We start from the raw sequence: 55,715 nt of genomic DNA on the forward strand, positions 1-55,715 counted from the left end.
GACCATACGGCCATGTTGCACTCTCTGTACGATTGTAGCAATGACGCAACACGGATCGGCGCACGTACAGTACGTCCCCATGCGCATCAACCCGTCGGCCGAGCCGGTGACCAGGCCGTTGTCCGCGCGGTCGGTCGTGCTCAGCCTGCTGCTCGGCGCGCATACGCCCCGGCTGCCGGTACGCGAACTGGTGCGGCTGGTCGAGCCGTTCGGCGTGGGCGGCTCCACGCTGCGGGCCGCGCTCAGCCGGATGGTGGCCGCGGGCGACCTCCGCCGCACCGACGCCGTGTACGGGCTCAGCGACCGCCTGCTGGCCCGCCAGCGCCGCCAGGACGAGGCCGTACGGCCTCGCACCCGCGCGTGGGACGGCGACTGGGAGATGGTCGTGATCACGGCGACCGGACGCGGCCCGGCCGAGCGTGCCGACCTGCGCGCCCGGCTGACCGCGCTGCGCCTGGCCGAACTCCGTGAGGGCGTCTGGCTGCGCCCCGCCAACCTCGCCCGCCCGCTGCCCGACGAGCTGACCGGGGTGGCCCTGACGTACACCGCCCGCCCCGACGAACCCGCCGCCGAACTCGTGGCCCGGCTGTGGCCTCTGGACGCCTGGGCGGCCGAGGCGCGTACCCTCCTCGGCCGGGCCACCGGCGCCCGGCACCCGGCCGACCGCCTCACCGCCTACGCGGCCGTCGTACGCCATCTGCTCACCGACCCGGTGCTGCCCGCCCCCCTGCTCCCCGCCGACTGGCCCGGCGAGGCGCTCCGGACGGCCTACGGCGGATATCAGCGGGAGCTGGCCTCGTCCTAGGGAGCGGTTCCGGCCGAGTGGCGCGGGCCCGGCGGTTGGCGTCTCCTGGGAGTGGAGGGGGTGACCAGCGTGCGCGTGCTCACGGGCACCGGGAGGGGCACGGCAGGCGATCTCGTCCGAGGAGAGTCATGGCTGAGCACACGTCGTCGTCGGTCCTCACCGCGCCCCTGCGCGGCGCCGCCTCCCTCCTGAGCAAGGTGCCCGGCGCGTCGATGGTCAACAAGGCCGCCCAGGACACGCTGGACGTGATCGGCGTGGTCTCGCCCCGTGGGCGGCGCCTCGCCGTGTACACCGGGGCGGGCGTGCTCGGCGTCGCCGGAGTGGTGGAGTGGCCCGTGGCGCTGACCGGGGCCGCCATCGCCTGGCTGACCCAGCCCCGCCCGCCGCTCGTGACCCCGGTGGCCGAGACCACGGAGGTCGTGGTCGAGGAGACCGCTCCCGCGAGCGAGGCCGAGGTGGGCGAGGCGGCCCTGCGGACCGGGCACCACGACGCCCCCGGCCCGGTGAAGGCGACGGACACCGAGCCCGCGCACCCGGAGCCGCACAAGAAGCACGGCAAGAAGTCCGGCAAGCAGCCCAAGGGCGCCACCGGCCATCTCGGGCCCACCGCCCGCCCCGAACGCACCAGCCTCTGACGGCCCCGATGGTCCTCAACCTCCTCACCGCACCCTCCGCCGCCGCCCGCCTGCCCCGCCTCCTCGCGGAGGCCGCCGCCCCCCTGATCGGCGCGGCGGCCGGCGCCGCGGCGGGCACCGCACGGGCGGGCGTACGCGGCGCGGACGCGGCCGTACGCGTGACCCGGGTCGCCCGCACCGCGCTGCCCGGCGGCCCCGCCCACTGGCGCTCCGGCGCCCGCGTCCACCTCCCGCTGCGCACCGCCGAACCCGACCGGGTCCGGGGCGCGGGCGGCCGCGCCCACCTGGCCCGCCGGATCGCGGCGGCCCTCGCAGAGCGGCCCGACGTGCTCCTCGCCTACTGGGACGACGGCCTCGCCCGCCTGGTCGTGACCCTGGCCGAGGACGCCGCCGGCGACCGGGTCGTGGACCGCGCCGCCGAACTCGCTCTCAGCGACGGGCTCCTCGTGGCCGGCGGCGACCCCGAGGAGTACGACCACCCCGCCGACCCGGCCGGCGTACGCGCCGCCGCCACCACCCTCGGCGTCGACCTGATCGGCATCGGCGCCGCCCTCACCGGCTACCTGCTGCGGCTGCCCCCCACGCCCCGCGCGGTCACCGCCTGCGTCACCCTGCTGCGGGAGAACCCCCGCGTCCGAGCCCTGCTGCGCGGCCGGATCGGCGCCTCCCGCATGGACCTCCTGCTGGCCAGTGCCAACGCGCTCGTGCACGCCGCCGGACAGACGCCCACCTCGCTCGTCCTCGACGGCACACTGCGCACCCTCCAGCTCACCGAGACCGTGGCCCGCGCCGCCGCCTTCGACTCCCTGCACGACGAACTGTGCGGCCCCGAGCGCCTCAGCGTCGCCCCCACCGGCTGCCCGCGCCCCCCGCTGCGGGAGTCCCCGGCCCAGGTGTACGCCGCCCACGCCTCGGCGGGCAGTGTGCTCGGCGCGCTGGCCGCGCTGCTGGTCAAGCGGGACCTGAGCTCGGCCGCCGAGGCCGCCCTCTCCGGCTCGCCCAAGGCCGCCCGGTACGCTCCGGCCGCCTTCCACGCCGTACTCGGCACCGCCCTCGCCCGCGCCGACGTGCTGGTCCGCGACCCGGAACGGCTCAGACAACTGGAGATGGCCGGGACCCTGCTGCTGCACTCGAGCGCGCTGCGCACCGACGAGGGGCTCCCCGACCCGTGGACCGAGGCCGTGCTCGACGCGGCCCGCCGCGCCCGGCTGCGCGTCGTCCTCGTCGACGACCCGGCGCTGGAGGACTTCACCGGCCTCGCGGACCAAGTGGTCGACGCCAGAAGGCCGTTGGACGACGTCGTACACGCCCTGCGCGGGGAACTGGACGCCGAGGACGCCGAGGACGGGGCGGCCGGCGAGGAACGCGTCGTCATCACGGTCGCCCGGCCGCGCGCCCTGGAGGAGGGCGACGTCCTGGCCGGACTCGACGCAGCCGACATCGCCGTCGCGCTCACCGACCTGGAGGGTGCCGTCATCTGGGGCGCCGACATCCTCGCCCCGCACGGCCTGCCCGACGTGTGGCGGCTGCTCACCGCGATCCCGGCCGCCCGCACCGTCGGCAGCCGGGGCCAGGTCCTGGCCCGCTCCGGTGCCGCGCTCTCCGGGCTGCTGGTGGCCATCGGCGAGGCCCGGCGCGGCCGGGGGCGCCGCTCGGTCCTGCCCGGACTGCGGCACGCCCCCGTCGACACCGGCGCGCTCACCGCGCTGGCGTACGGCGTCTGGGCCGCGCTCAGGGTGGCCGCCGTCTCCGCCCCGCACCCGCGCGCCCGCGTGCGCTGGCACGAACTGGACCCCGACGAGGCGGTGGAACGCCTGGACCGCGAGGCACCTCCCGAGCCGGGCGTGCTGGAGCGGGCCGCCACCGGCGCCCGCAAGACGGCCGGCCGGATCGCCCGCGTCCCCGCCCTCGCCCCGGCCCGCTTCACCTGGCAGCTCGGCCGGGCGGTACGCGGCGAACTGGACGACCCGCTCACCCCGGTGCTGGCCGTCGGCTCCGCCGCCTCCGCGATCCTCGGCTCGGTCGTGGACGCCCTGCTCGTCGTCGGCGCCCTCGACCTGAACGCCCTGGTCGGCGGGGTCCAGCGGCTGCGCGCCGAGCGAGCGCTGTCCGGGCTGCACGCCGAGCAGCAGCGCAAGGCACGGGTCGCGCCCCCGCCCGAGGAGGCGCCCGCGGGCGGCACCCGCACCGTGGACGCCGGGCAACTGCTGCCCGGCGACGTGATCGAGCTGAAGGGCGACGACGTGGTCCCCGCCGACGCCCGGCTGCTCCGGCAGGACGGCCTGGAGGTGGACGAGTCCGCGCTGACGGGCGAGTCCCTGCCCGTGCACAAGCACGTCGGGGCCACCCCGCACGCCGCCGTCGCCGACCGGCGCTGCATGGTCTTCGAGGGCACCACCGTCGTCGCCGGCACCGCGTACGCCGTCGTCGTCGACACCGGCGAGCGCACCGAGGCCGCCCGCGCCGTCCACCTCGCCGCCCGCACGCCCCCGGCCGCCGGGGTGCAGGCCCGGCTCCAGGAACTCACCCGCAAGGCACTGCCGTTGACCCTCGCCGGTGGCGCGGCCGTGACCGGGCTCGCCCTGCTGCGCGGTACGCCGGTGCGCGAGGCCGTCAGCGGTGGTGTGGCCGTCGCGGTCGCCGCCGTGCCCGAGGGGCTGCCGCTGGTCGCCACCGTCGCCCAGCTCGCCGCCGCCCGCCGGCTCAGCCGCGACGGCGTCCTGGTCCGCACCCCGCGCACCCTGGAGGCGCTGGGCCGGGTCGACACCTTCTGCTTCGACAAGACCGGCACCCTCACCGAGAACCGGCTCCGGGTCGTCCGGGTCTCCGACGCCGAGGGCGCCGAATGGGCCGCCGGCGACGCGGGCGAGCCGGGCCCCGCCGCCACCCTGCGCCGTGCCGCACGGGCCTGCCCGCGCGTCAACGGCGGCTCCGGGCGCCCGGTGCACGCCACCGACGAGGCCGTCATCGACGCGGCCGCCCCCGACCCCGGCTGGACCCAGCTCCGCGGCCTCGCCTTCGAGGCCGCGCGGGGATACGCCGCCGCCGTGGGCCGCGACGGCGACGGCCCCCGCACCCTGGTCGTCAAGGGAGCCCCCGAGACCGTACTGCCCGGCTGCGCGGACCTCTCCGACCGCGCCCACGACTCCGCCCACTCCCTAGCCGGTGCCGGACTGCGCGTCCTCGCGGTGGCCATGCGACGGCTGGACGAGGGGGAGTCGGAGTCCGACGCCCTCCAAGGTCCGCTGCACGGGCTGGAGTTCACCGGGCTGCTCGCCCTGTCCGACGTACCCCGCGAGACCTCCGAGGCGCTGGTGCGCGGCCTCTACGAGGAGGGCGTACGGCCCGTCATGCTCACCGGCGACCACCCGCAGACCGCGCGTGCCATCGCCCGGGAACTGGGCTGGCCCGAGGACACCGAGGTGGTCACCGGCGACGAGCTGGCCGCCGCCGACCGGCGCACCCGCGCCCGGATGCTGCGGGACGCCGGGGTCGTCGCCCGCGTCGCCCCCGAGCAGAAACTCCAGGTCGTGGAGGCGCTGCGGGATGCCGGCCGGGTGGTCGGCATGGTCGGCGACGGCGCCAACGACGCCGCCGCGATCCGGGCCGCCGACATCGGCGTCGGCATCAGCGCGCGGGGCTCGGCCGCCGCGCGCAACGCCGCCGACATCGTCCTCACCGACGACGACCTGACCGTCCTCATCGACGCCATCGGCGAGGGGCGTTCGCTGTGGCACAGCGTCGCGGACGCCATCGCCATCCTCATCGGCGGCAACGCGGGCGAGGTCGGCTTCGGCATCCTCGGCACCCTGCTCTCCGGCACCGCCCCGCTGTCCACCCGGCAGATGCTGCTGGTCAACCTCTTCACCGACCTCTTCCCGGCCATGGCGGTGGCGGTGACCCCGAAGGGCGGCGACGACACCGAGGTACGCAGCCGCACCGCCTCCCCGGAGGACGCGGCGGGCGGGGTCCTCGGCACCCCGCTGATCCGGCAGATTCGGCACCGCGCCCTGACCACCGCGCTGGGCGCCCTCACGGCGTGGCTCATCGGCCGCTTCACCCCCGGCACCGCCCGCCGCGCCAGCACCATGGCCCTGTGCGGCGTCGTCGGCACTCAGCTCGCCCAGACCCTCCTCGACCGCCGGGACAGCAACCTGGTCCGCGTCACCGCCCTCGGCTCCGCCGCGGCCTTGGTGGCGGTCATCCAGACCCCCGCCGTCAGCCACCTGGTCGGCTGCACCCCGCTCGGCCCGGTGGCCTGGGCAGGCGTCGCCCTTGCCATCGCCGCCGCCCTGGCGGCTCAGCGGACGCTGCCCCGGCTGGAGGAGATCGTCGCGGGACTGGTGCCGACGGAGGAACCGGCCTAGACGCGTTCCTCGGCCGGTACGGGCGCGGGCGCCTCCTCGGCCTGCCGGCCGGGCAGGTGGTTGAACAGCAGGTTCAGCACGATCGCCGTCAGGCACCCCGCGCTGATCCCGCTGTTCATCACCGTCTGGAACCAGTCCGGGAACTTGGCGTACACCGTCGGCACGCCCACCGGCAGCATGCCGACGGCGACCGAGACCGCCACGACGGTGAGGTTGTGGTTGTCCCGGAAGTCCACGCGGGCCAGGGTGCGCAGGCCGCTCGCCGCGACCGTGCCGAACATGACCAGCCCCGCCCCGCCGAGCACCGGCGCCGGTACGGCGGCCACGACGGCGCCCAGCTTGGGCAGCAGCCCGAGGAGGACGAGGAGGGCGCCCGCGGCGGCGACCACCCAGCGGCTGCGGACCCGCGTCATGCCGACCAGGCCCACGTTCTGCGCGTACGCCGTGTACGGGAAGGTGTTGAAGACCCCGCCCAGCACGGTCGACAGCCCGTCCGCGCGCAGCCCGTCCGCCAGCGAGCGCGGCTCGACCTCGCGGCCGGTCAGCTCGCCCACGGCGATGAGGTCACCGGTGGTCTCCGTCATCGTCACCAGCGCCACCACCAGCATGGACACGATCGCGGACACCCGGAACTCCGGCGCCCCGAAGTGGAAGGGCGTGCTGATCCCGACCCAGTCCGCGTCCGCGACCCCGCCGAAGTCCGTGAAGCCGAACGGCACCGCGACGGCCAGACCCACCACGATGCCGGTCAGCACGGCCACCCGCGCCAGGAAGGGCGGCGCGAAGCGCTGCACGGCCAGCACCACCAGCAGGACGAACGCGGCCAGCGCCAGGTTCCGCGGCGCCCCGAAGTCCTTCGCGCCCGCCCCGCCGGCCGCCCAGTTGCCCGCGACCGGCAGCAGGGAGACCCCGATGATCAGGATGACGGTCCCGGTGACCAGCGGCGGGAAGAACCGCAGCAGCCGGCCGAAGACCGGCGCCAGCAGCACGATCGCCAGCCCCGCCACGATCACCGAGCCGTAGATCGCGGGCAGCCCGCCGCCCGTCGTACCGATCAGCACCATCGGCGAGACGGCCGCGAAGGTGCACCCCTGCATGATCGGCAGCCTTACCCCGAACCGCCAGAAGCCGACGCACTGGATCAGCGTCGCCACCCCGCACACCAGCAGGTCGGCGGTGATCAGATACGCCAGGTCGGCGGGGGAGAGCCGCATGGCGCCGCCCACGATCAGCGGGACGGCGACGGCGCCCGCGTACATGGCCAGCACATGCTGGAGCCCGAAGGCCGCGAGCTGCCGTACCGGGGGTATCTCGTCGACGGGGTGCACTTCGGCGGTCGTGGCCATGGGGCCTCCTGAGCGGCGGGCGGTGAGCGGCAACCGGACAGCACGAGACCGTAGGGGCCTTGAACAATTTGTTGATTTCCGGTGCGTTGCCGCTGTGTGTCATGCCCACGTGAACCGTGGAGACACCCTCCGCCGCGCTACTCCGACCGGGCCGCCGCCCACAGCGCGTCCCAGTCGGACAGCTTGACCGTGTTCCGGCCCAGGCTCGCGCCCAGCTCCGCCTCGGCCCGCTCGATGGCCAGCCAGCCCGGCCACGCCACCGGGTCGGCGCCCGCCGCCCGCAGCCCCGGAAGCGGGTCCCCGGGCACCTCGCGGGACTCCAGCACGGGGGCGTCCTCCAGCAGGGAGGTCACCGTCTCCTTGGCGCAGGAGCGGTTGCTGCCGATCACCCCGGTCGGGCCGCGCTTGATCCACCCGGCCACGTACTCGCCGGGCACCGGTACGCCGTCGCTCAGCACCCGCCCCGCCAGATGCGGCACCGTCCCGGTCACCGGGTCGGACGGCAGCCCCTCCGGCGGCATCCCCCGGTACCCCACCGAGCGGAGCACCAACTGCGCCGGGACGTCCTCGAACGCACCCGTGCCCCGCACGCCGCCCTGCCCGTCCGGCTCGGTGCGCTCGAAGCGGACCCCGCCCACCCGGCCGTCCGCCTCCAGCACCTCCACGGGGCGCTGGAAGAACCGCAGGTGGATCGTCCGCCCGGTGTCCGGCGGAGAGGCGGCGGCCCAGTCGCGCAGCACCTCGGCGTTACGGCGCTGGGCGGCCGGCAGTGCGGAGAGGTCCGCGAAGCCGGGGTCCAGCGCCAGCTCCGCCGGGTCGACCGAGACGCCGACGCCCGGCAGATGCCCCAGCTCCCGCAGCTCCTTGGTGGTGAACCGCGCCTGCGTGGGGCCGCGCCGCCCGGCCATCCACACCTCGCCGACCCCGCCCCCGGTCAGCGTCTCCAGCGCCGCCTGCGGCATGTCCGTCCCGTGCAGCTCGGCCGCGCCGCGCATCAGCATCCGCGTCACGTCGACGGCCACATTGCCGACCCCGATGACCACGGCCGAGCGCACATCGCGCAGGAAACCCTCGTCGGCCGCGTCCGGATGGGCGCTGTACCAGGACACGAAGTCCGACGCCGACCAGCTCCCCGGCAGCTCCTCGCCCGGAATGCCCAGCGGACGGCCCGCCGCCGCGCCCACGCAGTACACCACCGCGTGGTACAGCTCCCGCAGCCGCTCCACCGGCACCCCGTCCGGGCCGCCCACGCCGACCCCGCCCAGGAACCGGACCCGGTCGTGCTCCAGCACCGTACGGAGGCTGCCCTGGAGCGACTTGATCTTCTCGTGGTCCGGCGCCACGCCGTAACGCACCAGCCCGAACGGGGCCGGCAGCCGGTCCAGCACGTCCACGTGCACGTCGGGGTGGCGCTCCACCAGATTCTGCGCGGTGTAGCACCCGCTCGGTCCGGAGCCGACGACGGCGACCCGCAGCACGGCGTACTCCTCACCCCGTGGGCATCGGGAGACAGCCCTGACGGCTCCAGCATGGCACCGCGCGGCGGGGTCGGCAGGGGGGCGGGCTACTCGCCCCGGCCGTCCGGCTGCTGCTCCGTCGCGAAGAAGCGGGAGAGGTCGCCCCGGCCCGGCTCGGCGCCCGTGCCGTCGCCCGGTGGCAGGCCCAGCTCGCCGTCGAGTCCGTACCGCTCGAACAGCTCCGCGCGCAGGACGGGGACCGGCATCGGCACGCCCGGTACGAGCGCCGCGTACACCGCGCCCATCAGCAGCGCCCGGAGCATCGGATAGCCGGAGGTGACGTCCTCCGCGCCGCTGCGGGCGACCGTGTCGCCGAGGAGTTCGGAGAGGCGCCGCTGCTCCGGGCACTGCACGAAGCCCTCCTCGTGCAGCAGGCCCGCCATGTGCTGGCGCATGAGCACCGGATGCTCCCGCGCGAGGCCCAGGATCGCGTCGATGGCACGGGCCAGCCGCTCCCGCCCGTCCTCGGTACGCGGCTCCCGCTCCAGCGCCTCCTCCAGCGTGCGGTGCATCAGCCGGTGCACGGCGGACTGGACGAGCTGGCGCTTGCCGGTGAAGTAGTACGAGACCAGTCCGCGCGCCGATCCGGCGCGGTCCGCGATGTCGCCCAGGGTGGTCGCCTCGAACCCGCGCTCGTCCACCAGTTCGACCGCCGCCTGGAGGAGGCGCTCGCGCGAACGCCGCCGCAGCTCTTCATTGACCGAGGCGCTGCGCGGGGACATTGTCGAACTCCTGCGTTGACTGGCTGTCAGCCAACTATACTCACGGCGTGAGGCACCGCATCGCGCGGGGCCTTCTCAGGGCTGCCGTTCGTCTGAGCGCCGCGGGGGAGCGCCTCAGACGGACGGCAGTTCCGCGTCGTCCAGCAGGTCCAGCACCGGCAGCAGTGCGTCCGGGCGTTCGTGCGCCGGCAGATGGTCCACGAAGTGCACCCGGCAACCGAGCGCGGCGGCGCCGCCGTCGGCGGTCCTGCTGTCCCCGACCATCAGCGTGCGCTCGGGCTCCGCCCCCAACTCCGCGCAGGCGATGCGGAAGAGCCGGGGGTCGGGCTTCCGTGCGTCGTGCTCGCAGGACAGCACGTACGCGTCCACGTACTGGTCCAGCCCGTGCTCCCGGAACACTGGCCGCAGGTCCCAGCCGATGTTGCTGACGACGCCGACCGCGGTTCCGCGCTGCCGCAACTCCGCGAGGACTCGGGCCGCGTCGGGGTACGGGGTCCATGCGGCGGGGGTCATGATGCGGTCGTACAGCGCGTCGTGGAGGGCCTGTTCGGGCAACGGCACCTGCCGGGACAGGCCGGTGTACGCCGCTCGGTGCGACGCGGCGTCGAGATCCCGCTCGGCCCAGGCGCCGGCCAACCCCGCCGGGACGGCGGTCGGTTCGGCGCCGCCGGGCAGCGCGCCCGCGCTCTCCAACGCGGCTGCCGCTTCGATGAGTCGGGGCTCCTCCATCCTGACGCCGGTCGCCGCGAGGGTGGCGCGCAGCCAGGACTCGGTGGACTCGATCCGGCACAGCGTGCCCGAGAAGTCGAACAGCACAGTGGTCATGCGCGGACCCTACTCGCGCGCTCATGGATCAGTACGGCGCATGCCACCACCGACGCCCCGAACAGCCAGCCCCCGATCACGTCCGAGAACCAGTGCACCCCGAGCCAGACGCGGGTGAGGCCGACGCCGAGCACGGAGACGAGGGCCACGGCGACCGCGCCGTACCAACGGGCCCCGCGCACCCCGTATGTGCGGATCAGCCACAGCAGCAACCCGCACACCACGGTGGCCGTCATGGCATGACCGGACGGGAACGCGGCGAACCGCGCACTGTCCACGGGGTCCGGCCACACCGGCCGCGGCCGCGCGACCCCCGCCTTCACGGCCTGCTGCACCACGGCCGCGACGGCGCAGGTGGCGAGCAGCCACAACGCCGTCCACCAGGCCGCCCTCCTCCACACCAGCCACAGCGCAACCCCGGCACAGAGCAACCGCATCGTCACCGGGTCCCAGACCCAGTCGGTCAGCACCCGGAAGATCTGGGTGAGCCCCCGATCCCTGACGGCCCAGCGGTGGGTGGTGCGGGCGATGTCCTCGTCCAGGGTGAGGAGGGGGGACCAGTGGAGGGTGACGAGGGTGAGGAGGAGAGCGGAGGGGAGGGGCAGGAGGAGGGTGGTTCGGGGGGATGGGTGGGGCATGGGGGGATCTTCGTTGATGAGGGGGCCGAGGCATCACCCGACGCGTCGGCGGGCGCCAGACCCTAATGCAACGCCCGCAGCCCCGGAACGAAAGCGACGAGCACCGGGAGTACCGGTACCAGGGCGGCGGTTGCCGTCAGGCGGAGGCGGTGCGGGGCCGGGAGGCGGGGCGGGGCGGTCAGGAGGCGGTTGACCCGGTGGGGGAGTTGCGCCTGTGGCGTCGGGGAGGGGCCGAAGACGCCTCGGTCCTCGTTGAGGTCGACCAGGGCGAGGGCGGTGGTGACGCGACCGAAGCGGCGGGAGGCGGTGTCGTCGGCGGCGAGTTCGACCAGGCGGTGCATCTCGTCGCGGAAGGCGGCGAAGACCGGGACCTGGGGGAAGCCGCCGGCCAGGGCGGCGGAGCAGTGCAGCAGCCAGTCGTGGCGGAAGCGGGCGTGGTCCTGCTCGTGGGCGAGCAGGGCGTCCAGGCGGCTGCCCTTGAGGCGGCGCAGGGCGCCCGTGGTGACGACGAGCTGGGGTGTGGCACCGGGGAGCCAGTACGCGTCGGGACGTTCGCCTTCCAGGACCACCAGGCGCCCGCCCGGTTCCTCTCCCGGCAACAGGGGCGCCCGGTGGACGAGTTCGGTCCGCTGCGCACGTCGGCGGCGCCTCGCGTGCAGCACCTCGCCGGCCAGCATCGTCAGGGTCCACAGCCCCCCGCAGGCCAGGGCCACGGCGGTCGGTGCGGCCCAGGGACCGGCGGCGCCGAGGGCGTACGCCTCGACGACACCGTGCGGAGCCCCGCTGAACAGGTGGCCGCGCACCTCCTGCCAGGCCGCCGCCGCGCTCAGTGTCATCGACAGCGCGCAGCACAGCAGGACGGCGGCCACCACGCACTGCCAGGCCCACAGCGCCACCACCGGCTCCCGGTCCGGCCAGTCGGCCCCGGCCAGCAGGCGCGGGGCGGCGACGGAGGTCAGGATGCCGAGCAGCAGCAGTGCCACGGGGACGGTCATGGGCAGCACCCTATGAGCAGCGGACCGCTCACCGGCGCCGAAGTGACGCAGGCAACTCCCGCCCGTCGCACACCGCTTGGGGTGTCACATCGTCAGAAGCATCGCCAGCATGCCTATCCCCATCGACAGCCGGCACACCCGCGACAGCTCGGGCCGGTCACCCCACCGCACCGCGCCGGACCCACCCCCCGCGCTGACGGGCACCAGGCGGGCGCCGGTCAGCAGGACGTAGCCGGTGAAGTACAGGAGCAGCGCGCCGGTCAGCCACGCCGGGCCGGAGCCGCCCGTGTGACGGTGGTGCGCCGGGGCGGCGGTCATCAGCACCGCCATGTACACCATCGCCGTACTGCCCAGCAGATGGTGCAGATGGTGGGCGCTCTGCCGCGCCGACCACAGCGCCCGGAGCGCGGCCAGCCCGAAGACCACCGCGTACAGCGGCCACACCCAGCGCGGCGGGGCGAACACCGCGGCCGGTACCGCCATCGCCGCCATGCCGAAGCCCATCAGCGCCTCGCCGCCCGCCGCGCGGCGCTGCTCCTCGACTCCGCTGCGCATCCGCAGCAGGCAGTAGGCGCCGGTCGCCGCGCAGAGCGCGACCAGCAGCCAGGCCGGTGACACCGGTCCGTGCACGCGCACCACCCCCGTTCGACGCCGTGTCGAGTGATGCGATGCCCACGCCACGCGCAGCGCACGCGAGCGCAAGGGGGTGTACGGGGAGCGTTCACCGGAGCACGGCTTGTGACCAGGGCGGTTGCGGCCCGTCGATAAGTCTTTTACTGGTGAAACACCTGTTAAGTTATTTGTATGAGCAGCCGCCGCCTCCCCCTCATCCAGGCGCTCCGCCTCCAGGGGCCCTCCGCCATCTGGTTCAAGCCCGCGCTCAGCGTGGTCGTGTCGGCGGCCCCGCCCAACCTCCTCCTGCTGGCCCTCGGCCACCTCGACGTCGCCCTCTACACGATGGCCGGGTCCCTCTGCGCGCTCTACGCCCACCAGCGCCCCTACGCGGCCCGCGCCCGCGTCCTCGCCGGGGTCGTGCTCGGCATGACGGCCGGACTCGGCATCGCCCTGCTCGCCTCGGCGCTCACCCCCGGCCCTGTCGTCCTGGTGCTCGTCGGCGCCCTGCTGGCCGCAGCGCAGAAGACGGTCTGCGAGGCCACCCGAGTCGGCCCGCCCGGCAATGTCGTCGTCACCTTCATCAGCTCCGCCGCCCTGTTCGTCCCGCAGACCCTCGCCCAGGTCCCCGCCCACCTCGGACTGGCCCTCGCGGCCGGCGCCTGGGCCTGGCTCGTCTGCATGGTCCCCGGAGTGCTCCGCCCGCACGGCCCCGAGCGCCGGGCCGTCGCCGCAGCCCTCCGCGCCGCCGCCGACCTCGCCGACCTCGCCGACCAAGGCCACGCCCCGGCTCATGCCGCCCTGCATACCGCGTGGCAGGCCCTCCGCGCCCCCGGCACCCGCCCCGACCCCACCCGGCGCGCCCTCGAGAACCTGCTGCTCCGCGCCGAGACCGCCGACGCCGACCCCGGCCGACTCCGCGCCTGGGCCCAGGCCCTGCGCGGCACCGGCCCGGTACCGCAGACCGGAACCGCTCACGAGGCCGTCGCGCATCCCCGCCCGGCCCGCGTCCCCTTCACGCACCTGGCCCCCCTGGCCACCCGCACCGCCCTGGGCTGCGCGCTGGCCGGTCTGGCCGCCCTGTCCCTCGGAGTGGGCCGCCCCTACTGGGCCCTGGTCACCGCCGCCTCCCTCTACCAGGCGAACGTCACCCTCACCTGGAACCGGGGCATCCAGCGCGTCGTCGGCAACCTCCTCGGCGTGCTCGTCTTCGCCGCGCTCACCCCGCTGACCCACCTCCACCCCGTCACGCTCGTCCTGTGCTGCCTGGCGTGCAGCTTCGGCGCGGAGGCGCTCATCGCCCGCAACTACTGGCTCGGCACGGTCTGCGTCACCCCCATGGCGCTGCTCATCACCGAGTTCACCCACCTCCAGGACCCCGGCACGCTGATCACCCAGCGGGTGCTGGACACCCTGGTCGGCGCGCTCGCCGGGTTCGCCGCCGCCGTGATGGTCACCAACCGGCGGGCCGGTGACCGCGTGGACGACGCGCTGACCGCCGTCGAAGACGCGACCGCGCACACCGGGCACCTGCTGGTCCACCCCGCGCCCCCGGCGCTGCCCGCGGCCCGCCGCGCCCTCGCCCAGGCCCTGACCGACCTGCGCGCCACCACCGACGCGGCGCAGGGGGAGTGGTGGCAGCGCCCCTTCCCCGCCGAACGCCTCGCGCTCGCCGAGCAGGCCGGACACCGTACGCTCGCCGCGGCGGTGCGACACCGAGGAGTCGCACCCTTGAAGCAGGACTGACACGGCACGACAGCGGGACCACGGAGGACACACGGCCATGACGGACACCGGAAACCAGCACCCGAGGGCCGACACCGTCGCCTCGGTCGTCCGGCAGTGGCGTGCCGTGCACCCCGCGCTGGACACCGGGCCCATGGAGGTCATCGGCCGCATCAACCGCTGCGCCGCCCTCCTCCAGCAGGCCGAGGACGCCCCGCTGCGCCGGGCCGGGCTCAGCCGGGCGGAGTTCGACCTGCTCGGCGCGCTCCGCCGCACCGGCCACGAGCTGACGCCGGGGGAGCTGGCACGGGAGACCTTCTCCTCCGGGGCCGCCGTGACCAAGCGGGTCAAGCAGCTAACCCAGCGCGGACTGGTCGAGCGGCGCGGCGACACCCGCGACCGCCGCGTCTCCCACCTCCGCCTCACCGACGCCGGACGCGACCTCGTGGACGGCATCCTCCCCGAGCAACTCGCTTACGAAGAGGCGGTGTTGGCTGTGCTGACCCCCGAGCGCCAGGACGAGCTGTCCGGTCTGCTCGCCGGCCTCCTCGACGGACTGGAGGGCCGGCTGGGCGCCCTGCGCGGCTGAAGCGCGGTGTCAGATGCCCGGCCGGTACCGCAGCGGATGGTCCGCAGGGGTCTCCACCAGCACGATCGGGAGGCCGTCCGGGTCGGCGATCCACATCTCGATCAGCCCCCACGGCTCCCGGACCGGCGCCCGCACGATCTCCACGCCCTCGGCCACCAGCTCGTCGTGCGCGGCGGCCGCGTCAGGCACCTGGAGCCACAGCCGCACCGACGGCGCGAGCGGGGTCTGCGACCGGCCGGACAGTTCGAGGAAGCCGCCGCCCAGGAAGTAGACGGTCCCGCGCTCGGGGCCCTCCCCGAACTCGCGGTACACGGCGAGCCCGAGCTGATCGCCGTAGAAGGCACGCGAGCGATCGGGGTCCGTGGGGCGGATGAGGGTCCGGCTGCCCAGTACATGCACCATGCGAGCGGAGCCTAGTCGCCCGGCTAGGCTCGTCCCTGTTCAGCCGCGCCCAGATCGGAGTACACCCCATGGACACCCCCACCGGACCGACGTTCCGCGACGCCACCGACGCCGACGTGGACGCCCTCGTCGCGCTCGTCGAGTCAGCGTACCGGGGGGACGCCAGCCGGGCCGGGTGGACCACCGAGGCGGACATCCTGGACGGGCAGCGCACCGACCCCGAGGGTGTCCGCCAGGTCATCAAGACGCCCGACAGCAGGCTGCTCGTGGTGGAGCGGGAGGGCCGGATCGTCGCCTGCTGCCAGCTCGAACACCGGGGTACGCACGCCTACTTCGGCATGTTCGCGGTCAGCCCCGCTCTCCAGGGGGCGGGCCTGGGCAAGGCGGTCATGGCGGAGGCGGAGCGGCTGGCGCGGGCCGACTGGGGCGCCACCGAGATGCACATGACGGTGATCTCGGTCCGCGACGACCTGATCGGCTGGTACGAGCGCCGGGGCTACCGCCGTACGGGCGAGACGACCCCGTTCCCGTACGGCGATGAGCGCTTCGGCATCCCGCGCCGCCCCGACCTGCGCTTCGAGCTGCTGGTCAAGCCGCTGGTTTGACGGCGGCCCGGCCCGCGCGCCGAAGCCGTGGGTGTGACGGTGTCCCGGTCTACGCGGTGAAGCGGCCGGTGCGCTTGATGTCCGGCAGGTCGGTGGTCGCGCCGTCCAGTTGCAGGGCGCGCACCAGCCGCAGCTCGTCCTGGGTGTTCACCACCCAGGCGAAGACCCTGAGCCCCGCCGCGCGCGCCTTCTCCACTACCTCCAGCGTCAGCCGGCGGACGTCCAGGCAGAGGGTCGCCGCGCCGACCGCGACCGCGCGGTCCACCACCTCGGGGCCGTAGTGCTCGGCCACCAGCGCGGTGCGCACCCCCGGCACCAGCCGGGAGATCCCGGCGAGCGCCTCGTCGTGGAAGGAGATGACCTCCACGCGGGAGACCAGGTCCCGCCGGAGCATCACCTCCGCCAGCGCCTTCGCGGCGGCCACGTCCTTGATCTCGGCCTGGATCGGCGCCCGGACCGCGTCCAGCACCTCTTCGAACACCGGCACCCGCTCGCCCCGCCCCGCGTCCAGGGCGCGCAGCTCCGCGAGGGTCTTCTCGGCGATCTGCCCGGTGCCGTCCGTGGTGCGGTCCACCGCGGCGTCGTGCATGACGATCAGCGCACCGTCCTTGCTCAGGTGCAGATCGAGTTCGATCAGGTCCAGCCCGGCCCGCTCGGCGGCGGCGAAGGAACGGAGCGTGTTCTCGGGCTCGACACCCATGACCCCACGGTGCCCGATGGTAAGGAAGTTCAAGGTTCAACTCGCTTCCGTCGACGGCGGATCGGCTTTCGCGGACCCGACGGAGTGTCGTCGTCCGCACGCCTGGCTCGCAGCCTAACGGCGATGCCCCCACCTGGGCGATCGCGGAGTTCCCGGCGCGGCGCCGGGCGCTTTATGGCCGGAACGGGGCGCCCGGTCACGCTCCTGGACCGCCTGAGGACTCCAAGTGAAAGTGAGCGTGGTCACGGTTTGAGGCGGGAAAAACAGCGGTCACCATGCGGCCGCGCAGAATAATTTCCCGATCCCCCTCTTGTTCGGCAAAACGGGGTATGCATACGGTGTCCATACGCGAGGTTCTCCCGTGGAGGATGGGACATGACGGAAATTCTTGTGCAGGCCGGTCCGGAGGGACAGGTTCCTTCGCTGACCAGGGTGGTCGAGCACCCGGCGTGGCCCGTTCTCAAGGCCGCGGTGGAGCAGATCCGGCCATGGCAGTCGAAGGACGGCTCGATCGACTTCACCGCCGAGGGCGCCCCCGGGCGGGCCGAGGCCGAGGCGGCCGTGGATCGGGTCGTGGACGCGGTGGAGGAGCTCTCTCCGCTGCTCCCGCACGACGCGGCCTACCACCACGCGCTGGTGGCCGACCTGCGTCGCTGGGCCGAGGGCGGCTTCGAGGTGCCGGACTTCCTGGACTCGCTGCTGGCGTTCCAGCCGGCGGCCGGCCGCGCGGACGGCCTCCAGCACCTGGTCGTCTTCCCGATGTACACGCAGAACGGCAACCCGGACCGCAATCTCGAGGCGGTCGTGCTGCGCATGGTCTGGCCGGACTGGCTGGCCGAGCTGGAGCGCACCCGGTACGACAACCCGCTGTTCTGCGGCATCACCTTCGAGGACTTCACGGCTGGCTACGACACCAACTCCGCCGTCCTCTTCCCGGAGACCATCGCCGTCCGCGAGGCGCCGGAACGTTTCTCCTGGGGTGGCATCTTCTGCGACCGCGAGGCCGCCCGCTTCCGCCGGGTCACCGACGCCGCCGTCGGCATCCTGGGCCTGGAGCTGCCCGAGGACATCGCCGCGATGGTGCACGACCAGAAGCGCTGCGAAGAGGCGTTCGTGCTCTGGGACATGGTCCACGACCGCACCCACAGCCACGGCGACCTGCCGTTCGACCCCTTCATGATCAAGCAGCGCCAGCCGTTCTGGATGTACGGCCTGGAGGAGCTGCGCTGCGACCTCACCGCCTTCAAGGAGGCCGTGAAGCTTGAGGCGGACGGCGTCCCGCAGGCCCGTGACGTGCAGTACGCGGTGCTCTTCGACCGGATGTTCCGCTTCCCGGTCACCGGCGACCGCGTCCGCAACTACGACGGGCTCGGCGGCCAGCTCCTCTTCGCCTACCTGCACAAGCACGACGTGGTCCGCTGGACCGACAACAAGCTCGCCATCGACTGGGAGCGCGCCCCGCAGGTCACCAACCAGCTCTGCGCCGACATCGAGCAGCTCTACCGCGACGGCATCGACCGCCCCAAGCTGGTCCACTGGTTCGCCGGGTACGAGCTCGTCGCCTCCTACCTCTCCCCGCACCCCGGCTCCAAGTGGGCCAAGGGCCCCGACGCCCTCGACCTGAGCCTGCCGCCGCGCAAGCTGGTCGACGACGTGCTCCCGGACGAGTTTCCGCTGAGCATGTTCTACGAGGCACTGGCCAAGAAGCTGAAGAATGTGATCGCCGAGACCAAGGGCATCACCGCGGACGGCGCCGAGCGGATCGCCGCGTGAGCGACCGCCGCGACGACACGGCAGTGGGAGAAGGGAAGACGATGCAGAACGGGGCTCTTCGGGGCGCGGTGATCGCGGTCGCCGGAGCAGGCGGACCGGCGGGACGGGCCACCCTGATCAGGCTCGCCGAGGCGGGCGCGACCGTGGTCGGCGCGGACAACGACCCCGCCCGGCTGGCGGAGGCCGTGGACGCGGCCCGCTACGCCAACGGCGGCGCCACGGTCACCGGCGAGACGGTCGACCTGCTGGACCTCGACTCCACCCGCGCCTGGGCCTCGGGCATCGAGAAGGAGTTCGGCCGCGTCGACGGCCTGGTCCACCTGGTCGGCGGCTGGCGCGGCGGCGCCAAGTTCGACGACACCGACCTCGCCGACTGGGACCTGCTGGAGAAGCTGCTGGTCCGTACCGTCCAGCACACCTCGCTGGCCTTCTACGACGCGCTCCAGCGCGCCGGTGACGGCCGCTACCTGCTGATCAGTGCCGCCGGCGCGTCCAAGCCGACCGCGGGGAACGCCGCGTACTCCGCCGCCAAGGCAGCGGCCGAGGCGTGGACGCTGGCCATGGCCGACGGCTTCCGCAAGGCGGGGGGCGAGGACGGACCGCGGGCCGCGGCTGCCATCCTGGTGGTGAAGGCGCTGGTGCACGACGCGATGCGCGCGGAGCGGCCAGGCGCGAAGTTCGCGGGCTTCACGGACGTCAAGGAGCTGGCCGAGGCCATCGAGGGCGTCTGGGACCGGCCCGCCGCCGAAGTGAACGGAAACCGTCTGTGGCTGACCGAGAAGCCGTGAACCCTCCCAGGACCGACGCCCGTCGCCACCACGACCCGCAGGTTCGCGGTTTCGCCAGCGACAACTACGCCGGGGCGCACCCCGAGGTGCTCGCCGCCGTGGCGCTGGCCAACGGCGGCCACCAGGTCGCCTACGGCGAGGACGAGTACACCGAGAACCTCCAGCGGATCATCCGCAGCCACTTCGGCGCCACCGCCGAGGCGTTCCCGGTGTTCAACGGCACCGGGGCCAACGTCGTCGCGCTCCAGGCGGTCACCGACCGCTGGGGCGCGGTGATCTGCGCCGAGAGCGCGCACATCAACGTGGACGAGGGCGGCGCGCCCGAGCGGATGGGCGGGCTGAAGCTGCTCACCGTGCCCACCCCGGACGGCAAGCTCACCCCCGAGCTGATCGACCGGCAGGCGTTCGGCTGGGACGACGAGCACCGGGCGATGCCCCAGGTCGTCTCGATCACCCAGTCCACCGAGCTGGGCACCCTCTACACGCCCGAGGAGATCCGCGCGATCTGCGAGCACGCCCACGCGCACGGCATGAAGGTGCACCTGGACGGCTCCCGGATATCCAACGCCGCCGCCTCGCTGAACGTCCCCATGCGGGCGTTCACCAACGCGGTCGGCGTCGACATCCTCTCGATGGGCGGGACGAAGAACGGCGCCCTGTTCGGCGAGGCGGTCGTCGTCATCAACCAGGACGCCGTCTCGCACATGAAGCACCTGCGCAAGCTGTCCATGCAGCTCGCGTCCAAGATGCGCTTCGTCTCCGTGCAGTTGGAGGCCCTGTACGCCAAGGACCTCTGGCTGCGCAACGCCCGGCACGCCAACGAGATGGCCCAGCGGCTCGCCGAGGGCGTCCGCGCGGTGCACGGTGTGGAGATCCTGCACCCGGTGCAGGCCAACGGCGTCTTCGCCCGGCTCCCGCACGACGTGAGCGTCCGGCTGCAGAAGCGGTTCCGCTTCTACTTCTGGGACGAGGCGGCCGGTGACGTCCGCTGGATGTGCGCCTTCGACACCACCGAGGACGACGTGGACACCTTCGTGGCGGCGCTCAAGGAGGAGATGGCCCGCTGAGGGCCCGCTCAAGACAGAAGAACGGCCCGGCCGGACGGGGAATCGTCCGGCCGGGCCGTCGTCGTCTCAGAGGGCCTCGGCCGCGCGCAACTGCTCGTTCGTCGGGGCCGTGCCGCCCAGGTGGGCCGGGAGCCACCAGGAGTCCTCGGCGCCCTTCGGGCGGGCCGGGTAGGCGCGCTGGGCGGCGTCCAGCAACTCCTGGACGCCCTCGCGCAGCCGGCGGGTGATCGCGCCCGCGTACTGCTCGCGCGACGCCTCCAGCGCCTCGCCGACCCGCATGGTGATCGGGGTGTGGCTGCGCTTGAAGTTGCGCGGCCGGCCCTTGGTCCACAGCCGCTGGGTGCCCCACACCGCCATCGGCACCAGCGGGACTCCGGCCTCCTGCGCGAGGCGCGCGGCACCGGACTTGAAGCTCTTCAGCGTGAAGGACTGCGAGATCGTCGCCTCGGGGAACACCCCGATGATCTCCCCGGCGCGCAGTGACTCCAGCGCGTGCGCGTACGCCGTCTCGCCCTGTTCGCGGTCGACCGGGATGTGCTTCATGCCGCGCATCAGCGGGCCCGACACCTTGTGCCGGAACACCGACTCCTTGGCCATGAACCGCACCAGGCGCTTCTGCGGCAGCGCGGCCAGGCCGTTGAAGATGAAGTCCAGGTAGCTGATGTGATTGCTCACCAGGACGGCACCGCCGGAGCGCGGGATGTTCTCCGACCCCTGGCAGTCGATCTTGAGGTCCCAGACCTTGAACATCGTCTTGGCGAGACCGACGACGGGACGGTAGACCAGCTCTGCCATAAGCGGGGTGGTCCCTTTCTGCTCTGCTCGGGAAAGGGGGCTCCCGGCGGGAAGTTACGGAGCCGTAGGTTTACGGCTCTCGCAGATCGTGCCCCAAGAACGGACGGGTGACCAGTCCTGGTGCCCCGTGGCGGCGAGATCCTCGTCACGTCCGCCCCTGACCCCCTCTTTCGGAGGCGGGGAATCCATTCGGCCCTCGATGTGCTGGTGTTGAGGACGGACCGGACGAGCGGCGCCGCCATGGCGGCAGGGTGGAGGAGACAGGTGGGCGGGGCGGACGACGTACGGCGGCTGACGGCGGCCGACCTCGGCGGCGAACCGGGGGAGCGGGCCACCCTCGTGCAGTTCTCCTCCGCCTTCTGCGCGCCCTGCCGGGCCACCCGGCGCACCCTCGCCGAGGTCGCCCGGATGGTGCCCGGCGTCGCCCACGTCGAGATCGACGCGGAGGCCCGGCTGGAACTCGTGCGCGAACTCGGCGTCCTGAAGACCCCCACCGTGCTCGTCCTCGACGCGAAGGGAGCGGTCGTGCGGCGCGCCCAGGGGCAGCCACGCAGGGCCGATGTCATCGCCGCGCTGGGCGACGCCGTCGACGGGCGGCACGGTGGCTGAGCGCTCCCGGGCGCCCCGGCGGCGACTTGACTGCGCCCGCCGTCTGTCGTCAGCCTGGCCCGGTGCCGATCGAACACCTTCTCGTCGGACCGGTCGCCCCCGGCGGACCGGTCGCCCCCGGCGGACCGGGCCGCCTCGGGAGCGCCCGCTGCCGGGCCCGTTGAACAGCACCGGACCTCACCAGCTCGCCCCCGTCAGCAGAAGGACGACCCCATGACGGCCACCCCCGGCCTCGGTTCCCGTCAGCCCGCCTCGCCGGACCTGCTGCGTTCCGTCTTCCGCCGGCACGCGGCCGGTGTCGCGGTGATCACCGCGCGCGGCGAGCACGGCCCGGTCGGCTTCACCGCCACCTCGCTCAGCTCGGTCTCCGCCGAGCCGCCGATGATCTCCTTCGGGATAGGCACCGGCGGGTCGAGCTGGCCCGCCATCGAGCGCACCGACCACGTCGGTGTGCATCTGCTCGCCGAGCACCAGAGCGACCTCGCCGCCACCTTCGCCCGCAGCGGCGCCGACCGCTTCGGGGCGGCCACCGCGTGGCGCGAGGGGCCCGAGCGGGTGCCGGTGCTGGACGACGTGCTCGCCTGGCTGGTGTGCCGGATCGTGGGCCGGGTACCGGCCGGGGATCACCGGATCGTGCTCGCCGAGGTACTGCTCGGCGACCCGTCCGGCCACGGCCGTCCGCTGCTCTATCACCAGGGACGCTTCAACGCCCTGCGGGACTGAGCGGGTTGGGCCCCGGCTCGGTGGAGCCGTCGAGTTCCGGTTACGCTGCGTTGCGAAGGTCACAGTTCAAAGCGCTTGCTTAGCGGGCAGGAACTGGATGTACTGACGAGTAATATTTCGGTCGGAGCGCGCGGACGCCCCGACCGCGATCGGCCGCTTGAGGCGCCTATGCTGCACTTCAAGAGGCAGCCCGGAAAAGACGATGCAGTAGGAGAGCCGGCGTGAGCTTGAGGATCGTTGTCACTGTGAAGTACGTGCCCGACGCCACTGGCGACCGGCACTTCGCCGATGACCTGACCGTCGACCGCGACGACGTGGACGGTCTGCTCTCCGAACTCGACGAGTACGCGGTGGAGCAGGCCCTGCAGATCGCGGACGAGGCGGACGACGCCGAGGTCACCGTGCTGACCGTCGGCCCCGAGGACGCGAAGGACGCGCTGCGCAAGGCGCTCTCGATGGGTGCCGACAAGGCGATCCACGTCGAGGACGACGACCTGCACGGCACCGACGTCATGGGCACCTCGCTGGTGCTGGCCAAGGCCATCGAGAAGGCCGGTTACGACCTGGTGATCTCCGGCATGGCCTCCACCGACGGCACCATGGGCGTCGTTCCGGCGCTGGTCGCCGAGCGTCTGGGCGTCCCGCAGGTCACGCTGCTCTCCGAGGTCTCGGTCGAGGACGGCACCGTCAAGGGCCGCCGTGACGGCGACGCCGCCTCCGAGCAGCTCGAGGCGTCCCTGCCGGCCGTGGTCTCCGTGACGGACCAGTCGGGCGAGGCGCGTTACCCGTCGTTCAAGGGCATCATGGCGGCCAAGAAGAAGCCGGTGGAGTCCTGGGACCTGTCCGACCTCGACATCGAGGCGGAGGAGGTCGGTCTCGAGGGCGCGTGGACCAAGGTCGAGACCGCGACCGAGCGCCCGGCGCGCACCGCGGGCACGATCGTCAAGGACGAGGGCGAGGGCGGCAAGCAGCTCGCCGAGTACCTCGCGGGCCAGAAGTTCATCTAAGGGCCCGCAACCCGCCGACCGCCCCTCAACTTCGTTACGCAGGAGAGCAATCCCATGGCTGAAGTCCTCGTCTACGTCGATCACGTGGACGGTGCCGTCCGCAAGCCCACCCTGGAGCTGCTGACGCTGGCCCGCCGCATCGGCGAGCCCGTCGCCGTCGCCCTGGGCAACGGCGCCGCCGACACCGTCGCCGCCCTCGCCGAGCACGGCGCGGTGAAGGTACTCACCGACGACGCCTCCGAGTACGCCGACTACCTGGTGGTCCCCAAGGTCGACGCGCTCCAGGCCGCCGTCGAGGCCGTCTCCCCGGCCGCCGTGCTGGTCCCGTCCTCCGCCGAGGGCAAGGAGATCGCCGCCCGTCTGGCGCTGCGCATCGGCTCCGGTCTGATCACCGACGCCGTCGACCTGGAGGCCGGGGCCGAGGGTCCCGTCGCCACCCAGTCGGTGTTCGCCGCGTCGTACACCACCAAGTCCCAGGTCACCAAGGGCACCCCGGTCATCACGGTCAAGCCGAACTCGGCCGCCGTGGAGGCCGCCCCGGCCGCCGGCGCGGCCGAGGCCCTGTCGGTGTCCTTCTCGGACCAGGCGACCGGCACCAAGGTCACCGGCCGCACCCCGCGCGAGTCCACGGGCCGCCCGGAGCTGACCGAGGCCGCGATCGTGGTCTCCGGTGGCCGTGGCGTCAACGGCGCGGAGAACTTCGCGCTGATCGAGGCCCTCGCCGACTCGCTCGGTGCCGCCGTCGGCGCCTCGCGTGCCGCCGTCGACGCCGGCTGGTACCCGCACACCAACCAGGTCGGCCAGACCGGCAAGTCGGTCTCGCCGCAGCTCTACATCGCCAACGGCATCTCCGGCGCCATCCAGCACCGCGCCGGCATGCAGACGTCGAAGACGATCGTCGCGGTCAACAAGGACCCCGAGGCCCCGATCTTCGACCTGGTCGACTACGGCGTGGTCGGCGACCTCTTCGAGGTCGTCCCCCAGCTCACCGAGGAAGTCAAGACCCGCAAGGGCTGACCCCCACGGCGCCGGACGAGGCCCCCGCGACCGACACGGTCGCGGGGGCCTCGCCCTGTTGTTGACCCGCCGGAATCGCCCTGGATAGCGTCCGTCGACGGTGTGTCGAGGCCGGAGGGTGCGGGATGGGTCGGCAGGAGCATGTGAGGACGAGTCTCGGCGCGGAGGTCGGCAAGGAGGTCGACGGGCTTCTCGCGCCCGTGGACGCCGAGTTGGCGCTCCGGTACCCCGGCGACCCCGGCACGCGTCAGCCCGTGCACACCGTGTACGTGCCCGGTGATGCCTTCGGCGCGGGGACCGTGCGCGAGTGGGGCGACCGGGCGCTGGCCGCGCTCGACGAACACGCCCCGGACGCGGGCTCGTTCGCGGCCGTGCTCGGGCTGGACGGGGAACTCGCCGGGCCGGTGTACGACCGGGTCCGGGCCAAGCTGGAGCGCGAACCCGTCGAGGATCTGCGCGTCGACTTCGAGGACGGGTACGGGCACCTGCCGGACGCCGAGGAGGACGAGGACGCCGCCCGTGCCGCCCGGCTGCTCGCGAAGGACGCGCCCCCGTACCTGGGTGTCCGCGTGAAGTGCATGGAGGCGGGGGTGCGGGAGCGGGGCATCCGTACCCTCGACGTCTTCCTCACCGGGCTGCTGGCGGCCGGGGGGCTGCCCGAGGGGCTGAACCTGACGCTGCCGAAGGTGACGTACGCCGAGCAGGTCGGCGCGTTCGCTCGGGTGCTGGACGCCTTCGAGCGGGCGCACGGGCTGGCGGCCGGGCGGCTCGGCTTCGAGATCCAGATCGAGACCAGCCAGGCGATCCTCGCCACCGACGGCACGGCCACCGTCGCCCGTATGATCCAGGCCGCCGGAGGCCGGGCCACCGGACTGCACTACGGCACCTTCGACTACAGCGCCGCCCTCGGGGTCTCCGCCGCCCACCAGGCCCCCGACCACCCCGCCGCCGACCACGCCAAGGCGGTGATGCAGGTCGCCGCCGCCGGGACCGGCGTACGCGTCTCGGACGGCTCCACCAACGTGCTGCCGGTCGGCCCGACCGCGCAGGTCCACGACGCCTGGCGGCTGCACTACCGGCTCACCCGCCGCGCTTTGGCCCGCGCCTACCACCAGGGGTGGGACATGCACCCGGGTCATCTGCCGACCCGGTACGCGGCCGTCTTCGCCTTCTACCGCGAGGGGTTCGCGGCGGCTGCGGCCCGGCTCGCTGCCTACAGCGCGCGCACCCAGGGGGCTGTGCTGGACGAGCCCGCCACCGCACGGGCGCTGAGCGGCTATCTGCTCCGGGGCCTGCACTGCGGCGCCCTGGACGGCGCGGAGGTGACGGCCGCGAGCGGGCTGAGCCGGGCCGAGCTGGAGGAACTGGCGGCCGTCCGCCCCCAGTAGCGCCCTCAGTCCGCCGGGGGCAGTTCGCCCGAGCCGCGCGTGATCAGCCGGGTCGGGAGTTCGAGGCGTTCCGGGGTGCCCAGGGCGCCGTCGAGGCGCTGGAAGAGACGGTCGGCTGCGGTGCGGCCGAGGGCGGCCGCGTCCTGGGCGACGACCGTCACGCCCGGCTGGAGCAGGTCGGCCAGCTCGAAGTCGTCGAACCCGACCAGGGCGACCGGCCGGGTGTGCTCGGCCAGGACCCGGATCACGGTGACCGTCACCCGGTTGTTGCCGGTGAAGACGGCGGTGACCGGGTCGGGTCCGGCGAGCATCTCCTCGGTGGCCCGCCGCACCCGCTCCGGATCGGTCGCCCCCAGCGACATCCAGCCCTCCGCGACCGGTATCCCCGCGTCCTCCATCGCCGCCCGGTAGCCGCGCAGCCGCTCGGCGGCCGTGTGGATGCGGGGCATGTCGCCGATGAAGCCGATCCTGCGGTGGCCGTGCGCGATCAGATGGGCCACCCCGTCGCGGGCGCCGCCGAAGTTGTCCGACAGGACGACGTCCGCGTCGATGCCCCCGGCCGGCCGGTCCACGAACACCGTGGCCACGCCCGCCCGGATCTCCGGCTCCAGATACCGGTGGTCGTCCCCGGCCGGGATCACCACCAGACCGTCCACCCGCCGCGCGCACAGCGCCAGCGCCAACTCCTGCTCCCGCTCCGGGTCCTCCGCGCTGGACCCGTTGATCAGCAGCGCCCCGTGCGCGCGGGCCACCTCCTCGACGGCGCGGCTGAGCGGCCCGTAGAACGGGTCCGCGAGATCCTCCAGCACCAGGCCGATGCTCGCGGTACGGCCCTTGCGCAGTACGCGCGCGCTGTCGTTGCGCCGGAATCCCAGCGCCTCGATCGCCTCCCGCACCCGCCGCTCGGTGTCCGGGGTGACGCCCGGCTCGCCGTTGACCACGCGGGACACCGTCTTCAGGCCGACCCCGGCCCGGGCGGCCACGTCCTTCATGGTGGGCCGGTTGCCGTAAGGGCTGCCGTTGGCGCGGTCTGCTCGGCGGGTGGTCTCGGGCACGGTGCGGTGTCCTGTCCTGTTGTCCGGGGGTGACGCGGGTTGTCCGGAGGGTGACGCGGGCTGGAGCGGGGTACTACGGGGTACTGCGGGGAATCAAAGGCCGGTACCGGCATGTGGCGTCGAGCATAGAACCTGGACAACGTTGTCAGGTGCGCGAGAGACTGTCCACCGCCGTCCCCGCCCGCGCCCCCACCGCGACCAGGCCGGGGACGCCCACCACATCACCACTTACGGCTCGACGGGGAGACCAGACTCAGATGCACACCGACCTCGTGGCGGCCCTGGACATCGGCGGTACCAAGATCGCCGGTGCGCTGGTGGACGGCCATGGCCGGATTCAGGCGCGCACCCAGCGCGCGACGCCCGCGCGTCAGGATGGCGAAACGGTCATGCGGGCCGTCGAGCAGGTGCTCGGCGACCTCGCCGCCTCGCCGTTGTGGGGACGCGCCTCCATGGTCGGCATCGGCAGCGCCGGACCGGTGGATGCCTCGGCGGGGACCGTCAGCCCGGTCAACGTGCCCGGCTGGCGCGGCTTCCCGCTCGTCGAGCGGGTGCGCGCGGCGACCGGCGGCCTGCCGGTCGAGCTGATCGGCGACGGCGTCGCCATCACCGCCGCCGAGCACTGGCAGGGCGCCGCGCGCGGCCACGACAACGCCCTGTGCATGGTGGTCTCCACCGGCGTCGGCGGCGGACTGGTCCTCGGCGGCCGACTGCACCCCGGACCCACCGGCAACGCCGGTCACATCGGCCACATCAGCGTCGACCTGGACGGCGAGCCCTGCCCGTGCGGCGCGCGCGGCTGTGTGGAGGGTCTGGCCAGCGGTCCCAACATCGCCCGCCGGGCACTGGCGGACGGCTGGCGGCCCGGCCCGGACGGCGACACCTCCGCCGCCGCCGTGGCGGACGCGGCCCGCCGGGGCGACCCGGTCGCCGTGGCCTCCTTCGAGCGGGCCGCGCAGGCCCTCGCGGCCGGGATCGCGGCGACCGCGACCCTGGTCGAGATCGACATCGCGGTGATCGGCGGCGGCGTCGGCAAGGCGGGCGACGTGCTCTTCGCTCCGCTGCGCAAGGCCCTCGCGGACTACGCCACCCTCTCCTTCGTCCAGCGGCTCACCGTGGTGCCCGCCCGGATGGGCACCGACGCCGGCCTGGTCGGCGCCGCGGCCGCCGCGCTGGCCCTCCGGCCGGACGCGACCGCCGCCGGAGTCTAGAAGCCGCGCGTGGCCACGGGGAACGCCCCCGTGGCCACGGCCGGTTCAGCAGCTCAGCCGGGCGTCCGCCCAGTCCGCGTGGTCGGAGTCGGTGCCGTCGCCGCCGTCGGTGACGACCAGCCGCACCACCCGCGCGCCGGTGACCTCGGCGGTGAGCGGCTTGGCCGAGTCGGCGTTGGTCAGCACGCCCGTCGAGGCGGCCTTCACCCCGTCCGCCCAGATCTCGAACGCCACGCTGCCCTTCACGCCCTTCTCGTCGTCCACGCCGACCTCGGCGGTGACCTTCTCGCAGTGCCGCCCGGCGTAGTACGCGACCTCACTGGCCGCGTGCACCCCGAGTCCCTTGGCGTACACCGTGGAGCCGACGGTGAGCGGAGAGCCGTCGCCCGCCGCGGCCTCCCCGTTGCTGGTGTCCCGCTCCACCGGCCCCCACCCGCTGACCGCCGACAGCCACGGCAGGTCGCTCGCATACGAGGTCCCGGCAGGCGGCGGCACCACCACGGACGCGGTGACCGGCAGCGCACTGGTGACCCGCTCCCCGGCGGGCGAGCGGTACCGCACGCGCAGCGAGAAGGAGTACGACCCGACCGGCGTCCCCGGCGGCGCCGTCACCCGCCAACGGGTGCGCAGCGAAGCTCCGTTGGGCAGGGTGGCCGCCGTGCTGGAAGAGAGGGCGCGTACGGCCCAGCCGTCCGGGCCGGTCAGTGCGGCCGAGACCTCGCGGGCCGGGGTGCGGCCCAGGCCGGTGACGGTCGTGGTGAGCGTGGCCGGAGTGTCCCGCTCGATGAACGGGGTCTCGGTAAGGCCGAGTTCGACGGCGGGCGGATGTTCCGCCCAGTGGCCGTCGGCCGACACCCGGAGCAGCACGGTGCCGTGGGCCGGGACGGTGGCCGCGATGGTGCCGGCCGTGTTGGTGTCGCGGTGCTGCCAGAGGTCGCGCTGGGTGTAGCCGGGGGCGCGGGGCAGTCCCACGGCGGCGGCACTGGTGGCGACGCGCTGTGCGGTTCCGGACTCGTTGAAGAGGGCGACCGCGCGGCTGCCGTCCGCCATCTCCTTGGCGACCACCCAGCGGCCGCCCTCGCTGGAGACCACCGTGCCCTGCCGGCCCAGCGGGTCCTGGTCGACCGCGATGACCTCCTTGTTGCCCAGGATGTCCAGGGTCGCGGGGGAGGCGCTGCGCAGGTCGGTGCCGATGAGCAGCGGGGCCGCCATGACCGCCCAGAGCGAGAAGTGCGAGCGGTACTCGGTGTCGGTCATCCCGCCGTTGCCGACCTCCAGCATGTCGGGGTCGTTGAAGTGCCCGGGACCGGCGTACGGGGCGAGGGGGAGGTTCTGCTTGAGGATGGAGAGCATCGAGCCCCAGTTGTCGCTGATGTCCCCGGTGGTGCGCCAGAGCTGGCCCACGTCGGAGGCCCACTCCCAGGGCTTGTTCTGGCCCCACTCGCAGATGCTGTAGACGATCGGGCGCCCGGTGGCCCGCAGGGCGTCGCGCATGGTGCGGTAGCGCTGCTGGGCGTCCACGCCCTGGTTGTTGCAGTTGTCGTACTTCAGGTAGTCCACGCCCCAGTCCGCGAACTGCCGGGCGTCGCTCTCCTCGTGGCCCAGCGCGCCGGGGAAGCCTGCGCCGTCGCAGGTCTTGGTGCCGGCGCTGGTGTAGATGCCGAGCTTGAGGCCCTTGGCGTGGACGTAGTCCGCGACCGCCGAGATGCCGTGCGGGAAGCGGACGGGGTCCGGGACGAGCTTGCCGTCGGCGTTCCGCTGGGGGAGCGCCCAGCAGTCGTCGAGGTTGACGTACTGGTACCCGGCGTCCTTGAGGCCCTCGGTCACGAAGAGGTCGGCGATGCCCTTGACCATGTCCTCGTTGAACTCGGCCCGGCAGTGCGTGGAGTTCCAGTTGTTGAAGCCCATCGGCGGGGTGGGCGCCAGGTCCTCGGCGGGGGCCGCAGGAGGGGGTGCGGCGGTGGCCGGGGCGGCGAGACCGCCCGCGCTCAACAGTGCCGTCAGGAGTAGGGCGGCTGCTCGGATGTGGTGCGTGCGGGGACGAGGGTGACGCATCGTCGACGTTCCTCCGGCTCGCGGTGGACAGGGACGGGCACCGGTGCGCGATCACGGTAGGACGTGTCCGAGTCTGTTGGAAGGGCTGGGACGGCCACGTTCGATCCTGTTGGTTCGACTGGCCGAAACCCGTACAGCGTGACCCCTCGGGCGGTCCGGCAGTTGATCACGGCATGAAGAAGCGCAGCATGCTCGCCATCGCCAGCCTCGCCACCGGATTCGTGGTGGCCGCCCTCACCCCGTCCCACGCCGCGGAGAACACCGGGCTCGGCGACCTCAAGGTGGACGACACCCTGAGCACCGTCGACCACATCGTGAGCCAGGACAGCTTCGACGTGGACGAGGGCGCGCTCGGCCAGTAACGGCCGGAACCGACCGCCGGCGCGGCGCCGGGACCCCTGCCCCAGGGGCCCCGGCACCGTGCTGTGCGCCCTCAACTGCGCGTGGTTTCCGTGACAGGGTGGAACGGGCAAGCCCCAGGGGGCCAACAGAAGAGGGGGAACCGTGACCGTCGTCTGGATCAACGGCGCGTTCGGTGCGGGCAAGACCGCCACCGCACGGGAATTGATCGAACTGATCCCGAACAGCACGCTCTTCGACCCCGAGCTGATCGGCGCGGCGCTCCCGCGCCTGCTGCCGGCCAAGCGCCTCGCCGAGGTCGACGACTTCCAGGACCTGCCGATCTGGCGCCGCCTGGTGATCGACACCGCCGCCGCGCTCCTCGCCGAACTGGGCGGGACCCTGGTGGTTCCCATGACCCTGCTGCGCCAGGAGTACCGCGACGAGATCTTCGGCGGCCTCGCCGCCCGCCGGATCTCCGTGCGCCATCTGCTGCTCACCCCGGCCGAAACGATTTTGCGCCAGCGCATCGCCGGGCGCGAGCCCTCGCCGGGCCTGCCCGACGCCGAGACGCGCGAACGGCAGTGGGCGTACGACCACATCGAGCCCTACCGCGCCGCCCTCGCCTCCTGGCTCACGGCCGACGCGTACCCCATCGACACCAGCCGGCTCACGCCGTACCAGAGCGCCGTCCGGATCACCGAGGCCGTGGGGAGCGGGGCGGCCCGGCCGTGCGAGATCGTACAGACGCCCGAGCCGACCGGGGAGACCCTGGCCGCCGGGGTGCTGCTCTTCGACGCGGAGGACCGGGTGCTGCTGGTCGACCCGACCTACAAGCCGGGCTGGGAGTTCCCCGGCGGCGTGGTCGAGCGCGGCGAGGCCCCGGCCCGTGCCGGGATGCGGGAGGTCGCCGAGGAGGTCGGGATACGGCTGCGGGAGGTGCCCCGGCTGCTGGTGGTCGACTGGGAACGTCCCGCCCCGCCCGGCCACGGCGGCCTCCGCCTCCTCTTCGACGGCGGCCGCCTCGGCCCCGACGAGGCCGCCCAAGTACTGCTCCCCGGCCCGGAGTTGCGCGCCTGGCGCTTCGCCACCGAACGCGAGGCCGCCACCATGCTCCCCCCGGTCCGCTACGAACGCCTCCGCTGGGCGCTGAGAGCCCGCGAGCGCGGGGCGGCGCTGTATCTGGAGGCGGGCATCCCGGTCGGGTGATGTGCGGTCGTGGAGGGTGCGCCCCTTCCCATGGTTGGGCGCACCCTCGTCAACTCGCTCAGTTCGCCGCGTAGTTGTTCAGGAACACGGCTTCCGCGACCGAGAGGCGCTCCAGTTCCTCGGGGGAGACGCTCTCGTTGACCGCGTGGATCTGGGCCTCGGGCTCGCTCAGGCCGATGAGGAGGATCTCGGCGTCCGGGTAGAGGCCGGCGAGGGTGTTGCAGAGGGGGATGGAGCCGCCCTGGCCCGCGTACTGCATGGTCTCGCCGGGGTAGGCGACCGCCATCGCGTCGGCCATCGCCTGGTAGGCGGGGCTCGTGGTGTCGGCGCGGAAGGGCTGGCCCTGGCCGACCTGCTCGACGCTGACCCGCGCGCCCCACGGCACATGGGCCTCCAGGTGGGCGGTGAGCAGCTTGGTCGCCTCGGCGGCGTCCACGCCCGGCGGCACCCGGAGGCTGATCTGCGCGCGGGCACTGGACTGCACGGACGGGGTCGCGCCGACGACCGGCGGGCAGTCGATGCCGATGACCGTCACCGCCGGACGCGCCCACAGGCGGTCGGCCACCGAGCCGTCACCGATCAGCTCGACGCCGTCCAGCACCTTGGCGTCGCTACGGAACTGCTCCTCGGCGTACTCCAGACCCTCCCAGCGGGCGTCGGCCGTCAGGCCGTCCACGGTGGTCGAACCGTCCTCCGCGCGCAGCGAGTCCAGCAGGCGGATCAGTGCGGCGAGCGCGTCCGGGGCGGCACCGCCGAACTGGCCCGAGTGCAGGTTCCCGGCCAGGGTGTCGACCTGGACCCGGAGCATCGTCATGCCGCGCAGGGTGGTGGTCGCCGTCGGCAGGCCCACCCGGAAGTTGCCGGTGTCGCCGATCACGATGGTGTCCGCCGCCAGCAGTTCCGGGTGCGCCTCCGCGTACCGCTCCAGGCCGCCGGTGCCCTGCTCCTCGGAGCCCTCCGCGATCACCTTGACATTGACCGGCACCCCGCCGTTCGCCTTCAGCGCGCGCAGCGCCAGCAGGTGCATGATCAGGCCGCCCTTGCAGTCGGCCGCGCCGCGCCCGTACCAGCGGCCGTTCCGCTCGGTCAGCTCGAACGGGGGCGTCGTCCAGCCGGCCTCGTCCAGCGGGGGCTGCACGTCGTAGTGGGCGTAGAGCAGCACGGTCTTCGCGCCCTCCGGGCCGGGCAGGTAGCCGTACACCGACTGGGTGCCGTCGGGGGTGTCCAGGAGGGCCACGTCGGTGAAGCCCTCGGCGGTGAGCGCGTCCACGATCCAGTTCGCCGCGCCCTCGCTCTCGCTCCGCGGGAACTGCTCGAAGTCCGCCACCGACCTGAAGGCGACCAGCTCGGTCAGCTCCGCCTTGGCGCGGGGCATCAGCGAGGCGACGGTCTCGGCGACCGGATTCGACGACATGGGCACGGCTCCTCGTGGGTTACGACGTTGAACTGCTGGAATACACCGATCCTCCCACAGCGGCCCACGCCGGGGACCAGCCGTAGGATGCGTGGGACATGGGGGTCCCCCGCCCCGTGTCAGCGGTGCACCGGGGGAGCGGCAGCGGCTTGATCGGAGCGATGGACCATCGTGAGCGGCGAGAACACTTCGGCGGATGATGAGCGACGGGTCTGGGACGTCGTCGTGGTCGGCGCGGGACCCGCGGGCGCCTCGGCGGCCTACGCGGCGGCCGTCGCCGGCCGCCGGGTGCTGATCCTGGAGAAGGCGGAACTGCCCCGCTACAAGACGTGCGGCGGCGGCATCATCGGCCCCTCCCGCGACGCGCTCCCGCCCGGCTTCGAACTCCCCTTCCAGGACCGGGTGCACGCGGTCACCTTCTCCCACAACGGCCGCTTCACCCGGACCCGCCGCTCCCGGCAGATGCTGTTCGGGCTGATCAACCGGCCCGAGTTCGACCAGCGCCTGGTGGAGCACGCCCAGAAGGCGGGAGCCGAGGTGCGCACCGGCGTCACCGTGCAGCGCGTGGAGCAGCACGGCTCGGCCGTCCCCGACCGGCGCACCGTCGCCGTGGTTCTGCAGAGCGGCGAGACGGTACTGGCCCACGCCGTCGTCGGCGCGGACGGCAGCGCCAGCCGGATAGGCGCCCATGTCGGGGTCAAGCTGGACCAGGTCGACCTCGGTCTGGAGGCCGAGATCCCGGTGCCGGACACCGTCGCCGAGGACTGGAAGGGCCGCGTCCTGATCGACTGGGGCCCGCTGCCCGGCAGTTACGGCTGGGTCTTCCCCAAGGGCGACACGCTCACCGTCGGCGTGATCTCCGCGCGCGGTGAAGGAGCGGCCACCAAGCGGTACTTGGAGGACTTCATCGCCCGGCTGGGCCTCGCCGGGTTCGAACCGAGCATCTCCTCCGGGCACTTGACCCGCTGCCGTGCCGACGACTCCCCGCTCTCCCGCGGCCGGGTGCTGGTCTGCGGTGACGCGGCCGGACTGCTGGAGCCCTGGACCCGTGAGGGCATCTCCTTCGCGCTGCGCTCCGGGCGCCTCGCGGGGGAGTGGGCGGTACGGATCGCCGAGGCCCACGACGCGGTCGACACCCGCCGGCAGGCCCTCAACTACGCCTTCGCCATCAAGGCGGGGCTCGGCGTGGAGATGAGTGTCGGCAAGCGGCTGCTGGCCGCCTTCGAGCGCCGTCCCGGTGTCTTCCACGCCGGGATCACCGGGTTCCGGCCCGCGTGGAAGGCGTTCCGGGACATCACCACGGGCGCGACGACGCTGGGGGAGATGGTCAGGTCCCGGCCGCTGGCCCAGCGGACGCTGGCGGCGCTGGACCGGGGGCGGACCGTGCCGGAGGTCCCGGCCGAGGAGCCGGAGCGGCCGGAGCAGGGGGACACCGTCAGTCCGTGACGGTGAGCACCGTCAGTTCGTGATGGTGATCCGGAACACCGGGTGGTCGGAGGCGGCCGCGAGGATCTCCGCGTCGGAGCTGCTCGCGGTCACCCCGGCGAAGAACTTGTCGACCTGCCAGCCCCAGCGCTCCAGGTAGGTCCGCAGGACGGGGAGCTTCTCCGCGTCGGGCAGCTCCACCGCGCTGAACGGCCTCACCTTCCGGCCGACCCGCAGCTCGCCGCCGTGCGCCGCGCGCATGTTGCGCACCCACTGGGAGTGCCCGCGCGCCGAGACCAGGTACCGCTCGCCGTCGTAGGTGTGCGGGTTGACCGGGATGCGCTGCATCTCGCCGCTCTTGCGGCCGCGCACCGACAGCTCCGCGCTGCCCGCGAGGCTGACACCGAGGCGGGCGAGCTTGCCGACCAGTCCGTTGAACCAGGTACCGAGCGGGCTTGCCTTCAGGTAGTACGGCGCGGACGACATGACGACCCCCAGGGGTTCGGGAGAGCGGTGCTCTCGCTTCGCTCTCCAGTGTGCCGAGATCGGTGCTCTCGCGCAAGAGCGGTGCTCTGCTTTGTGTGCACCGCTCCGCCGCATGGCACACTGACCCGCATGAGCACCGCAGAGGGCGCCCGTGCGCGGGCCAGGACCGAGGTCACCGCGGCCATCAAGGACGAGGCCCGCAGGCAGCTCGCCGCCGAGGGCGCGGCGAAGCTCTCGCTGCGCGCCGTGGCCCGCGAGCTGGGCATGGTGTCCTCCGCGCTCTACCGGTACTTCCCGAGTCGCGACGACCTGCTGACCGCGCTGATCATCGACGCCTACGACTCGCTGGGCGCGGCGGCCGAGAACGCCCACGCGGGCGTCCCCGAGGGGGAGTTCATGCGCCGCTGGACGGTCGCGTGCGAGGCGGTACGGGTATGGGCGCTGGCCCATCCGCACGAGTACGCCCTGATCTACGGCTCCCCGGTACCGGGATACGCCGCCCCCGCCACCACCATCCCGTCCGCGGCGCGGGTGGCCATGGTGCTGATCGGTGTGGTCCGCGACGCCGACCGGGGGCCCGGCCTCACCGGGCTGTCGCTCCCCGCCGAGCTGCGGCCCGAGGCCGAGCGCATGGCGGCCGACATCGCCGAGCTGCCGGTGGAGGCCGCGCCCGCCATGGTCGCCGCGTGGGCGGAGCTGTTCGGGCTGGTCGGGTTCGAGCTGTTCGGTCAGTTTGAGCGGGTGGTGCTCGACCGCGAGCGCTTCTTCCGGCACGCCGTGACCCGGCTCGGCGCGAGCGTGGGCCTGCCCGCCGCCTGATCCGGCCGGCCCGGACGGCCCGCGCGCCCGCAGTCTGATCGGGGGTGGCTCACGCGGCCGGCGCTCGCAGTCTGGTCAGGGTGGCTCACGCGGCCCGCGCCCGCAGTCTGATCGGGGGCGGCTCACGCGGCCCGCGCCCGCAGTCTGATCGGGGTGGCTCACGCGCGCCGCGCCCGCAGTCTGGTCGGGGTGGCTCGCAGGGCCGGCACTCGCAGTCCGGTCGGGGTGGCTCACACGGCCAGCACCCGCACGCCCGCCTCCTCGAACCGGCGCACCGTCTCCGGGGTGACCGCGGTGTCCGTCACGAGCGTGTCCACCGGCTCCGGGCCGCAGATGCGGGCGAACGCCCGCCGCTGAAGCTTGCTGGAGTCGGCCGCGACCACCACCCGCTCCGCGCGCTCGCAGAGCATTCGGTTGACCGCCGCCTCCGACTCGTCGTGCGCCGCCGCGCCGTGCACCGGGTCGAAGGCGCCCACCCCGAGCACCGCCACGTCCAGCGTGACCGCGCCGAGCACCCCGTCCGCGAGCGGCCCGACCAGCTCGAACGACTGCGGACGCGCGACCCCGCCGGTCACCACGATCTTGAACTGCGGCCGCACGGCGAGTTCCCCCGCGATGTTGAGCGCGTTGGTGACCACCGTCAACGCGGGCGAGCCGACGGCCAGATCGGGGCGCACGGCCAGGGCGCGGGCCACCTCCGTGGTCGTCGTGCCCCCGGTCAGCCCCACCGCCTCGCCAGGCGTCACCAGCTCCGCCACCGCCGCCGCGATCCGCTGCTTCTCGGAGGCGTGCCGGGCCGTCTTGTAGCGCAGCGGCAGCTCGTACGACACCCCGTGCGCCACCGCGCCACCCCGCGTCCGTACGAGCATCCGCTGCTCGGCCAGCCCGTCGAGGTCCCGGCGGATGGTCGCCGCCGACACCGCCAGTTCGGCCGCCGCCTCCTCGACCTCCAACCTGCCTCGCTCCGCGAGGAGTTCGAGCAGTGCCTGCCAGCGGGTGTCCCGCGCCATCGGGTCTCCGTTCCTGTGATCTCCCGGCGACCCTAACGCACGGACTGTTCACGTCCCGATGCTTGATTGTGCTCGAAAGTCGGCAGTATCTTGCACGAACGATCAGCCAGGGGAGGGTGTGGCATGAGCCATGTCGAGGACGAGCTGAGGAGCCAGCCCGAGTGCTGGGAGCGGGCGGCGCGGGAGGCGGGCCCGTACCGGGCGGCCCTGCCGGTGCCGGGGGAGCGGGTCGCGTTCGTCGGCTGCGGGACCTCGCACTTCATGGCGCGGTCCGCGGCCGCGCTGCGCGAGGGCGCGGGACAGGGCGAGACGGACGCCTTCGCCGCCTCGGAGTTCCCCCCCGGCCGGTCCTACGACCAGGTCATCGCCCTCACCCGATCGGGCACGACCACCGAAGTGCTCGATCTGCTGGCCCAGTTGAAGGGCACGACACGGACCACCGCGATCACCGCCGACCCCGAGACGCCCATACGCCAGGCCGCCGACGACCTCGTGGTCCTCGGTTACGCCGACGAACGTTCCGTGGTCCAGACCCGGTTCGCCACCACCGCCTTCACCCTGCTCCGCGCCCACCTCGGACTGCACACCCCGGCCGCCGTCACCGACGCCCGCGCGGCCCTCACCGTCCCGCTGCCCGAAGGGCTGCTGAGGCGACGGGAGTTCACCTTCCTGGGCCGGGGCTGGACCGTGGGACTGGCGAACGAGGCGGCGCTGAAGATGCGCGAGGCGTCACTGTCCTGGACCGAGGCGTACCCGGCGATGGAATACCGGCACGGCCCGATCAGCATCAGCACCCAGGACACCGCGACCTGGACGCTCGGCCCGGCCCCCGAGGGGCTCGCCGAACAGGTGCGCGCGACCGGCGCGTTGTGGATCGAGGGCGGACTCGACCCGCTCGCCGAACTGATCCGCGTCCAGCGTCTCGCCGTCGCCGTGGCCGCCGCCCGGGGACTCGACCCCGACCGGCCCCGCCACCTCACCCGCTCGGTGATCCTCACCCCCTGAACGCGGAAGGGACCAGCCGCCGTGCCCCTCACCACCACCGGTGAACTGATCACCCGAGCCGCCCGGCTGCGCACCGCCGTGGCCGCGTTCAACATCATCACCCTCGAACACATCGAGGCCGTCGTCACCGGAGCAGAGACGGCCGGAGCGCCCGTCGTGCTCCAAGTGAGCGAGAACGCGGTCAAGTTCAGGAACGGTCACCTCCGGCCCCTCGCCCGCGCCGCCGTCTCCGCCGCCGAACAGGCCGCCGTACCCGTCGCGTTGCACCTCGACCACGTCCAGAGCGACGACCTCCTGCGCCGCGCCCCGGACGCCGGTTTCAGCTCGGTGATGTACGACGCCGCCCGCCTGCCCTACTCCGAGAACCTGGCCGCCACCCAAGCGGCCGCCGACTGGGCGCATTCCCAAGGGCTGTGGATCGAGGCCGAGTTGGGCCAGATAGGCGGCAAGGACGGCAGACCCCCGCTGGACGCGCACGCCCCCGGCGCCCGAACCGACCCCGCCGAGGCGCGGGACTTCGTCGCACGGACCGGGGTCGACGCGCTCGCCGTGGCCGTCGGCAGCACCCACGCCATGACCACCCGTACCGCCGCCCTGGACCACGCCCTCCTCAAGCGGCTCGCCGCCGAACTGGCCGTGCCCCTCGTGCTGCACGGCTCCTCGGGCGTGCCGGACGACGAGCTGGTCAAGGCGGTGGAGGGCGGCATCGGCAAGGTCAACGTCGGCACCGCGCTCAACACGGCCCTCACCCGAGCGGTCCGCGAGCACCTCGGCCGGCACCCCGAGACCGTCGACCCCCGCACCTACCTCGCCGACGGCCGGGCGGCCATGGCCGACGAGGTGGCCCGGATCGTCCGCGTACTCGGCGTCAGCCCTTCTTGACCGCCTTCAGCACCACGAACTTCGGGTCACTGGCCACCAGTTCACAGTTGCCGAACAGCCGCTTCAGCTTCACGTGGTAGCCCAGGTGCCGGTTGCCGATCACCCACAGCTCGCCGCCCGGCCGCAGCGCCCGCTCGGCACCCGTGAACATCCGCCAGGACGTGGCGTCGCTGGTGGCCTGGTGGGAGTGGAAGGGCGGGTTGTTCAGCACCAGGTCCACGCTGCCGGAAGCCACCCCGGCCAGCCCGTCCCCGACCCGGAACTCCGCGTGCCCCGGCACGCCGTTCGCCTTGTACGTGGCCTCGGCGGAGGCGACGGCCTGGAACGACTCGTCCACGAACAGCACCTCGGCCTCCGGGTCGGCCAGCGCCACCGCCGTGCCCACCACGCCGTTGCCGCAGCCGAGGTCCACCACGCGGCGCCCGCGCGTCTTGGGGAGGTGCCCCAGGAAGAAGCGGGTGCCGATGTCCAGCCGGTCGGCGCAGAAGACGCCCGCATGGTTGACCACCGGCCGCCCCGACGCCGCCCCGACCCCGTCCGGCAGGGTGTAGCCGTACGGCCAGGGGTTGTCCGGCGCGACGAGCGACGGGTTGGGGGTGCAGAAGATCAGCCGGGCCTTCTGCTCGGCCAGCGAGGTGCGGGTCGGCCCGAGAATCCGCTCGAACAGCTTCAGCGTGGAGGTGTGGATCTCCTTCACCATGCCGGTGCCGACCACCACCGTCCCCGCGTGCACGGCGGGCGCCAGCCGCAGCAACTGGTCCTCCAGCAGCGCCAGGCTCTTGGGCACGCGGACCAGCAGCACGTCCACCCGCTCCGGCACCGGGTCCTGCGTGGTCAGCAGCCGTACCGCGCCGGGGCCGACGCCGGCCCGCGCCAGGTTGGCCCGGGTGGCCTCCTGACTCAGGAAGGAGTCGGTGATCTGCGTCGGCCGGTGCGCGGCGAGCGCCGTCGCCAGCGCGCCCCAGCGGTCGCCGAGCACCACGACCTCGCCCGACAGATCCACCCCTTCCCCGGCCAGATGCCGCAGCAGATACGCGTCGGAGGCGTCCCAGGCACGCAGCCGGTCGCGGGGATCATCGGGGAAACGGGACAGCTCGGTCTCGCCCCACGGAGTCGTCATGCGGTCGTTCATCGCCCCCCAGGCTAGCCGAGCCCCAGCTCAGGACCGTTCGGCCGCTTCTGGGGCACGATGGGGCGCATGGACGTGGAACTCTTCCCGAGGGAGCCTGCCGAAGCCGCTCCGGGCGCCGTGCACGTCCCGCACTGGCTGGACGCGGACCGGCAGCGCGCGCTGCTCACCGCCTGCCGCGAGTGGGCCCGCCCGCCGGCCGGACTGCGCACCGTCCACACCCCCGGCGGCGGCACGATGACCGCCCGGCAGGTCTGCCTCGGCTGGCACTGGTACCCGTACGCCTACGCCCGCACCGTGGTCGACGGCGACAACGCTCCCGTGAAACCCTTCCCGGCCTGGCTCGGCGAACTGGCCCGGAACGCGGTCGCCGACGCCCTCGGCCCCGACGCGGTTCCCGGCGACCCCTACGACATCGCCCTGATCAACTTCTACGACGGCGATGCGCGCATGGGCATGCACCGCGACGGCGACGAACGCTCCGACGCCCCGGTGGTCTCCCTCAGCCTCGGCGACACCTGCGTGTTCCGCTTCGGCAACACCGAGACCCGTACCCGCCCCTACACGGACGTGGAGCTGCGCAGCGGCGACCTCTTCGTCTTCGGCGGCCCCTCCCGCCTCGCCTTCCACGGCGTCCCGCGCGTGCACCCCGGCACCGCGCCGCCCGAGCTGGGCCTGACCGGGCGGCTCAACATCACCCTCCGGGTGAGCGGCCTGACCGCCCCCGCCGGCTGACCATGTCGCATCGGTCACGAGACAGGTCACGACCGGCGCGGATCATGCGAGACTCGCCCCCATGAGCGGCATGGCGGACCCCCGGAAGGCGGGGGCAGGACCCATCTCACGGGCGCGGCTGGACCGGGGACGCGGTGCCCTCGGCCCCGCGCTGGAGCTGGTGCACACCGGACGCGCCCCGACCCGCGCCGTGCTCACCGCCGAACTCGGCGTCACCCGCGCCACCGCCGGTGCCGTCGCCGCCGAACTGGAGGCGCTCGGCCTGATCAGGGTCGACGCCCGCCCCAGCGCCCCCGCCGGTTCCCAGGGCCGGCCCTCGCACCGCCTGGAGGTCGCCGAGGACGGGCCCGTCGCGCTGGCCGCGCAAGTGCACACGGACGGCTTCCGGGCCGCCCTGGTCGGCCTCGGCGGACGGATCGTGGCGACCACGCCCGGCTGCGAGACCGTCGACGCCGACCCGGCCAAGGTGCTGGGCGCGGTGGTGGAGGCGGGCGCCGACCTGCTGCGCGCCACGGGCCGCCGCTGCGTGGGCGCCGGGCTCGCCGTACCGTCCGCCGTCGCCGAACCCGACGGGCTCGCCCTCAACCCCCTCCACCTGGCCTGGCCCGCCGGGGAACCGGTGCGCCGCATCTTCACCGACCTCGTGCACGCCGCCGGGATCACCGGCCCCGCCTTCGCGGGCAACGACGTCAACCTCGCCGCCCTCGCCGAACACCGGCACGGCGCGGGCCGGGGCGCCCGGCATCTGCTGTGCGTGGCCACCGGGCACCGGGGCGTCGGCGGCGCGCTCGTCCTCGACGGCCGCCTGCACACCGGGAGTTCGGGCCTCGCCCTGGAGGTCGGCCACCTCACCGTCAACCCCGAGGGCCGCGTCTGCCACTGCGGCAGCCGGGGCTGTCTCGACGTCGAGGCCGACCCGCTCGCCCTCCTCACGGAGGCCGGCCTCGACCCCGGCCCCGAGGTGTCCCTCCTGGCCCAGGCCGACGACCTGCTGCGCACCCGGTACGCCGAGCCCGCCGTGCGCGCCGCCGCCGAGACCCTGATCGACCGGCTCGGCCTGGGGCTGGCCGGCCTGGTCAACATCCTCAACCCCGACCGCGTCATCCTCGGCGGCCTGCACCGGGGCCTGCTCAACGCCGACCCCGAGCGGCTGCGCGCGGTGGTCGCCGAGCGCAGCCTGTGGGGGCAGAGCGGCAGCGTGCCCATCCTGCCGTGCACCCTGGACCACGACAGTCTGGTCGGCGCCGCCGAACTCGCCTGGCAGCCGGTCCTCGACGACCCCCTCGCGGCCCTGCGGTGACGGGCGGCCCCGCGGTGACGGCGGAGCTGTGGGACGTCTCCCGCCTCCGCTTCGAGGAGACCGCCCCGCCCGTCCTCCCCGCCGCTCTGCGCACGACGATGGACCACCGCTGGGCGGCCGCCGTGCGCGCCAACCCGGCCCTGTTCGACGGTCCGGTGGCCGCACTCGCCGGCTTCGAACGCGATGGGGCCGGCGGCCTGTCGGTCTCCTGGACGAGGCTGACGTACCGCTTCAACGTCCTGCGCGGGCTGCCGGGCGCACCGGCCGTCGCGGCGCTGTTCGTGGCGGTGTTGCAACCCTCCGACGACGGGCGCCTGCTGGTGGGCCGGATGTCGGCCACCACCTCGTTCCCCGGCCGGTGGCAGCCGCCCGGCGGCACGCTCGAACCTCCGGACGACGGTGCCGTGTTGGACCTCGGCCTGCTCCGGCGCCACGCGGCGCGCGAACTGGCCGAGGAGACCGGTTCCGACACCCCCGCCGACGCCCTCGTGCCAGGACCGGTGGTCCGGGGAACTCGGGGCAGCGTGGGCTTCCTCTTCACCGCCCCGCCGCGCCCCGCCCGCGAACTGCGCGAGCGGCACGCGGAGTTGGCACGTGCCGAGCGGGCGGCGGGGGTGGACCCCGAGTTCGAGCGGGTCGAGTTGATCGGCTCGCTGTCCGAACTCCGGGCGCTGCCCGGCTCCTTGGCCTCCTACCTGGAGCTGGCGGCAGGGCGGTTCTTCGGGGCGTAGTGCGCCGCGGCCCGGTACGGCGCACGGGCGCGGTACCGGGCACGGCGTGCCGTTGGGTCAGCCGGGGACGGCCGATGTCGCGGGGGCCGCTGCCACCGCGACGGGTTCGGGCGCGGTGTGGGCGACGGCCGGTTCGGGAGCCAGGGGTTCGGCTGCCGCGTGGGCCAGGGCCGGTTCCGGTGCCGGGGTGCCTGCGGGGGCGTGGGCCACGGCGGGCTCGGGGGAGCGGGCCGGGCCGTGCGCCACCGAGGGCTCGGGCATCGGGGCGTGGACCACGACGGGTTCGGGTGCGCGGACCGGTGGCTGGACGGTGAGCGGCGCGGGCTCGGGCCGCTTCTTGGCCGCGCGGGCCGGCTTCGGCGCCGGTGGAAGCGGTGCCGGGGCGGCGGTCGTGGACAGCGCGAACCACACGACCTTGCCGTCCTCGCCGTCCGGCCGGCACCCCCAGCTCTCGCTGACGGCGGCCACCATCCCCAGGCCCCGCCCGCAGGTGGCGAGCGGACCGGCGTCCGCCGTCCCGGCGGTGTCGGCCACCACGGGAAGACGTGGATCGCGGTCGCGGACCGAGACGGTGAGCCGGTCGGACTGGAACTCCAGCTCCACGGTGCACGACTTGTCGGGCCGGGCATGTCGGTGGACGTTGCTCAGCAGCTCGGTCACACCGAGCGCGGCCCGGTCTATCAACGGGTCCAGACGCCAGTAGCGCAATTGCGCAGATACGATTCTGCGGACCTGGCCGATCCGCGACGGCAGGGCTTGGAGCTCCACCGTGCAGTGCCTGTTCGGGTAACTGATCACGGCTGCGACTCCCCGGTGTGAGGTCCGGATCGACCGGAGGAACACGGAGAACAACGGAAATCCGGGAGGGCGCCAACGTCCCTGTGACCGCCTGCCGTCGAGGCCGACGGGCTGGTCCGTAGCGTTACCTCCGGTAAACCCAGAGTGACGTGAGATCAGCGTGCCGCAGTGCCCGCCCTCCCGCAACTCGCCACGGTGGCCCGCAGGTCAGCCACCGCGACCGGCGGCGCGGCGCACCGCTTCGACGAACCGACGGGCGGCGGGCGGCCCCGGTTCACCGGGCGCGGTGTCACGCTCGGTGAGCGTGAGCTGGTAGCGGTGGCCGTTCAGCTCGGCCTGGGCCCGGTCCTGCGAGCCGAACCACGGTCTGCAGGCCCGTACGGTCCCGACGGGGGCGCTGTCGATCTCGCTGCCCGCACTGGTGAGCAGCTCCACCCTGCCGTCGCCGACCCGGACCCGGCCCGCCCGCGTCAGCGAGCGCACCCCCTTGCCGATGCGCACGCCTCTCGCCGTGAACTCCGGCTCCGCCATCCCGCACCGCCCCCTCGCGCGTACCGGTCCACCGGCCCCCGCGCGGCGGCCGGTCCGACGCGGTGCAGTCTGCCCCGGCGCGGACGGGAGCACCAGTGCGCGCGGACGGGGCGCACGTGGCGCTGGAGCACTCGCGCCAATGCGCCCCCGCGCCCCCTCGTACGGGTGTGCCCCAGGCTGCCTTTGGGTGGCTCAAAGATGCGTTGATGCAGGTGAGAAGCGGTGCGACTGATGCCTATGATCGGGCTGCCGACCGCGCCGGGCGTCGTCGGCGCCCAGCGTAAGGAGCCCCGCCGTGAGCAGCACCCCACCGGCCCGGACCGGCGCCACCCTCGATGTCGACCGCAGTGACGCGGCCTACCGCAACTGGCTCAAAGAGGCCGTGCGCAAGGTCCAAGCAGATGCGAATCGCTCGGCGGACACGCATCTGCTGCGCTTCCCGCTGCCCGAGGAATGGGGCATCGACCTCTACCTCAAGGACGAGTCGACCCACCCCACCGGCAGCCTCAAGCACCGCCTCGCCCGCTCGCTCTTCCTCTACGGCCTGTGCAACGGCTGGATTCGCCCCGGCCGCCCGGTGATCGAGGCGTCCAGCGGCTCGACCGCCGTCTCCGAGGCATACTTCGCGTCCCTGATCGGCGTGCCGTTCATCGCCGTCATGCCGCGCACCACCAGCGCCGAGAAGTGCCGGCTCATCGAGTTCCACGGCGGCCGCTGCCACTTCGTGGACGACCCGCGCACCATGTACGCCGAGTCCGCGCGGCTCGCGGCGGAGACCGGCGGCCACTTCATGGACCAGTTCACCTACGCCGAGCGCGCCACCGACTGGCGCGGCAACAACAACATCGCCGAGTCGATCTTCCGGCAGCTCGCGCTGGAGCGGTACCCGGTGCCCACCTGGATCGTCGCCACGGCCGGCACCGGCGGCACCTCGGCCACCCTCGCCCGCTATGTGCACTACCTCCAGCACGACACCCGGGTCTGTGTGGCCGACCCCGAGAACTCCTGCTTCTTCGAGGGCTGGACCACCGGCGACCCGGACGTCACCTGCGACTGCGGCTCCCGCATCGAGGGGATCGGGCGGCCGCGCATGGAGCCCAGCTTCGTGCCCGGCGCGATCGACCGCATGATGAAGGTCCCGGACGCCGCGAGCGTGGCCGCCGTCCGCGCGCTGGAGCGGGCGCTCGGCCGCAAGGCGGGCGGCTCCACCGGGACGGGGCTGTGGAGCGCACTGAAGATCGTCTCCGAGATGGTCGCCGAGGGCCGGAACGGCAGTGTGGTCACCCTGCTGTGCGACCCCGGTGACCGCTACCTCGACAAGTACTACTCCGACAGTTGGCTGGAGGAGCAGAACCTCGACATCGCGCCCTACACGGCCGCGATCGAGTCGCTGCTGGCCACGGGGGTGTGGCCGGACTGATCGCGGGGGCGCCCCCGGCGCGCCGTCAGTCCTCCTCGGGGCCCTCGGGCTCCTCGTCCTCCTCCGGCTCCCCCGCCACCACCAGGCGCCGCAGCCGCTCGGAGATCTCCGTACGGGCCTCGGCGGGCAGCCCGCCGTCCGTGACGAGCGTGTCCACGTCGTCCAGCGCGGCGAACGAACTCAGGCCCACCGTGCCCCACTTGGTGTGGTCGGCGACCACCACGACCCGACGCGCCGAGCGCACCAACTGCCGGTTGGTCTCCGCCTCGGCGAGATTCGGCGTGGACAGCCCGGCCTCCGCCGATATGCCGTGCACGCCGAGGAACAGCAGATCGAAGTGGAGCGCGGCGATCGCCCGGTCCGCGACCGGGCCCACCAGCGAGTCGGACGGGGTGCGCACCCCGCCGGTCAGCACCACCGTGGCCGCGCCCGGCCGCCGGCCCGAGGTGCGCTGCGCGGTGTGGAAGACGTCCGCGACCCGCACCGAGTTCGTCACCACGGTCAGATCGGGCACCTCCAGGAGCTGCCGGGCCAGCGTGTAGGTGGTCGTACCGCCGGACAGCGCGATCGCCGAACCCGGCGCCACCAGGCGCGCGGCCGCCCGCGCAATCTCCTCCTTGGCGGTCGGTTCCAGGCCCGACTTGGCCTCGAACCCCGGCTCGTGCGTGCTCGCCTCGACCACCGGGACCGCGCCGCCGTGCACCTTCTCCAGCACGCCCTGCCGGGCCAGCGCGTCCAGATCGCGGCGCACGGTCATGTCCGAGACGCCCAGTTGACGGGTCAGTTCATTGACCCGGACACCGCCCCGCCGCCGGACCTCGTCCACGATCAGAGCGCGCCGCTGCTCCGCGAGGAGGTTCTGATTCTCGCTCACGTACGCTCCGGTCCTTTCGCCACACCTGTCCGAGCCGACTGGCGCACCCGCGGTGACCTGCCCGTTCCCAAGCCCCGCCACATGCGCCAGCGTCTCATCTTGTCACGGGCCGCCATGGGGCGCGCCACTGGCTGTCACCATGCACCCATAGGGCGCGCGCACATGTGTGCGGCCACCATGGCGGCCATGGTCACCCGGATCGGGGAGATTCCGTGACAAGGCCGTTCGCCAGGTGTACGCCACCTCGTAAACGGAGAACCTGAAGCCCGCACGGACTTGAGACTCCTCAGGTGACAACGGAAGTGCGGACGACAAGTGGAACACGCGCGGGAACGCCTCACCGATCCCCGGCCGGACCTCACGGACCCGCCGGTCCCGGCGGCCGCCACGGCGGAACGCGGCCTGGAACTCCTGGTGCACGGCGTCGGTGGCACCACCCCCGAGAAGATGCTCGCCGACCCGCGCACGATCCGCGTCACCGGTGACGACACGGCCGCCGTCTACCGCCGCGCCGAGGACGTCCCAATGTCCGCCGGAGGCGCGGGCCCCGCACTGGACGAACGTCCCGGCGACGGGCCGGTCCGCGAGGCGTACGTCTGGTGCAACCTCACCTCCGGCAACGGCACCCGCGCCCTGTGGCTGTTGCTGCTGCCCTTCATGGTGGTCAACCTCGCCCACTGGATGCGCCCCTCCGTCGAGCGCCCCGGCGCCGCCGTCCGCCTCTACGGCCTCCTCGTCCGGCTGGCCGCGCTCACCCTGACCGTGCTCCTGGTCGCCGCCGCCTGCGAGGTCGCACTGGACCTGGTGGCCTGGCAGTGCGCCGGTGCCCCCGCCTGCGCCGGCCGCCACGCCTGGCTCACCTTCCTCTCGCCCACCCTCTCCGAGGGCGGCTGGTGGACCCCGCCCGGCCGCCGCCTCGCCCTCGCCGCCCTGGCGCCCACCCTGCTCACCGCGCTGCTCTGGTACCTCTCCCACCGCACCTGGAGCGCGTACGAGTCGCACCGGCCCCTGACCACCACCGCCGAACCGGCTCCCGACCAGGGCGCGCTCGCCCGCCCCGGCTTCTGGTACGGACGCCGCCTCGGCGCCCGCCTCCGCGCCGCGCACACCGCCGCCGGCCTCCTCACCGTCGCCGCCGCCGTCGCCCTGCCCGCCGTCCGCTTCGACCACCGCCCCGGCGGACCGGCCCTCCTCCACCTCCTCGGGGTGCTGCTCGGCACCGGCATCCTCGCCTGGGCCTGCGTGGCGGTCGCGGTCGTCTGCCGCCGGGGCCGCAGCGAACGCCAGCTCGACCAGACGCTCGACCGCCACCTGCTGCGCGCCCTGCCGCTCGGCGCCCTCGCCCTGCTGCTGCTCGCCGTCGCCTACGTCTGCTGGTCCCGGCCGGGCTGGGAGTCCGCCGGACGGCTGCCCGGCGACCCGGCCTTCGGCGCGATCATGCTGACCCAGGGCATCCTCGTCGTCGCGCTCGCGATCGTCGCCCGCCGGCTGCACCGGCGCCTGCCCGACCCCCGCGCCGCGATGCGCGGCCTCGGCGGACCGGCCGTCGCCCTGCTCGCCTGCGCGCTCGGCGGGGTCGCCTCCGGCGGGGTCGCCCAGCGCGTCGCCGACTGGCTGGACGGCACCCACGCCTCCATCACCGGGCCACCCGTCACCCTCACCTGGCAGGCGTCCGCGATCCCGCCCGTACTCGCGGTGCTGCTCGTGCTGATCGCCTTCCTGGCCCGGCGCACCGCGCGCCTCGCCCGCGCCGAGCGCCGCAGGGTGCGGGCCGAGCACCCCGGTGAGCCGGAGGACCCCCACCGCACCCGCCGCATCGCCCACGTCCGCGCCATGGCGACCCTCACCGACCGCGCGCCCCTGATCCTCGCCGTGGGCTCCGTCGCCACCCTGATCGCCGGCGCGGGAGCCCTCACCGGCGCCCTCGTCACCGGGCTCGCGCCCGCCCACGCCGCCCGGCACGCCGGTACCCCCGTCCGGGCCGCCGCCGAGGTCTGCCAGACGCTCGGCTCCTGGCTGGTCGGCGTCGGCTTCCTGCTCTTCGTCACCTGGGGGCGCCGCGCCTACAAGGACGCCTCGGCCCGCCGGACCATAGGCATCCTGTGGGACGTCGGCACCTTCTGGCCGCGTGCCGCCCACCCCTTCGCGCCCCCCTGCTACGCCGAGCGCGCCGTACCCGACCTGACCTGGCGCACCGCGACCTGGACCGAGCGCACCGGCGGCCGTCTCGTCCTCTCCGGCCACTCGCAGGGCAGCGTCCTGGTCGCCGCGGCGGCCTGGCAGCTCCCGCCCGCCGTACGGCAGCGCGTCGCCCTGCTCACCTACGGCTCACCGCTGGAACGGCTCTACGGGCGCTGGTTCCCGGCCCACTTCGGCCCGGCCGCCCTTGCCGCCCTGCACCGGGACATCTGCTGCTGGCGCAACCTCCACCGCCGCACCGACCCCATCGGCGGCCCCGTCCGGCTGCCCGCCAGATCCGGCCCCGAGGTCGACCACGAGCCGCTGCCCGACCCGCGCGCCTACGGCCGCACCCCCGAACACCCGCTGCCCGCGCCGATCCTCGGCCACTCCGACTACCAGGAGGACCCGGTCTTCCTCCGCGAGCGCGACCGGCTGCTGGCCCGTCTCCACCCCGACCTGCCCGCGCCCCGCCCGGAACCCGGCCGGAAGTGACGGCGTCTCACGGCAGTTCGGGCAGGTCCTCCGGGTACAGCAGGGTCAGGTCGTCGGTGCTCGGGTCGGGGAACTGCGCGACCCGGCTCGCGTGCCGCTCCACCATCGCCTCGAACGTCTGCCGCGCGGTACGGCCGTTGCCGAACGCCGGGCCCTTCGGGAGCGCCGTGAAGTACTTCAGCAGCGCCTCCGCCGTGCCGGACGCGAGCCGGTACTCGTGCTCGTCGGCCTGCTGCTCCACGATCCGCAGCAGCTCCTCGGGGCCGTAGTCCCCGAAGGTGATCGTCCGCGAGAAGCGGGACGCCACACCGGGGTTGACCGACAGGAAGCGCTCCATCTCCGCGGTGTAGCCCGCCACGATCACCACGACCGCGTCCCGGTGGTCCTCCATGAGTTTCACCAGGGTGTCGATGGCCTCCTTGCCGAAGTCCCGCCCGGCGTCCTCCGGCGACAGCGCGTACGCCTCGTCGATGAACAGCACACCGCCACGCGCCCGGTCGAACGCCTCCTGGGTGCGGATCGCGGTGGAACCGATGTGCTCGCCCACCAGGTCGACCCGTGACACCTCCACCAGATGTCCTGTCTCCAGCACCCCGAGCGCGGCCAGGATCTCCCCGTACAGCCGGGCCACCGTCGTCTTGCCGGTGCCGGGGGAGCCGGTGAAGACCAGGTGCCGCTTCACCGAGGCCGCCTTGAGCCCCGCCTTCTGGCGGCGTCTGCCCACCTCGATCATGTCGGTGAGCGCCCGCACCTCGCGCTTGACGCTCTCCAGGCCCACCAGCGCGTCGAGTTCACCCATCACGGCCTTCGGCGTACGGGCCTCCCGCTCCGGCACGGGCGGCGCCGCCGGCTCCGCGCCGACGGCACGCTGTCCCGGAATCGCGCCGAGCAGCCCGCCGGTGGACGCCGGAACCGTCTGCACCGCCGTGTCCTGCGCCGCCGGGGGCCGCAGCGCGCCGCTCTCGTCGCTGGAGCACTCCTCCACGACCGGCCCGGCGCCCGAGCCCGCGTCCGGGCCGCCCTCGGCGAACTCGTAACCACCGCGCACACACCGCTCCGTACGGCACTTGCGCAGCGTCGTGCGGCAGCCGTCGAGCACATGGAAGCCGTAGCCGCCGCTGCCCGTCACCCGGCAGTTGACGAAGCTGCCCCGGCCGCCCGCCGAGACGTAGAACCCCGCCTCGGCCGGGCTCTCCACCACGCAGCGGTCGATCGTCGGGTCGGCGCCCTTGGTGACGATCACGCCGGTCTGGGTGCCGCCCAGCGTGCAGTTGCTCAGGGTGCCGCCGCTGCCGTGGTCCCGGAACCAGGCGCCGGTCGCGGCGTCCCGGATACGGCAGTCGTCGAGCTGGGCGGTCGCGCCGTCGCTCACCGAGACCGCCGTGTTGCGCACCTGGGAGAGGTCGCTGTCCACCACGTCCGCGCGGGAGCCCCGGTCCAGCACGAACAGCGCGTCCGGCACGTCGTGCACCCGGCAGGAGTCCAGCACGGCCGTCGCGCCGTCGCTCACCCAGACCGCCGGGTAGTCGCCGGTGCTGTCGAAGATCTCGCACTGGTTGGCGTCCACGCGGGTGCCCGGGTCCCACACCGACAGGCCGTTGCGCCCGAACTGGCGCACCGTCGTGCGCGTCAGCGTCAGCACCGAGCGGGAGCGCAGGTCGACCGCGTTCTCCGGGATGTCGTGGATACGGCAGTCGGCGAGCGTCAGCACCGCGTCGGTGTCGAGGGTGACGCCGTCCGCCGAGGTGCGGTGCACCTCGCAGTCGGTGAGATGGGCGGTGGCCCGCTGGGTGACCTGCACCCCGGCCCCGCGCACCTCGTAGACCTCGCAACCGAACGCCTCCAGCGCGGAGTTCTCGCCGGTCGCGCTCAGTCCGGTGCCCGAGGCGTGGTGCACCCGGCAGCGGTCCAGCCGGGGATGCCCGCCGCCGCGCACCGCCACGCCCGCCTGGCCGGCCGAGACGACCTCGCACTCCTCGAAGATCCCGGCGGCGCCGTCGAGGACGAGGACGCCGATGCCGGCCGGGTTGTCCACCGTGCAGCGGCGCACGGTCGGCCGGGCCCCGCCGCGCACCTCGATGCCGGAGGCGGAACGGGTCACGATCCGCACGTCCAGCAGCTCGGGCGTGCCCTCCTCCACCAGCAGCGCCGGGGCGGCGCCGTCCTGGCCCTCCACATGCAGACCCTGCACCACGGCGGATGCCCGCACGGTCAGCGGGACGCCGTCCGCGGGGGCGATCCGCACCGAGCCCGGCGCGTTGTCGGGGCCGCGCAGTGTCACCTCCCGCCGCACGACGAGGTTCTCCCGGTAGGTGCCGGGGGCGACGGTGAGGACGTCGCCGTCGGAGGCGGCCTCGAGGGCGGCCGCCAGCGACGCGTACTCACCCGTGCGGCGCCGCCACCGCGATGTGCCGGTGTGCGTCACCTGGACCGTGCCCTGTGCCATGGCGTTGCCGTGCCCCCACCTCGTGGTACTTGTGCTCGTCCGCCTCAGGGGCTCCGCAGCCGGTGCCGGGACGGCGACCGCGGAGCGCCCGAAGGGCCTTCGCGTGTGCGCGTGTTCCGGACTCCGGCGCGGCCTTCGGCTCGCTCGCGCGCGGGTCGATGCCGAAAGCGAGTCGGCCGGTCCACCGTAGCGTGCGCGCGGGTGGCGGGCCGACCAGAGCCGGAACCCCGGCCCCGAGGTCTGCGAACGCCGGACCTAGCTGTTCGTACCGGCCTTGCCCCAGTCCGGGCCCGCCCGGTCCCAGGCGCGGTCCCAACTCGCGTACCGGCGGCGGACCATGCGCCAGACCACGAGGCGCCGCACGCTCTCGATGAGCCCGGCGGCCACCACGGCGGCGCCGAAACCGGCCAGCGCCGCGTGCGCCCGCGCGGTGGCGAAGTCCAGCGGCCGGGCTGTTATTCGCCCGGTCGAGTCGGTCCACAGCCGGAAGTGCTCACCCGCGCGGGGGGACTTGACGTCCGCCAGCACGGCGCCCTGCCGCCGGGTGCCGTCCGGCGCGGTCCAGCCGGCCACGACCCTGCTGCGTGAGGTACGGGCCGCGCCCGTGTCGGGATCGGCCTCGGGCGGAGCCTGCGCGAGGGTGCGCAGCACCGTGGCCGTGACGAGATGCCGGGTGTGCCGCTGCTCGCGCACCGACCGCCGCAGCGAGTCCTGGGTGGCGGACCCGGTGACGATGCCGACGACGGGCATCGCCACGAGCGTCAGCAACAGCGCCAGGAGACACACCCATGCCTCCGCGACATCGGTCGGGCGGCGCAGCGGATTGCCCCGCCAGCGCCACACACCGCTGATGGTCTGCACGTCCCCCCACCCCCTTCGCTCCGACGCCCCCTGTCCTGCCCCGTGTCGGCCCCGCTCATCCCCCGGCCCGGCGAAGAGGGCACGGGAGAGGGACATCACGTCCCGGCGGTTTCTCTCACGGATTTCTCATGTTCGCCCAACGACCCGGACGCGGCGGGAGTTCCCGGTTCCCGCGTCCGAACAGCCGACCAGTGGTGAAGGGGCGTCGGATGTGGACGCGCACCGGTCCGCACGGCCGGGAAAAGTGATCGGCATGTTCCCGGTGTGACGGGGTACGGGCACCGTCGACGGGGCGCCAGGGGAGAGGCAGGGGAGGGCGACCGGAGGGGGACGGACGAATGCCGCCGCCGGGCGACTGCTCGGCGACGGCACACGGGGGACGGGACGGCTCGGGCGGGGTGACGACCTTCCCCCCGTCGCCGAACCGGCACCACCGCTGGTCACGGTGGACGTCGATCGATCGCGGAGTCGCGTTCCCGGAGCCGGACGGCCGCTACGAAGAGCGGAACGGGCTCAGTAGCCGCGGTACTGCTGGTTGTTGTACGGCTCCTGGTACGGCTGCTGCGGCGGCCGGGGAGCGGCCGGGCGCATCGCCTCGTAGCCCGAGGGCGCCGGGCGCGGCGGCTGGGGCTGCGCGCCGGGGTAGCCGCGCGGGGCGCCTGCCTGCTGCGGGATGTACGCCGTGGGAGTCGGCTGCATCTGGGGCGCCTGCTGCGCCTGCGGGTAGCCGTACGCGGGCTGCGGCGAGGGGGCCGAGGGCAGCGCGGGGAGAGCGGAGGGCAGCGCGGGGAGGTTGCCGCCGGGGGAGGGCATGCCCGGGGCGGACTGCATGCCGAGACCGGTGTCATAGGCGGCCGGGACCCGGATCGGGGCGATCTGCGGGGTGCCCCGCTCGGCCACGAGCGAGTCGTAGATCGGGGTGTCCGGGAAGGAGGCGGAGTAGTAGCCGCCGCCATAGGTGGAGCGGGGGGAGGTCATGGCACATAAGTTAAGCCCACGATGTGCTGGTTGGGGAGACCGATAAGAGGGTTGTTTTCCGTGTCGGCGGCGATCTGGGATCGCTAATCCGAGCGAACTTGGCAAAAATGGACTCCATTCGGTGTCTGGATCGTGTAAAAGGCGAGTTCCTGCCCGGTTACCGGCGGTTGACGGAGCGTCGGGAGATGTACATATGGGGGCGGACATGTCAATGCCGCCGCCGCCCGGCGCGAGGGCCCGGCCGCACGTGAGCCGGGATCAGCCCTCGTCCGCCACGGCGTCGGGACGCGCGTAGGTGCGGCCCTTCCAGGCGGCGCCCCGGCCCTGGTAGTGCCGCACCGCCGAGTCGAGTGTCATCAGCAGATAGAGGAACGCTGTGAACGGCAGCAGGGGAGCGAGCCACAGCGGCTGCCGGTAGTAGCGCAGCATCGGCACGTACGTCGCCGCCATCACCGCCCACGCCACCGCGCCGAGCGCGCACGCCGGAGCATCCCCCAGGGCCGCGCCCACCAGCACCGCCACGGGCGGCACCAGATACACCAGCACCAGCCCCGCCACCGTGCCCAGCAGCAGCGCCGGACTGTGCCTGAGCTGGGCGTACGCGCTGCGCGAGACCATGCGCCACAGCTCGCCCAGCCCCGGATACGGGCGCACGCTGTCCACCCGGTCGGCCAGGCCCAGCCAGAGATGGCCGCCGCTGGCCCGCACCGCGCGCGCGAGGGCCACGTCGTCGATGACCGCGTGCCGGACGGCGTCCGGAATCCGGGCCCGCTCGGCCATGTCCGCCCGCAGCAGCACACAGCCCCCGGCCGCCGCCGTCGTACGGGCCCCCCGGCGGCCGATCCACCGGAACGGGTAGAGCTGGGCGAAGAAGTAGACGAACGCCGGGACCACCAGCCGCTCCCAGGGGCTCTCCGCGCGCAGCCGGGCCATCTGGGACACGAGGTCGAAGCCGCCCGTGCGGGCCGCCGCGACCAGTGAGCGCAGGCTGTCGGGGGCGTGCGCGATGTCCGCGTCCGTCAGCAGCAGGAACTCGGGGTCACGCGCGCGCGCCAGCGCGATGCCGTGCCGCACCGCCCACAGCTTCCCCGTCCAGCCGGCGGGCGGCTCGCCGGGGGAGTCCACCGTGAGCGGCAGCCCGCCCTGCCGCGCGGACAGCTCGCGGGCCAGCTCGCCGGTTCCGTCGCGGCTGCCGTCGTCCACCAGGAAGACCTCCGCCCGGCCCGGATAGTCCTGGGCGAGCAGCGAGGGCAGGCTCGCGGGCAGCACGGCCGCCTCGTCGCGGGCCGGGACCACCACGCAGACCGACGGCCACCGGCCGGGCTCGCGGCGGGGCGGGAGCCGTACATCGGTGCGCCAGAAGAAGCCCTGGCCCAGCAGCAGCCAGCACCAGACGGCGAGGGATACGGCGGCGGTCCACACGATGGCGCTCACGGCCGCAGTCTGCCCCACTGGAACGGCTCACCGACGGTCATCGACTATCGTGGCCGGGTGAAGATCGCGCTCATGGACTCCGGAATCGGCCTCCTCGCAGCCACCGCGGCGGTCCGCCGCCTTCGGCCCGACGCGGATCTCGTGCTCTCCCTGGACCCCGACGGCATGCCCTGGGGACCGCGCACCCCCGAGGACCTCACCCGGCGTGCCGTAGCCGTCGCCGAGGCCGCCGCCGCGCGCCGGCCGGACGCCCTCATCGTCGGCTGCAACACCGCGACCGTGCACGCCCTGCCCGCGCTGCGCGCCCTGTGCGAACCCGGCATCCCGGTGATCGGCACCGTCCCCGCGATCAAGCCGGCCGCGGCCGGCGGCGGGCACGTGGCGATCTGGGCGACCCCCGCCACCACCGGCAGTCCCTACCAGCGCGGGCTGATCGCGGACTTCGCCCACGGCGTCCAGGTCACCGAGGTGCCCTGCTGGGGGCTGGCCGAGGCCGTCGAGCACGCGGACGAGCAGGCCATCGCCGCGACCGTCGCCGCCGCCGCGGAACTCACCCCACCGGACGTCACGACCGTCGTCCTCGGCTGCACCCACTACGAACTCGTCGCGGAACGCATCCGCGCCGCCGTCCAGCAGCCGGGCGCCGCCCCGCTCGTCCTGCACGGCTCCGCCGGGGCCGTCGCCACCCAGGCGCTGCGCCGCATCGGCGAAGCGCCCGCCCCCGAGGCCCCCACCGAGGGCTCCCTCACCGTGCTGCTCAGCGGCCGCGAGGGCGGCGCGCTGCCCGCGGCCGCGCTGCACTACGCCGAGGGACGGCTGCTGCCCGCGGCCGGCCCGCTCGCCGACCGCATGTGACACGGGCGCGGACGCCGGGCGGTTCGTCCGCCCGCCCGTCCGCCCGGAGCAGTACCCCTCCGTGACCGGATACCAGCACGGCGGAACATGGGTAACCTCATAGACATGAGGGAGCACCGCGACGCCGAGGACGCCCCGCACCCCGACGTCTGGACCGGACGCGCCACCAACCGCGTGCAGTGGGTACTGGCGCTGGCCGGCGCCGCCTGCATGGCGCTCGGCATCGAACTGGCCGTGCAGTCGGCGTGGACCTCCGGGATCATCGCCCTGGTCATGTCCGTCGTGGGCTGCATCGCGGTCGGGCTGCTCGTGCTGTTCGGCACGCTCGCCTTCGTGCACGTCGACCTCAAGCTGGAGCGCGACGCCCTGGAAGTGCGCTGCGGCCATGTC

Annotated in this window: 52 protein-coding genes (2 of these 52 cut by a window edge); 28 read left to right on the forward strand and 24 right to left on the reverse strand. The window is 73.8% G+C overall.

The features are described 5' to 3' along the window. On the reverse strand, nucleotides 1–6 hold the start of the coding sequence (locus ACZ3HQ_RS20985) for a DNA alkylation response protein (protein ID WP_467512981.1). It extends 1,647 nt beyond the left edge of the window; only the first 6 of its 1,653 coding nucleotides appear in the window; the start codon lies at nucleotides 4–6; its stop codon lies off the left edge, out of view. A gap of 73 nt (nucleotides 7–79) precedes the next feature. Between ACZ3HQ_RS20985 and ACZ3HQ_RS20990 the strand changes: the two genes are divergently transcribed. The 3 genes from ACZ3HQ_RS20990 (at nucleotide 80) to ACZ3HQ_RS21000 (ending at nucleotide 5,807) form a co-directional block, all read left to right on the forward strand. Further along, a complete protein-coding gene (locus ACZ3HQ_RS20990; protein ID WP_467512983.1) occupies nucleotides 80–805 on the forward strand; it encodes a PaaX family transcriptional regulator C-terminal domain-containing protein in 726 nt (241 codons plus the stop codon). Between the two features lie 128 nt (nucleotides 806–933). Further along, nucleotides 934–1,440, forward strand: coding sequence for a hypothetical protein (locus ACZ3HQ_RS20995; RefSeq protein WP_467512985.1), 507 nt, complete (start codon nucleotides 934–936; stop codon nucleotides 1,438–1,440). A gap of 8 nt (nucleotides 1,441–1,448) precedes the next feature. Then, on the forward strand, nucleotides 1,449–5,807 hold the full coding sequence (locus ACZ3HQ_RS21000) for an HAD-IC family P-type ATPase (protein WP_467512987.1): 4,359 nt from the start codon (nucleotides 1,449–1,451) through the stop codon (nucleotides 5,805–5,807). On the opposite strand, the gene ACZ3HQ_RS21005 is transcribed toward ACZ3HQ_RS21000, so the two are convergent. The 7 genes from ACZ3HQ_RS21005 to ACZ3HQ_RS21035 all read right to left on the reverse strand — a co-directional run bounded on the left by ACZ3HQ_RS21005 (nucleotide 5,804) and on the right by ACZ3HQ_RS21035 (nucleotide 12,480). Next, a complete protein-coding gene (locus ACZ3HQ_RS21005; protein WP_467512989.1) occupies nucleotides 5,804–7,153 on the reverse strand; it encodes a nucleobase:cation symporter-2 family protein in 1,350 nt (449 codons plus the stop codon). The two genes, ACZ3HQ_RS21000 and ACZ3HQ_RS21005, sit on opposite strands and share 4 nt — an antisense overlap. 137 nt (nucleotides 7,154–7,290) lie before the next feature. Beyond that, on the reverse strand, nucleotides 7,291–8,631 hold the full coding sequence (locus ACZ3HQ_RS21010; protein WP_467512991.1) for an NAD(P)-binding protein: 1,341 nt from the start codon (nucleotides 8,629–8,631) through the stop codon (nucleotides 7,291–7,293). Nucleotides 8,632–8,717: 86 nt separating this feature from the next. Then, the gene (locus ACZ3HQ_RS21015) at nucleotides 8,718–9,392 is read right to left on the reverse strand and encodes a TetR/AcrR family transcriptional regulator (RefSeq protein WP_467512993.1); all 675 of its coding nucleotides are present in this window, start codon (nucleotides 9,390–9,392) and stop codon (nucleotides 8,718–8,720) included. A gap of 114 nt (nucleotides 9,393–9,506) precedes the next feature. Then, complete coding sequence (locus ACZ3HQ_RS21020; protein WP_467512995.1) at nucleotides 9,507–10,217, reverse strand: HAD family hydrolase; 711 nt, start codon at nucleotides 10,215–10,217, stop codon at nucleotides 9,507–9,509. Then, complete coding sequence (locus ACZ3HQ_RS21025; protein ID WP_467512997.1) at nucleotides 10,214–10,855, reverse strand: phosphatase PAP2 family protein; 642 nt, start codon at nucleotides 10,853–10,855, stop codon at nucleotides 10,214–10,216. Before ACZ3HQ_RS21025 ends, ACZ3HQ_RS21020 begins: the two co-directional genes overlap by 4 nt. A 62-nt stretch (nucleotides 10,856–10,917) precedes the next feature. Then, nucleotides 10,918–11,850, reverse strand: coding sequence for a M56 family metallopeptidase (locus ACZ3HQ_RS21030; RefSeq protein ID WP_467512999.1), 933 nt, complete (start codon nucleotides 11,848–11,850; stop codon nucleotides 10,918–10,920). A gap of 84 nt (nucleotides 11,851–11,934) precedes the next feature. Further along, a complete protein-coding gene (locus tag ACZ3HQ_RS21035) occupies nucleotides 11,935–12,480 on the reverse strand; it encodes a DUF5134 domain-containing protein (RefSeq protein WP_467513001.1) in 546 nt (181 codons plus the stop codon). A gap of 174 nt (nucleotides 12,481–12,654) precedes the next feature. Between ACZ3HQ_RS21035 and ACZ3HQ_RS21040 the strand changes: the two genes are divergently transcribed. Further along, complete coding sequence (locus tag ACZ3HQ_RS21040) at nucleotides 12,655–14,208, forward strand: FUSC family protein (RefSeq protein ID WP_467513002.1); 1,554 nt, start codon at nucleotides 12,655–12,657, stop codon at nucleotides 14,206–14,208. A gap of 37 nt (nucleotides 14,209–14,245) precedes the next feature. Next, on the forward strand, nucleotides 14,246–14,776 hold the full coding sequence (locus ACZ3HQ_RS21045) for a MarR family winged helix-turn-helix transcriptional regulator (protein WP_467513004.1): 531 nt from the start codon (nucleotides 14,246–14,248) through the stop codon (nucleotides 14,774–14,776). A gap of 9 nt (nucleotides 14,777–14,785) precedes the next feature. Here the strand turns inward: ACZ3HQ_RS21045 and ACZ3HQ_RS21050 are convergent, their stop codons facing one another. Then, a complete protein-coding gene (locus ACZ3HQ_RS21050) occupies nucleotides 14,786–15,178 on the reverse strand; it encodes a VOC family protein (RefSeq protein ID WP_467513006.1) in 393 nt (130 codons plus the stop codon). A 68-nt stretch (nucleotides 15,179–15,246) separates the two neighbouring features. Here ACZ3HQ_RS21050 and ACZ3HQ_RS21055 point away from each other — a divergent pair, with 68 nt between their 5' ends. Next, complete coding sequence (locus ACZ3HQ_RS21055; protein ID WP_467513008.1) at nucleotides 15,247–15,783, forward strand: GNAT family N-acetyltransferase; 537 nt, start codon at nucleotides 15,247–15,249, stop codon at nucleotides 15,781–15,783. A gap of 49 nt (nucleotides 15,784–15,832) precedes the next feature. On the opposite strand, the gene ACZ3HQ_RS21060 is transcribed toward ACZ3HQ_RS21055, so the two are convergent. Further along, complete coding sequence (locus ACZ3HQ_RS21060; RefSeq protein ID WP_467513010.1) at nucleotides 15,833–16,516, reverse strand: glycerophosphodiester phosphodiesterase; 684 nt, start codon at nucleotides 16,514–16,516, stop codon at nucleotides 15,833–15,835. A 342-nt stretch (nucleotides 16,517–16,858) separates the two neighbouring features. Between ACZ3HQ_RS21060 and ACZ3HQ_RS21065 the strand changes: the two genes are divergently transcribed. From ACZ3HQ_RS21065 to ACZ3HQ_RS21075, 3 genes are read left to right on the forward strand one after another with little or no spacing between them, the layout of a single operon-like run. After that, entirely contained in the window at nucleotides 16,859–18,256 is a 1,398-nt protein-coding gene (locus tag ACZ3HQ_RS21065; RefSeq protein WP_467513012.1) for a DUF6421 family protein, read from the forward strand. A 41-nt stretch (nucleotides 18,257–18,297) separates the two neighbouring features. Continuing rightward, nucleotides 18,298–19,044, forward strand: coding sequence for an SDR family NAD(P)-dependent oxidoreductase (locus ACZ3HQ_RS21070; RefSeq protein WP_467513544.1), 747 nt, complete (start codon nucleotides 18,298–18,300; stop codon nucleotides 19,042–19,044). Further along, complete coding sequence (locus ACZ3HQ_RS21075) at nucleotides 19,041–20,111, forward strand: threonine aldolase family protein (protein ID WP_467513014.1); 1,071 nt, start codon at nucleotides 19,041–19,043, stop codon at nucleotides 20,109–20,111. Before ACZ3HQ_RS21070 ends, ACZ3HQ_RS21075 begins: the two co-directional genes overlap by 4 nt. 66 nt (nucleotides 20,112–20,177) lie before the next feature. Here ACZ3HQ_RS21075 and ACZ3HQ_RS21080 read toward each other — a convergent pair whose 3' ends face one another. Then, on the reverse strand, nucleotides 20,178–20,906 hold the full coding sequence (locus ACZ3HQ_RS21080) for a lysophospholipid acyltransferase family protein (protein ID WP_467513016.1): 729 nt from the start codon (nucleotides 20,904–20,906) through the stop codon (nucleotides 20,178–20,180). 240 nt (nucleotides 20,907–21,146) lie between these two features. On the opposite strand from ACZ3HQ_RS21080, the gene ACZ3HQ_RS21085 reads away from it, so the two are divergent. From ACZ3HQ_RS21085 to ACZ3HQ_RS21105, 5 genes are all read left to right on the forward strand, one after another. Beyond that, on the forward strand, nucleotides 21,147–21,515 hold the full coding sequence (locus ACZ3HQ_RS21085; protein ID WP_467513018.1) for a TlpA family protein disulfide reductase: 369 nt from the start codon (nucleotides 21,147–21,149) through the stop codon (nucleotides 21,513–21,515). Between the two features lie 213 nt (nucleotides 21,516–21,728). Continuing rightward, the gene (locus tag ACZ3HQ_RS21090) at nucleotides 21,729–22,238 is read left to right on the forward strand and encodes a flavin reductase family protein (RefSeq protein WP_467513020.1); all 510 of its coding nucleotides are present in this window, start codon (nucleotides 21,729–21,731) and stop codon (nucleotides 22,236–22,238) included. 221 nt (nucleotides 22,239–22,459) lie between these two features. Next, a complete protein-coding gene (locus ACZ3HQ_RS21095) occupies nucleotides 22,460–23,245 on the forward strand; it encodes an electron transfer flavoprotein subunit beta/FixA family protein (RefSeq protein WP_381073847.1) in 786 nt (261 codons plus the stop codon). Nucleotides 23,246–23,299: 54 nt separating this feature from the next. Next, nucleotides 23,300–24,262, forward strand: coding sequence for an electron transfer flavoprotein subunit alpha/FixB family protein (locus ACZ3HQ_RS21100; RefSeq protein ID WP_467513022.1), 963 nt, complete (start codon nucleotides 23,300–23,302; stop codon nucleotides 24,260–24,262). A gap of 125 nt (nucleotides 24,263–24,387) precedes the next feature. Further along, nucleotides 24,388–25,650 carry a DUF6986 family protein gene (locus ACZ3HQ_RS21105; RefSeq protein ID WP_467513024.1) on the forward strand — a complete coding sequence of 421 codons (1,263 nt, stop codon included), beginning with the start codon at nucleotides 24,388–24,390 and terminating at the stop codon, nucleotides 25,648–25,650. 5 nt (nucleotides 25,651–25,655) lie between these two features. Here ACZ3HQ_RS21105 and ACZ3HQ_RS21110 read toward each other — a convergent pair whose 3' ends face one another. Further along, nucleotides 25,656–26,705, reverse strand: coding sequence for a LacI family DNA-binding transcriptional regulator (locus ACZ3HQ_RS21110; protein ID WP_467513026.1), 1,050 nt, complete (start codon nucleotides 26,703–26,705; stop codon nucleotides 25,656–25,658). 257 nt (nucleotides 26,706–26,962) lie between these two features. On the opposite strand from ACZ3HQ_RS21110, the gene ACZ3HQ_RS21115 reads away from it, so the two are divergent. After that, on the forward strand, nucleotides 26,963–27,916 hold the full coding sequence (locus ACZ3HQ_RS21115) for an ROK family protein (protein WP_467513028.1): 954 nt from the start codon (nucleotides 26,963–26,965) through the stop codon (nucleotides 27,914–27,916). Nucleotides 27,917–27,961: 45 nt separating this feature from the next. Here the strand turns inward: ACZ3HQ_RS21115 and ACZ3HQ_RS21120 are convergent, their stop codons facing one another. Then, nucleotides 27,962–29,971 carry an NPCBM/NEW2 domain-containing protein gene (locus ACZ3HQ_RS21120; protein ID WP_467513030.1) on the reverse strand — a complete coding sequence of 670 codons (2,010 nt, stop codon included), beginning with the start codon at nucleotides 29,969–29,971 and terminating at the stop codon, nucleotides 27,962–27,964. A gap of 173 nt (nucleotides 29,972–30,144) precedes the next feature. Here ACZ3HQ_RS21120 and ACZ3HQ_RS21125 point away from each other — a divergent pair, with 173 nt between their 5' ends. Beyond that, nucleotides 30,145–30,333: a hypothetical protein gene (locus tag ACZ3HQ_RS21125; RefSeq protein ID WP_467513032.1), complete on the forward strand. Its 189-nt coding sequence runs from the start codon at nucleotides 30,145–30,147 to the stop codon at nucleotides 30,331–30,333. 142 nt (nucleotides 30,334–30,475) lie between these two features. Continuing rightward, nucleotides 30,476–31,519 (forward strand): NUDIX hydrolase, encoded by a 1,044-nt coding sequence (locus ACZ3HQ_RS21130; protein ID WP_467513034.1) that lies wholly within the window; start codon nucleotides 30,476–30,478, stop codon nucleotides 31,517–31,519. A 58-nt stretch (nucleotides 31,520–31,577) separates the two neighbouring features. Here ACZ3HQ_RS21130 and ACZ3HQ_RS21135 read toward each other — a convergent pair whose 3' ends face one another. Further along, on the reverse strand, nucleotides 31,578–32,933 hold the full coding sequence (locus ACZ3HQ_RS21135; RefSeq protein ID WP_467513036.1) for a M20/M25/M40 family metallo-hydrolase: 1,356 nt from the start codon (nucleotides 32,931–32,933) through the stop codon (nucleotides 31,578–31,580). Between the two features lie 171 nt (nucleotides 32,934–33,104). Between ACZ3HQ_RS21135 and ACZ3HQ_RS21140 the strand changes: the two genes are divergently transcribed. Continuing rightward, complete coding sequence (locus ACZ3HQ_RS21140; protein ID WP_467513038.1) at nucleotides 33,105–34,379, forward strand: geranylgeranyl reductase family protein; 1,275 nt, start codon at nucleotides 33,105–33,107, stop codon at nucleotides 34,377–34,379. 12 nt (nucleotides 34,380–34,391) lie between these two features. Here the strand turns inward: ACZ3HQ_RS21140 and ACZ3HQ_RS21145 are convergent, their stop codons facing one another. Then, complete coding sequence (locus tag ACZ3HQ_RS21145) at nucleotides 34,392–34,844, reverse strand: nitroreductase/quinone reductase family protein (protein WP_467513040.1); 453 nt, start codon at nucleotides 34,842–34,844, stop codon at nucleotides 34,392–34,394. Between the two features lie 129 nt (nucleotides 34,845–34,973). On the opposite strand from ACZ3HQ_RS21145, the gene ACZ3HQ_RS21150 reads away from it, so the two are divergent. Next, a complete protein-coding gene (locus ACZ3HQ_RS21150) occupies nucleotides 34,974–35,663 on the forward strand; it encodes a TetR/AcrR family transcriptional regulator (protein ID WP_467513041.1) in 690 nt (229 codons plus the stop codon). Nucleotides 35,664–35,893: 230 nt separating this feature from the next. On the opposite strand, the gene ACZ3HQ_RS21155 is transcribed toward ACZ3HQ_RS21150, so the two are convergent. Next, entirely contained in the window at nucleotides 35,894–36,673 is a 780-nt protein-coding gene (locus tag ACZ3HQ_RS21155) for a DeoR/GlpR family DNA-binding transcription regulator (protein ID WP_467513043.1), read from the reverse strand. Nucleotides 36,674–36,796: 123 nt separating this feature from the next. Here ACZ3HQ_RS21155 and ACZ3HQ_RS21160 point away from each other — a divergent pair, with 123 nt between their 5' ends. Then, a complete protein-coding gene (locus ACZ3HQ_RS21160; protein WP_467513044.1) occupies nucleotides 36,797–37,678 on the forward strand; it encodes an SIS domain-containing protein in 882 nt (293 codons plus the stop codon). A gap of 21 nt (nucleotides 37,679–37,699) precedes the next feature. Beyond that, nucleotides 37,700–38,560, forward strand: coding sequence for a class II fructose-bisphosphate aldolase (locus ACZ3HQ_RS21165; protein ID WP_467513046.1), 861 nt, complete (start codon nucleotides 37,700–37,702; stop codon nucleotides 38,558–38,560). Here the strand turns inward: ACZ3HQ_RS21165 and ACZ3HQ_RS21170 are convergent. After that, the gene (locus tag ACZ3HQ_RS21170; protein ID WP_467513047.1) at nucleotides 38,547–39,680 is read right to left on the reverse strand and encodes a methyltransferase; all 1,134 of its coding nucleotides are present in this window, start codon (nucleotides 39,678–39,680) and stop codon (nucleotides 38,547–38,549) included. The genes ACZ3HQ_RS21165 and ACZ3HQ_RS21170 overlap by 14 nt on opposite strands. A 78-nt stretch (nucleotides 39,681–39,758) precedes the next feature. On the opposite strand from ACZ3HQ_RS21170, the gene ACZ3HQ_RS21175 reads away from it, so the two are divergent. The 3 genes from ACZ3HQ_RS21175 (at nucleotide 39,759) to ACZ3HQ_RS21185 (ending at nucleotide 42,455) form a co-directional block, all read left to right on the forward strand. Then, entirely contained in the window at nucleotides 39,759–40,424 is a 666-nt protein-coding gene (locus tag ACZ3HQ_RS21175) for an alpha-ketoglutarate-dependent dioxygenase AlkB family protein (RefSeq protein WP_467513049.1), read from the forward strand. Nucleotides 40,425–40,485: 61 nt separating this feature from the next. Next, on the forward strand, nucleotides 40,486–41,724 hold the full coding sequence (locus ACZ3HQ_RS21180) for an ROK family protein (RefSeq protein WP_467513051.1): 1,239 nt from the start codon (nucleotides 40,486–40,488) through the stop codon (nucleotides 41,722–41,724). Between the two features lie 14 nt (nucleotides 41,725–41,738). Further along, nucleotides 41,739–42,455, forward strand: coding sequence for an NUDIX hydrolase (locus ACZ3HQ_RS21185; RefSeq protein ID WP_467513053.1), 717 nt, complete (start codon nucleotides 41,739–41,741; stop codon nucleotides 42,453–42,455). Nucleotides 42,456–42,512: 57 nt separating this feature from the next. On the opposite strand, the gene ACZ3HQ_RS21190 is transcribed toward ACZ3HQ_RS21185, so the two are convergent. Together ACZ3HQ_RS21190 and ACZ3HQ_RS21195 are read right to left on the reverse strand one after the other, a co-directional pair. Further along, a complete protein-coding gene (locus ACZ3HQ_RS21190) occupies nucleotides 42,513–43,163 on the reverse strand; it encodes an ATP-binding protein (protein WP_467513055.1) in 651 nt (216 codons plus the stop codon). 297 nt (nucleotides 43,164–43,460) lie between these two features. After that, complete coding sequence (locus ACZ3HQ_RS21195; protein ID WP_467513057.1) at nucleotides 43,461–43,784, reverse strand: hypothetical protein; 324 nt, start codon at nucleotides 43,782–43,784, stop codon at nucleotides 43,461–43,463. 295 nt (nucleotides 43,785–44,079) lie between these two features. On the opposite strand from ACZ3HQ_RS21195, the gene cds1 reads away from it, so the two are divergent. Next, nucleotides 44,080–45,204, forward strand: coding sequence for an L-cysteine desulfhydrase Cds1 (gene cds1, locus ACZ3HQ_RS21200; RefSeq protein ID WP_467513059.1), 1,125 nt, complete (start codon nucleotides 44,080–44,082; stop codon nucleotides 45,202–45,204). Nucleotides 45,205–45,229: 25 nt separating this feature from the next. Here cds1 and ACZ3HQ_RS21205 read toward each other — a convergent pair whose 3' ends face one another. Further along, nucleotides 45,230–46,078: a DeoR/GlpR family DNA-binding transcription regulator gene (locus ACZ3HQ_RS21205; RefSeq protein ID WP_467513061.1), complete on the reverse strand. Its 849-nt coding sequence runs from the start codon at nucleotides 46,076–46,078 to the stop codon at nucleotides 45,230–45,232. A gap of 315 nt (nucleotides 46,079–46,393) precedes the next feature. On the opposite strand from ACZ3HQ_RS21205, the gene ACZ3HQ_RS21210 reads away from it, so the two are divergent. Then, entirely contained in the window at nucleotides 46,394–48,751 is a 2,358-nt protein-coding gene (locus ACZ3HQ_RS21210) for a hypothetical protein (protein WP_467513063.1), read from the forward strand. Nucleotides 48,752–48,758: 7 nt separating this feature from the next. Here the strand turns inward: ACZ3HQ_RS21210 and ACZ3HQ_RS21215 are convergent, their stop codons facing one another. The 4 genes from ACZ3HQ_RS21215 to ACZ3HQ_RS21230 form a co-directional block, all read right to left on the reverse strand. Further along, the gene (locus ACZ3HQ_RS21215) at nucleotides 48,759–51,197 is read right to left on the reverse strand and encodes a right-handed parallel beta-helix repeat-containing protein (protein WP_467513065.1); all 2,439 of its coding nucleotides are present in this window, start codon (nucleotides 51,195–51,197) and stop codon (nucleotides 48,759–48,761) included. Nucleotides 51,198–51,452: 255 nt separating this feature from the next. Next, the gene (locus ACZ3HQ_RS21220; protein ID WP_467513066.1) at nucleotides 51,453–52,058 is read right to left on the reverse strand and encodes an Rv1733c family protein; all 606 of its coding nucleotides are present in this window, start codon (nucleotides 52,056–52,058) and stop codon (nucleotides 51,453–51,455) included. Between the two features lie 513 nt (nucleotides 52,059–52,571). Beyond that, the gene (locus ACZ3HQ_RS21225; protein ID WP_467513067.1) at nucleotides 52,572–53,036 is read right to left on the reverse strand and encodes a DUF6643 family protein; all 465 of its coding nucleotides are present in this window, start codon (nucleotides 53,034–53,036) and stop codon (nucleotides 52,572–52,574) included. A 258-nt stretch (nucleotides 53,037–53,294) separates the two neighbouring features. Next, nucleotides 53,295–54,470 (reverse strand): glycosyltransferase, encoded by a 1,176-nt coding sequence (locus ACZ3HQ_RS21230; RefSeq protein WP_467513068.1) that lies wholly within the window; start codon nucleotides 54,468–54,470, stop codon nucleotides 53,295–53,297. A 57-nt stretch (nucleotides 54,471–54,527) separates the two neighbouring features. Between ACZ3HQ_RS21230 and ACZ3HQ_RS21235 the strand changes: the two genes are divergently transcribed. Further along, nucleotides 54,528–55,325 carry a glutamate racemase gene (locus tag ACZ3HQ_RS21235; protein WP_467513069.1) on the forward strand — a complete coding sequence of 266 codons (798 nt, stop codon included), beginning with the start codon at nucleotides 54,528–54,530 and terminating at the stop codon, nucleotides 55,323–55,325. A gap of 105 nt (nucleotides 55,326–55,430) precedes the next feature. After that, nucleotides 55,431–55,715, forward strand: the 5' portion of a protein-coding gene (locus tag ACZ3HQ_RS21240; RefSeq protein WP_467513071.1) for a hypothetical protein. 261 nt of this gene lie beyond the right edge of the window; only the first 285 of its 546 coding nucleotides appear in the window; it begins with the start codon at nucleotides 55,431–55,433; the stop codon falls past the right edge of the window.

The sequence above is a fragment of the Streptomyces sp. NPDC018263 genome (assembly GCF_055562575.1).

Excerpts from the sequence above, each read along its gene's own strand:
- ACZ3HQ_RS21155 (WP_467513043.1), bottom strand. The coding sequence starts at position 36,673 with ATGGCGCGGGACACCCGCTGGCAGGCACTGCTCGAACTCCTCGCGGAG.
- ACZ3HQ_RS21040 (WP_467513002.1), top strand. The coding sequence starts at position 12,655 with ATGAGCAGCCGCCGCCTCCCCCTCATCCAGGCGCTCCGCCTCCAGGGG.
- ACZ3HQ_RS21070 (WP_467513544.1), top strand. The coding sequence starts at position 18,298 with ATGCAGAACGGGGCTCTTCGGGGCGCGGTGATCGCGGTCGCCGGAGCA.
- ACZ3HQ_RS21180 (WP_467513051.1), top strand. The coding sequence starts at position 40,486 with ATGAGCGGCATGGCGGACCCCCGGAAGGCGGGGGCAGGACCCATCTCA.
- ACZ3HQ_RS21175 (WP_467513049.1), top strand. The coding sequence starts at position 39,759 with ATGGACGTGGAACTCTTCCCGAGGGAGCCTGCCGAAGCCGCTCCGGGC.
- ACZ3HQ_RS21030 (WP_467512999.1), bottom strand. The coding sequence starts at position 11,850 with ATGACCGTCCCCGTGGCACTGCTGCTGCTCGGCATCCTGACCTCCGTC.
- ACZ3HQ_RS21085 (WP_467513018.1), top strand. The coding sequence starts at position 21,147 with ATGGCGGCAGGGTGGAGGAGACAGGTGGGCGGGGCGGACGACGTACGG.
- ACZ3HQ_RS21005 (WP_467512989.1), bottom strand. The coding sequence starts at position 7,153 with ATGGCCACGACCGCCGAAGTGCACCCCGTCGACGAGATACCCCCGGTA.
- ACZ3HQ_RS21015 (WP_467512993.1), bottom strand. The coding sequence starts at position 9,392 with ATGTCCCCGCGCAGCGCCTCGGTCAATGAAGAGCTGCGGCGGCGTTCG.
- ACZ3HQ_RS21225 (WP_467513067.1), bottom strand. The coding sequence starts at position 53,036 with ATGACCTCCCCCCGCTCCACCTATGGCGGCGGCTACTACTCCGCCTCC.
- ACZ3HQ_RS21170 (WP_467513047.1), bottom strand. The coding sequence starts at position 39,680 with ATGACGACTCCGTGGGGCGAGACCGAGCTGTCCCGTTTCCCCGATGAT.
- ACZ3HQ_RS21100 (WP_467513022.1), top strand. The coding sequence starts at position 23,300 with ATGGCTGAAGTCCTCGTCTACGTCGATCACGTGGACGGTGCCGTCCGC.
- ACZ3HQ_RS21080 (WP_467513016.1), bottom strand. The coding sequence starts at position 20,906 with ATGGCAGAGCTGGTCTACCGTCCCGTCGTCGGTCTCGCCAAGACGATG.
- ACZ3HQ_RS21215 (WP_467513065.1), bottom strand. The coding sequence starts at position 51,197 with ATGGCACAGGGCACGGTCCAGGTGACGCACACCGGCACATCGCGGTGG.
- ACZ3HQ_RS21065 (WP_467513012.1), top strand. The coding sequence starts at position 16,859 with ATGACGGAAATTCTTGTGCAGGCCGGTCCGGAGGGACAGGTTCCTTCG.
- ACZ3HQ_RS21055 (WP_467513008.1), top strand. The coding sequence starts at position 15,247 with ATGGACACCCCCACCGGACCGACGTTCCGCGACGCCACCGACGCCGAC.
- ACZ3HQ_RS21025 (WP_467512997.1), bottom strand. The coding sequence starts at position 10,855 with ATGCCCCACCCATCCCCCCGAACCACCCTCCTCCTGCCCCTCCCCTCC.
- ACZ3HQ_RS21045 (WP_467513004.1), top strand. The coding sequence starts at position 14,246 with ATGACGGACACCGGAAACCAGCACCCGAGGGCCGACACCGTCGCCTCG.
- ACZ3HQ_RS21020 (WP_467512995.1), bottom strand. The coding sequence starts at position 10,217 with ATGACCACTGTGCTGTTCGACTTCTCGGGCACGCTGTGCCGGATCGAG.
- ACZ3HQ_RS21150 (WP_467513041.1), top strand. The coding sequence starts at position 34,974 with ATGAGCACCGCAGAGGGCGCCCGTGCGCGGGCCAGGACCGAGGTCACC.
- ACZ3HQ_RS20990 (WP_467512983.1), top strand. The coding sequence starts at position 80 with ATGCGCATCAACCCGTCGGCCGAGCCGGTGACCAGGCCGTTGTCCGCG.
- ACZ3HQ_RS21135 (WP_467513036.1), bottom strand. The coding sequence starts at position 32,933 with ATGTCGTCGAATCCGGTCGCCGAGACCGTCGCCTCGCTGATGCCCCGC.
- ACZ3HQ_RS21145 (WP_467513040.1), bottom strand. The coding sequence starts at position 34,844 with ATGTCGTCCGCGCCGTACTACCTGAAGGCAAGCCCGCTCGGTACCTGG.
- ACZ3HQ_RS21120 (WP_467513030.1), bottom strand. The coding sequence starts at position 29,971 with ATGCGTCACCCTCGTCCCCGCACGCACCACATCCGAGCAGCCGCCCTA.
- ACZ3HQ_RS21090 (WP_467513020.1), top strand. The coding sequence starts at position 21,729 with ATGACGGCCACCCCCGGCCTCGGTTCCCGTCAGCCCGCCTCGCCGGAC.
- ACZ3HQ_RS20995 (WP_467512985.1), top strand. The coding sequence starts at position 934 with ATGGCTGAGCACACGTCGTCGTCGGTCCTCACCGCGCCCCTGCGCGGC.
- ACZ3HQ_RS21050 (WP_467513006.1), bottom strand. The coding sequence starts at position 15,178 with ATGGTGCATGTACTGGGCAGCCGGACCCTCATCCGCCCCACGGACCCC.
- ACZ3HQ_RS21125 (WP_467513032.1), top strand. The coding sequence starts at position 30,145 with ATGAAGAAGCGCAGCATGCTCGCCATCGCCAGCCTCGCCACCGGATTC.
- ACZ3HQ_RS21160 (WP_467513044.1), top strand. The coding sequence starts at position 36,797 with ATGAGCCATGTCGAGGACGAGCTGAGGAGCCAGCCCGAGTGCTGGGAG.
- ACZ3HQ_RS21115 (WP_467513028.1), top strand. The coding sequence starts at position 26,963 with ATGCACACCGACCTCGTGGCGGCCCTGGACATCGGCGGTACCAAGATC.
- ACZ3HQ_RS21105 (WP_467513024.1), top strand. The coding sequence starts at position 24,388 with ATGGGTCGGCAGGAGCATGTGAGGACGAGTCTCGGCGCGGAGGTCGGC.
- ACZ3HQ_RS21000 (WP_467512987.1), top strand. The coding sequence starts at position 1,449 with ATGGTCCTCAACCTCCTCACCGCACCCTCCGCCGCCGCCCGCCTGCCC.
- ACZ3HQ_RS21195 (WP_467513057.1), bottom strand. The coding sequence starts at position 43,784 with ATGGCGGAGCCGGAGTTCACGGCGAGAGGCGTGCGCATCGGCAAGGGG.